General features: G+C 71.3%; 56 protein-coding genes and 1 pseudogene (2 of these 57 cut by a window edge). 28 read left to right on the forward strand and 29 right to left on the reverse strand.

The genetic code is table 11. The features are described from left to right. The 3 genes from ACIGDI_RS38650 to ACIGDI_RS38660 all read left to right on the forward strand — a co-directional run. Positions 1–192, forward strand: partial view of a PfkB family carbohydrate kinase gene (locus ACIGDI_RS38650; RefSeq protein WP_399906858.1) — the final stretch only. It extends 708 nt beyond the left edge of the window; the window shows 192 of its 900 coding nt (coding positions 709–900); its start codon lies beyond the left edge, outside the window; it ends in the stop codon at positions 190–192. A 111-nt stretch (positions 193–303) separates the two neighbouring features. Further along, the gene (locus tag ACIGDI_RS38655) at positions 304–1,140 is read left to right on the forward strand and encodes a lysozyme (RefSeq protein WP_399906860.1); all 837 of its coding nucleotides are present in this window, start codon (positions 304–306) and stop codon (positions 1,138–1,140) included. Positions 1,141–1,187: 47 nt separating this feature from the next. Continuing rightward, the gene (locus ACIGDI_RS38660; protein ID WP_399906862.1) at positions 1,188–2,252 is read left to right on the forward strand and encodes a P1 family peptidase; all 1,065 of its coding nucleotides are present in this window, start codon (positions 1,188–1,190) and stop codon (positions 2,250–2,252) included. 18 nt (positions 2,253–2,270) lie between these two features. Here ACIGDI_RS38660 and ACIGDI_RS38665 read toward each other — a convergent pair whose 3' ends face one another. Then, positions 2,271–2,480 carry a DUF4177 domain-containing protein gene (locus ACIGDI_RS38665; protein WP_200699863.1) on the reverse strand — a complete coding sequence of 70 codons (210 nt, stop codon included), beginning with the start codon at positions 2,478–2,480 and terminating at the stop codon, positions 2,271–2,273. A gap of 134 nt (positions 2,481–2,614) precedes the next feature. On the opposite strand from ACIGDI_RS38665, the gene ACIGDI_RS38670 reads away from it, so the two are divergent. Beyond that, positions 2,615–3,379: a DUF4097 family beta strand repeat-containing protein gene (locus ACIGDI_RS38670; RefSeq protein ID WP_399906864.1), complete on the forward strand. Its 765-nt coding sequence runs from the start codon at positions 2,615–2,617 to the stop codon at positions 3,377–3,379. A 22-nt stretch (positions 3,380–3,401) separates the two neighbouring features. On the opposite strand, the gene ACIGDI_RS38675 is transcribed toward ACIGDI_RS38670, so the two are convergent. Together ACIGDI_RS38675 and ACIGDI_RS38680 are read right to left on the reverse strand one after the other, a co-directional pair. Beyond that, complete coding sequence (locus ACIGDI_RS38675; protein WP_399906866.1) at positions 3,402–5,468, reverse strand: SpoIIE family protein phosphatase; 2,067 nt, start codon at positions 5,466–5,468, stop codon at positions 3,402–3,404. A gap of 274 nt (positions 5,469–5,742) precedes the next feature. After that, positions 5,743–6,258 (reverse strand): GIY-YIG nuclease family protein, encoded by a 516-nt coding sequence (locus ACIGDI_RS38680; protein ID WP_399906868.1) that lies wholly within the window; start codon positions 6,256–6,258, stop codon positions 5,743–5,745. A gap of 173 nt (positions 6,259–6,431) precedes the next feature. Here ACIGDI_RS38680 and ACIGDI_RS38685 point away from each other — a divergent pair, with 173 nt between their 5' ends. From ACIGDI_RS38685 to ACIGDI_RS38705, 5 genes are all read left to right on the forward strand, one after another. After that, complete coding sequence (locus tag ACIGDI_RS38685; protein WP_399906869.1) at positions 6,432–6,749, forward strand: hypothetical protein; 318 nt, start codon at positions 6,432–6,434, stop codon at positions 6,747–6,749. Between the two features lie 139 nt (positions 6,750–6,888). Further along, complete coding sequence (locus ACIGDI_RS38690; protein WP_399907099.1) at positions 6,889–7,245, forward strand: PRC-barrel domain-containing protein; 357 nt, start codon at positions 6,889–6,891, stop codon at positions 7,243–7,245. A 34-nt stretch (positions 7,246–7,279) separates the two neighbouring features. Then, complete coding sequence (locus ACIGDI_RS38695; RefSeq protein WP_200699868.1) at positions 7,280–7,453, forward strand: hypothetical protein; 174 nt, start codon at positions 7,280–7,282, stop codon at positions 7,451–7,453. A gap of 238 nt (positions 7,454–7,691) precedes the next feature. Then, a complete protein-coding gene (locus ACIGDI_RS38700) occupies positions 7,692–10,325 on the forward strand; it encodes an alpha-L-rhamnosidase C-terminal domain-containing protein (RefSeq protein WP_399906871.1) in 2,634 nt (877 codons plus the stop codon). A 195-nt stretch (positions 10,326–10,520) separates the two neighbouring features. After that, complete coding sequence (locus ACIGDI_RS38705) at positions 10,521–11,339, forward strand: SAM-dependent methyltransferase (RefSeq protein WP_399907101.1); 819 nt, start codon at positions 10,521–10,523, stop codon at positions 11,337–11,339. Positions 11,340–11,441: 102 nt separating this feature from the next. Here ACIGDI_RS38705 and ACIGDI_RS38710 read toward each other — a convergent pair whose 3' ends face one another. Both ACIGDI_RS38710 and ACIGDI_RS38715 read right to left on the reverse strand, forming a co-directional pair. Then, on the reverse strand, positions 11,442–12,362 hold the full coding sequence (locus tag ACIGDI_RS38710; protein ID WP_399906873.1) for a helix-turn-helix domain-containing protein: 921 nt from the start codon (positions 12,360–12,362) through the stop codon (positions 11,442–11,444). 94 nt (positions 12,363–12,456) lie between these two features. Beyond that, entirely contained in the window at positions 12,457–12,687 is a 231-nt protein-coding gene (locus tag ACIGDI_RS38715) for a DUF397 domain-containing protein (RefSeq protein ID WP_399906875.1), read from the reverse strand. A 244-nt stretch (positions 12,688–12,931) separates the two neighbouring features. Between ACIGDI_RS38715 and ACIGDI_RS38720 the strand changes: the two genes are divergently transcribed. Beyond that, a complete protein-coding gene (locus ACIGDI_RS38720; RefSeq protein WP_399906877.1) occupies positions 12,932–13,387 on the forward strand; it encodes an ATP-binding protein in 456 nt (151 codons plus the stop codon). Position 13,388: 1 nt separating this feature from the next. Then, the gene (locus tag ACIGDI_RS38725; protein WP_399906879.1) at positions 13,389–13,916 is read left to right on the forward strand and encodes a hypothetical protein; all 528 of its coding nucleotides are present in this window, start codon (positions 13,389–13,391) and stop codon (positions 13,914–13,916) included. A gap of 4 nt (positions 13,917–13,920) precedes the next feature. Here the strand turns inward: ACIGDI_RS38725 and ACIGDI_RS38730 are convergent, their stop codons facing one another. Beyond that, positions 13,921–14,709 (reverse strand): SAM-dependent methyltransferase, encoded by a 789-nt coding sequence (locus tag ACIGDI_RS38730; RefSeq protein WP_399906881.1) that lies wholly within the window; start codon positions 14,707–14,709, stop codon positions 13,921–13,923. Positions 14,710–15,095: 386 nt separating this feature from the next. On the opposite strand from ACIGDI_RS38730, the gene asnB reads away from it, so the two are divergent. The 4 genes from asnB to ACIGDI_RS38750 all read left to right on the forward strand — a co-directional run bounded on the left by asnB (position 15,096) and on the right by ACIGDI_RS38750 (position 19,791). Then, positions 15,096–16,937, forward strand: coding sequence for an asparagine synthase (glutamine-hydrolyzing) (gene asnB / locus ACIGDI_RS38735; protein WP_399906883.1), 1,842 nt, complete (start codon positions 15,096–15,098; stop codon positions 16,935–16,937). A gap of 112 nt (positions 16,938–17,049) precedes the next feature. Next, positions 17,050–17,781: a hypothetical protein gene (locus ACIGDI_RS38740; protein WP_399906885.1), complete on the forward strand. Its 732-nt coding sequence runs from the start codon at positions 17,050–17,052 to the stop codon at positions 17,779–17,781. A 68-nt stretch (positions 17,782–17,849) separates the two neighbouring features. Continuing rightward, complete coding sequence (locus tag ACIGDI_RS38745) at positions 17,850–18,914, forward strand: YihY/virulence factor BrkB family protein (RefSeq protein WP_399906887.1); 1,065 nt, start codon at positions 17,850–17,852, stop codon at positions 18,912–18,914. 154 nt (positions 18,915–19,068) lie between these two features. Next, positions 19,069–19,791: a flavodoxin family protein gene (locus ACIGDI_RS38750; protein WP_399906889.1), complete on the forward strand. Its 723-nt coding sequence runs from the start codon at positions 19,069–19,071 to the stop codon at positions 19,789–19,791. Between the two features lie 28 nt (positions 19,792–19,819). Here ACIGDI_RS38750 and ACIGDI_RS38755 read toward each other — a convergent pair whose 3' ends face one another. Beyond that, the gene (locus tag ACIGDI_RS38755; RefSeq protein ID WP_272178934.1) at positions 19,820–20,170 is read right to left on the reverse strand and encodes a hypothetical protein; all 351 of its coding nucleotides are present in this window, start codon (positions 20,168–20,170) and stop codon (positions 19,820–19,822) included. Positions 20,171–20,448: 278 nt separating this feature from the next. Here ACIGDI_RS38755 and ACIGDI_RS38760 point away from each other — a divergent pair, with 278 nt between their 5' ends. Together ACIGDI_RS38760 and ACIGDI_RS38765 are read left to right on the forward strand one after the other, a co-directional pair. Beyond that, positions 20,449–21,465: a YihY/virulence factor BrkB family protein gene (locus tag ACIGDI_RS38760; RefSeq protein ID WP_399906891.1), complete on the forward strand. Its 1,017-nt coding sequence runs from the start codon at positions 20,449–20,451 to the stop codon at positions 21,463–21,465. A gap of 109 nt (positions 21,466–21,574) precedes the next feature. Beyond that, entirely contained in the window at positions 21,575–21,799 is a 225-nt protein-coding gene (locus tag ACIGDI_RS38765) for a hypothetical protein (protein ID WP_399906893.1), read from the forward strand. On the opposite strand, the gene ACIGDI_RS38770 is transcribed toward ACIGDI_RS38765, so the two are convergent. Next, positions 21,793–22,194, reverse strand: coding sequence for a VOC family protein (locus ACIGDI_RS38770; protein WP_399906895.1), 402 nt, complete (start codon positions 22,192–22,194; stop codon positions 21,793–21,795). The two genes, ACIGDI_RS38765 and ACIGDI_RS38770, sit on opposite strands and share 7 nt — an antisense overlap. Before the next feature lie 111 nt (positions 22,195–22,305). Between ACIGDI_RS38770 and ACIGDI_RS38775 the strand changes: the two genes are divergently transcribed. After that, positions 22,306–23,283, forward strand: a complete 978-nt coding sequence (locus tag ACIGDI_RS38775) for a helix-turn-helix transcriptional regulator (RefSeq protein WP_399906897.1) — start codon at positions 22,306–22,308, stop codon at positions 23,281–23,283. A gap of 31 nt (positions 23,284–23,314) precedes the next feature. Here ACIGDI_RS38775 and ACIGDI_RS38780 read toward each other — a convergent pair whose 3' ends face one another. Further along, a complete protein-coding gene (locus ACIGDI_RS38780) occupies positions 23,315–24,184 on the reverse strand; it encodes a class II glutamine amidotransferase (protein ID WP_399906899.1) in 870 nt (289 codons plus the stop codon). A gap of 305 nt (positions 24,185–24,489) precedes the next feature. Between ACIGDI_RS38780 and ACIGDI_RS38785 the strand changes: the two genes are divergently transcribed. Then, positions 24,490–24,864: a hypothetical protein gene (locus ACIGDI_RS38785; RefSeq protein WP_399906901.1), complete on the forward strand. Its 375-nt coding sequence runs from the start codon at positions 24,490–24,492 to the stop codon at positions 24,862–24,864. Positions 24,865–24,906: 42 nt separating this feature from the next. Further along, positions 24,907–25,563: a hypothetical protein gene (locus ACIGDI_RS38790; protein WP_399906903.1), complete on the forward strand. Its 657-nt coding sequence runs from the start codon at positions 24,907–24,909 to the stop codon at positions 25,561–25,563. 34 nt (positions 25,564–25,597) lie between these two features. On the opposite strand, the gene ACIGDI_RS38795 is transcribed toward ACIGDI_RS38790, so the two are convergent. Together ACIGDI_RS38795 and ACIGDI_RS38800 are read right to left on the reverse strand one after the other, a co-directional pair. Continuing rightward, positions 25,598–26,863: a cytochrome P450 gene (locus tag ACIGDI_RS38795; RefSeq protein ID WP_399906905.1), complete on the reverse strand. Its 1,266-nt coding sequence runs from the start codon at positions 26,861–26,863 to the stop codon at positions 25,598–25,600. Positions 26,864–27,008: 145 nt separating this feature from the next. After that, entirely contained in the window at positions 27,009–27,770 is a 762-nt protein-coding gene (locus tag ACIGDI_RS38800) for a 2-phosphosulfolactate phosphatase (RefSeq protein WP_399906907.1), read from the reverse strand. A 247-nt stretch (positions 27,771–28,017) separates the two neighbouring features. Between ACIGDI_RS38800 and ACIGDI_RS38805 the strand changes: the two are divergent. After that, positions 28,018–29,132: pseudogene (locus ACIGDI_RS38805) on the forward strand (ABC transporter substrate-binding protein). 138 nt (positions 29,133–29,270) lie between these two features. Then, entirely contained in the window at positions 29,271–29,945 is a 675-nt protein-coding gene (gene phoU, locus ACIGDI_RS38810; RefSeq protein ID WP_399906908.1) for a phosphate signaling complex protein PhoU, read from the forward strand. 40 nt (positions 29,946–29,985) lie between these two features. Here the strand turns inward: phoU and ACIGDI_RS38815 are convergent, their stop codons facing one another. The 4 genes from ACIGDI_RS38815 to ACIGDI_RS38830 form a co-directional block, all read right to left on the reverse strand. Then, a complete protein-coding gene (locus ACIGDI_RS38815) occupies positions 29,986–30,918 on the reverse strand; it encodes an Ig-like domain-containing protein (protein ID WP_399907102.1) in 933 nt (310 codons plus the stop codon). A 279-nt stretch (positions 30,919–31,197) separates the two neighbouring features. After that, complete coding sequence (locus tag ACIGDI_RS38820; protein ID WP_399906910.1) at positions 31,198–31,893, reverse strand: polysaccharide deacetylase family protein; 696 nt, start codon at positions 31,891–31,893, stop codon at positions 31,198–31,200. Continuing rightward, the gene (locus ACIGDI_RS38825) at positions 31,890–32,552 is read right to left on the reverse strand and encodes a glycoside hydrolase family 11 protein (protein WP_272178943.1); all 663 of its coding nucleotides are present in this window, start codon (positions 32,550–32,552) and stop codon (positions 31,890–31,892) included. The genes ACIGDI_RS38820 and ACIGDI_RS38825 overlap by 4 nt, the downstream gene beginning before the upstream one ends. Before the next feature lie 241 nt (positions 32,553–32,793). After that, complete coding sequence (locus tag ACIGDI_RS38830; RefSeq protein ID WP_399906912.1) at positions 32,794–33,393, reverse strand: helix-turn-helix domain-containing protein; 600 nt, start codon at positions 33,391–33,393, stop codon at positions 32,794–32,796. Between the two features lie 120 nt (positions 33,394–33,513). On the opposite strand from ACIGDI_RS38830, the gene ACIGDI_RS38835 reads away from it, so the two are divergent. Together ACIGDI_RS38835 and ACIGDI_RS38840 are read left to right on the forward strand one after the other, a co-directional pair. Beyond that, entirely contained in the window at positions 33,514–35,082 is a 1,569-nt protein-coding gene (locus tag ACIGDI_RS38835) for an MFS transporter (protein ID WP_399906914.1), read from the forward strand. A gap of 217 nt (positions 35,083–35,299) precedes the next feature. After that, positions 35,300–36,841 carry a lysyl oxidase family protein gene (locus ACIGDI_RS38840; RefSeq protein ID WP_399906916.1) on the forward strand — a complete coding sequence of 514 codons (1,542 nt, stop codon included), beginning with the start codon at positions 35,300–35,302 and terminating at the stop codon, positions 36,839–36,841. 81 nt (positions 36,842–36,922) lie between these two features. On the opposite strand, the gene ACIGDI_RS38845 is transcribed toward ACIGDI_RS38840, so the two are convergent. The 10 genes from ACIGDI_RS38845 to ACIGDI_RS38890 form a co-directional block, all read right to left on the reverse strand. Continuing rightward, positions 36,923–37,813 (reverse strand): hypothetical protein, encoded by an 891-nt coding sequence (locus ACIGDI_RS38845; RefSeq protein ID WP_399906919.1) that lies wholly within the window; start codon positions 37,811–37,813, stop codon positions 36,923–36,925. A 116-nt stretch (positions 37,814–37,929) separates the two neighbouring features. After that, the gene (locus tag ACIGDI_RS38850; RefSeq protein ID WP_399906921.1) at positions 37,930–38,808 is read right to left on the reverse strand and encodes an SDR family oxidoreductase; all 879 of its coding nucleotides are present in this window, start codon (positions 38,806–38,808) and stop codon (positions 37,930–37,932) included. Positions 38,809–38,988: 180 nt separating this feature from the next. After that, positions 38,989–40,095 (reverse strand): AI-2E family transporter, encoded by a 1,107-nt coding sequence (locus ACIGDI_RS38855; protein WP_399906923.1) that lies wholly within the window; start codon positions 40,093–40,095, stop codon positions 38,989–38,991. 54 nt (positions 40,096–40,149) lie between these two features. Further along, complete coding sequence (locus ACIGDI_RS38860; protein ID WP_399906925.1) at positions 40,150–41,019, reverse strand: alpha/beta fold hydrolase; 870 nt, start codon at positions 41,017–41,019, stop codon at positions 40,150–40,152. A gap of 79 nt (positions 41,020–41,098) precedes the next feature. Continuing rightward, entirely contained in the window at positions 41,099–41,986 is an 888-nt protein-coding gene (locus tag ACIGDI_RS38865; protein WP_399906927.1) for an oxygenase MpaB family protein, read from the reverse strand. Between the two features lie 157 nt (positions 41,987–42,143). Next, positions 42,144–42,314, reverse strand: coding sequence for a DUF5670 family protein (locus ACIGDI_RS38870; RefSeq protein WP_142148582.1), 171 nt, complete (start codon positions 42,312–42,314; stop codon positions 42,144–42,146). Positions 42,315–42,439: 125 nt separating this feature from the next. Next, complete coding sequence (locus tag ACIGDI_RS38875; protein WP_399906929.1) at positions 42,440–43,435, reverse strand: DUF5914 domain-containing protein; 996 nt, start codon at positions 43,433–43,435, stop codon at positions 42,440–42,442. Next, positions 43,432–44,457 carry a phytoene/squalene synthase family protein gene (locus ACIGDI_RS38880; RefSeq protein ID WP_399906931.1) on the reverse strand — a complete coding sequence of 342 codons (1,026 nt, stop codon included), beginning with the start codon at positions 44,455–44,457 and terminating at the stop codon, positions 43,432–43,434. Before ACIGDI_RS38880 ends, ACIGDI_RS38875 begins: the two co-directional genes overlap by 4 nt. Next, complete coding sequence (gene crtI / locus ACIGDI_RS38885) at positions 44,454–45,998, reverse strand: phytoene desaturase family protein (RefSeq protein WP_399906933.1); 1,545 nt, start codon at positions 45,996–45,998, stop codon at positions 44,454–44,456. The genes ACIGDI_RS38880 and crtI overlap by 4 nt, the downstream gene beginning before the upstream one ends. Next, positions 45,995–47,236 carry a polyprenyl synthetase family protein gene (locus ACIGDI_RS38890; RefSeq protein ID WP_399906935.1) on the reverse strand — a complete coding sequence of 414 codons (1,242 nt, stop codon included), beginning with the start codon at positions 47,234–47,236 and terminating at the stop codon, positions 45,995–45,997. The genes crtI and ACIGDI_RS38890 overlap by 4 nt, the downstream gene beginning before the upstream one ends. A 338-nt stretch (positions 47,237–47,574) precedes the next feature. Between ACIGDI_RS38890 and ACIGDI_RS38895 the strand changes: the two genes are divergently transcribed. The 4 genes from ACIGDI_RS38895 to ACIGDI_RS38910 all read left to right on the forward strand — a co-directional run bounded on the left by ACIGDI_RS38895 (position 47,575) and on the right by ACIGDI_RS38910 (position 51,786). After that, positions 47,575–48,174 carry a sigma-70 family RNA polymerase sigma factor gene (locus ACIGDI_RS38895; RefSeq protein ID WP_399906937.1) on the forward strand — a complete coding sequence of 200 codons (600 nt, stop codon included), beginning with the start codon at positions 47,575–47,577 and terminating at the stop codon, positions 48,172–48,174. 79 nt (positions 48,175–48,253) lie between these two features. Beyond that, a complete protein-coding gene (locus ACIGDI_RS38900; protein WP_399906938.1) occupies positions 48,254–49,447 on the forward strand; it encodes a lycopene cyclase family protein in 1,194 nt (397 codons plus the stop codon). Between the two features lie 42 nt (positions 49,448–49,489). Then, positions 49,490–50,221, forward strand: coding sequence for a methyltransferase domain-containing protein (locus tag ACIGDI_RS38905; protein WP_399906940.1), 732 nt, complete (start codon positions 49,490–49,492; stop codon positions 50,219–50,221). Next, entirely contained in the window at positions 50,218–51,786 is a 1,569-nt protein-coding gene (locus ACIGDI_RS38910; protein WP_399906942.1) for an FAD-dependent oxidoreductase, read from the forward strand. Before ACIGDI_RS38905 ends, ACIGDI_RS38910 begins: the two co-directional genes overlap by 4 nt. A 15-nt stretch (positions 51,787–51,801) precedes the next feature. Here the strand turns inward: ACIGDI_RS38910 and ACIGDI_RS38915 are convergent, their stop codons facing one another. From ACIGDI_RS38915 to ACIGDI_RS38930, 4 genes are all read right to left on the reverse strand, one after another. Next, positions 51,802–52,281 carry an MSMEG_6728 family protein gene (locus ACIGDI_RS38915; protein ID WP_142148564.1) on the reverse strand — a complete coding sequence of 160 codons (480 nt, stop codon included), beginning with the start codon at positions 52,279–52,281 and terminating at the stop codon, positions 51,802–51,804. 49 nt (positions 52,282–52,330) lie between these two features. Beyond that, complete coding sequence (locus ACIGDI_RS38920) at positions 52,331–53,218, reverse strand: SDR family oxidoreductase (protein WP_399906944.1); 888 nt, start codon at positions 53,216–53,218, stop codon at positions 52,331–52,333. A 75-nt stretch (positions 53,219–53,293) separates the two neighbouring features. Continuing rightward, positions 53,294–53,755, reverse strand: coding sequence for a hypothetical protein (locus ACIGDI_RS38925; protein ID WP_399906946.1), 462 nt, complete (start codon positions 53,753–53,755; stop codon positions 53,294–53,296). Between the two features lie 43 nt (positions 53,756–53,798). Further along, on the reverse strand, positions 53,799–54,407 hold the 3' portion of the coding sequence (locus ACIGDI_RS38930; RefSeq protein WP_399906948.1) for a phytoene desaturase family protein. 1,011 nt of this gene lie beyond the right edge of the window; the window shows 609 of its 1,620 coding nt (coding positions 1,012–1,620); the start codon falls outside the window, past its right edge; it ends in the stop codon at positions 53,799–53,801.

Here is a 54,407-nt window from a genome sequence, read left to right on the forward strand (position 1 = left end):
GACGTGCCCGCGGTCCGCGTCGTGGACACCCTGGGCGCCGGCGACGTCCTGCACGGAGCCCTCGCCCATCACCTCGCGGTGCGCGGCCGGATCACGGCGGAGGGCTTCGCCGAGGCACTGCGCGCCTCCGCCGCCACGGCCGCGCGGGCATGCGCGTCGTTCGGGACACGGGCCTGGCTGCGGGAGGGATGAGCCGGGGGGACGGCCCGCCGACCAGGGCGGCGTACAGGGCGAGACGGGCCCGAGCCACGCCAGGGCGTACGTGACGTGCGGTGCCGCGTTGCCGAGGGTCAGATGGATGGCATGCGAAGATCCATATCCGCTCAGCACGGCCGCGCGCACCGACGTCTCGTCGCCGCCCTCACCGGCCTCCTCGCCCTCCTGTCCGCCGTGACGGCCACCCCCGCCTCCGGCGAGTCCATACCCGAGCGCGGCACCGCCTACATGGGCATCGGCATCATGGCCCACGACGGAATCACCGGCAGTCCCGACAGCTCGCCGCCCACGACACGGACCGTCCAGAGCGAAGGCGTCGACGTCTCCAGCCACCAGCGCGAGGTCGCCTGGTCCACCTTGTGGAGCAACGGCGTCAAGTGGGCCTACACCAAGGCCACGGAAGGCACGTCCTACCGAAACCCCTACTTCGACCAGCAGTACGGCGGCGCCTACGACACCGGCATGATCCGCGGCGCCTACCACTTCGCCACCCCGGACTCCGGCAGCGGCACCGCACAGGCCGACTACTTCGTCGATCACGGCGGCGGCTGGTCCGGCGACGGACGCACCCTGCCCGGCGCCCTCGACATCGAGTGGAACCCCTACGGCGACTCCTGCTACGGCAAGTCCGAGAGCGGCATGGTCACGTGGATCCGCGACTTCCTGAACCGCTACCGCTCCCGCACCGGTCGCGACGCCGTCATCTACACCTCCGCCACCTGGTGGGCCAGCTGCACCGGCGACTACACCGGCTTCGGATCCAACCCCCTGTGGGTCGCCCGGTACGCCTCGTCCGTCGGGGAGCTGCCGGCGGGCTGGTCGTCGTACACGATGTGGCAGTACACCTCGTCGGGGCAGACGGTCGGCGACCACGACAAGTTCAACGGAACCGCCGACAAACTGCGGCAGTTCGCCGACGACTGAGCGGCGTCGCGCCGCACCGGTGCCGGGCGGCGGCCAGTGTGCCGGTCATGCGCGTGCCCGCACCCGATCCGCCCCCGTCACCCCCGGTCCCGCGCAGGGCCCGTGAACTCGGCCTGGGCGTAGGGGGCTTGCCGACGGGGCCGCACAACGCGCTCACGGACGTGCCCGGCGTCCGTGTCGGTCACACGACACTGGTGCGGCCCCCGCTGATCCACAGCGGCCTGACCGCGATCGTGCCCGACGGCGTCGGCCCCGGCAGCCCGCTGCCGGCCGGCGTGTTCGCGGGCAACGGCTACGGCAAGCTGCTCGGCACCACGCAGATCGCCGAACTCGGCGCCCTGGAGACGCCGATCCTGCTCACCTCGACCCTGTCCGCGTTCCGGGTCGCCGACGGGCTGGTCGGCTGGATGCTGGAACGGCCCCAGGGGGCAGGGATCCGCAGCCTGAACCCGGTGGTGGGGGAGTGCAACGACGGCCTGCTGTCCGACATCCGCTCGCGCCCGGTGCGCGAGGAACACGTCCGCGCCGCGCTCGAGACCGCTGCCGGCGGGCCGGTTCCTGAGGGATGTGTCGGTGCGGGCACCGGGACCGTCGCGCTCGGCTTCAAGTCCGGCATCGGCACCTCCTCCCGCCATGTGCCGCTCGCGGGCCGACGCGCCACCCTCGGCGTCCTGGTGCAGGCGAACTTCGACGGCATCCTGCGCGTCCAGGGCCGCCCGGTCACCCCCGCCGACGTCGGCCTGTCCACTCCGGAACCCGGCCCGGCGCAGGGCTCCTGCATGGTCGTGGCCGCGACCGACGCAGCCCTGGACGCGCGCCAGCTGACCCGGCTCGCCCGGCGGGCGGTGTACGCCCTGGCCAGGGTCGGCGCCGCGTACGGTCATGGCAGCGGCGACTACGGCCTCGCGTTCGGCACCCGCCCGCTGGGTACGGCCGCCGGTCCCGCCGCCGTACCCGACGACGCTGTCGACCCCCTGTTCACCGCGGTGCTCGACGCGGTGGAGGAGGCCGTCCTGAACTCACTGCTGACCGCCAGGACGACGACCGGCCCGCGCGGGGACACCCGCCATCCCCTGCCCGCCGCACCGCTGCTCGATCTGTTGCGGCGGTGAGGGCCGAAGTCCTCGCGGTTACGCGCGCGGCCGTTCGAAGGTGAGGAGCAGGCCCTCGACCGCCCCGGGGCCGATGCGGCCCTTGACGTCCGCGGAGGTGATGGCCTTCAGCTGCCAGCCGTCCTCGGCCTGCTTGTTGAGCGTCTTCTCCAGCTTGTCGCTGTCCAGCGCGTCGCCGATGAGCGACTCCCGGAAGGTGACGACCTTGTACTCGTACGCCTGGCTCATGGCTGCAACGTCCTTCTGTCTGTCGAACACCGCGTATCGGCGGCGGTGATGGGGGCAAGCCAATCACGGTGCGCCGCGGGCCGCGCCGGGGGGTGGCAGCCATGAGGCCGCCATGCGGGGGAAGCCGTACGAACATGAAGGCGACGTCGACAAGGCGGGTCCTGTCCCTGGCCGTCATCCTGACCGTGCTCCCCGTCGGCGCGGCGTGCAGCGGCCACAAGAACGCCGCTTCCCCCGCCGTGGCCGCGACGGAAGCTCCCGCGACCGACGCACCGGGCGGCCGCCTCGTCGTGACCACCGACAACGGTCTACGGCTGCGCCCCACCGACGGCCACCGGGTCACCGTCGACGACCGCGTCCATGCCGAGTGGTCCCACAGGGGGCGGACCTGGACCCTGGACCTGTCGTGCCGCGACGGCGCCCGAAGCGACGGCTCGTGCCCGCGCATGCCCTATGTGAAGGTGCCGGACGGCCTCAGCGTCACCGTCAGCGCGCGCAACGCCGGCATCGACGCCGCGGGCGTCGCCGCCGCACTGGACCTGACCACCGTCAACGGCGACATGACGGTGACCCGTTCGGGACGTGAGGACGCGCCCGTACGGCTGGCCACCCGCAACGGCTCCGTCAACGCGACGGACCTCGACGCAAAGCGGGTGCGCGCGGCGACCACCAACGGCGACGTGGTCCTCGCCTGCACCTCGGCACCGTCGAGCGTGACGGCGACGACCACCAACGGCTCCGTCGACGTCACCGTCCCGCACGGCGCTCCCGCCTACCGGATCACGGCGGACACCGACAACGGCCGCGCCACCACGGACGTCCCCACGAGCACGGCGGAACGGGGCCCCGACATGACGCTGACCACGGTCAACGGTGACGTAGGGGCACGTCTGGGCTGAACCGGCGCGGCGTCAGCCGGGGTCAGACGGCCCGGGCGATCAGCAGGGCGACGTCGTCGTGGTCGTCGGGGTGGCGCAGACCGTAGAGCAGGAGGTCGCAGGTCTCCTCGAGGGGGCGCTGGGGCTCGTCGAGGAAGCTCAGGAGGACGTCGAGCCGGTCGTCGATGGGGTGGTGCCGGGTCTCGACGAGGCCGTCGGTGTAGAGCACCAGCAGATCACCGGGGTCGAGGCGGACCGTGGAGGCCTCGAAGGAGATGCCGCCGACACCGAGCGGCGCGCCCGTGGGCAGGTCGAGCAGTTCCGGGGAGCGGCCCGGGTGGGCGACCGCGGGCGGCATGTGTCCGGCGTTGGCGAGGTGGCACAGCCGCGTGTGGGGGTCGTACACGGCGTACAGGCAGGTGACGATGTAGTGCTCCAGATCGCAGGTGATCTTGTCGAGGTGCTGGAGCACGGCACCGGGTTCGAGATCGAGGTCGGCGTAGGCGCAGGTGGCGGTGCGCAGCCGGCCCATGGTGGCGGCCGCGTCGATGCCGTTGCCCATGACGTCCCCGACGACCAGGGCGGTCCTGTCGTCGCTCAGCGGAATGACGTCGTACCAGTCACCGCCGACCTCGCTGGTCGCCTGGGCGGGCTGGTAGCGGGACGCGAGCTCCAGGCCCGTGTGCTCGGGCGGATGGTCGGGCAGCAGGCTGCGCTGCAACGTCAGGGCGGTGTTGCGCACGCTCTGGAACCAGCGGGCGTTGTCGATGGCCACGGCAGCGCGGCCGGCCAGTTCGGTGGCGAGGACGACGTCGTCCTCGTCGAAGGGGATCGGATTGCTGGTGCGCTTGAGGTCGAGGGCACCGATCACCTCGCCGTGGGCGATCAGCGGCACCGCGAGGTACGAGTGGACTCCGGCGCGGGCCAGCAGGGACCCGGCCTCGGCGTCCCGGGCGATGCGCGGCAGGTCCTGGGCGTCGACATGCCGCACCAGCACCGGGCGACCGGAGTGGACGCACAGCGTGACCAGCCGGTCCCCGTCGTAGGCGGCGAGGCCGCCCGGGGGGTCGGCCGCGCGCAGCGCCTCGGACGGGTGGGCCGCCTTGAGCGCGAGGGCGCGGAAGAGTTCGGGGCCGTCGTCGGGCTTGCGCGAGCGACGGCAGGCCAGTGCGGAGTCGAGGATGTCCACGGCGACGACGTCGGCGAGCTGGGGCACCGTGATCTCCGCCAGTTCCCGGGCCGTCTCCTCCACCTCCAGCGTGGTGCCGACGCGCACGGAGGCGTCGGCGATCAGCGCGAGCCGCCGCCGGGCCCGGTCGGCCTCGGCCGCCGCACGGTGCCGTTCGGTGACGTCGACGACGGACATGGCCGCGCCCAGAACCCGCCCGCCGGGGTCCTCCAGCCGGTAGAAGGACAGCGACCAGGCGCGATCCTTGTCGGTGTCCACCGAGAGGGGGCCCACGTGGTACTGGTCGAGCAGGGGCATGCCGGTGGTCAGCACTCGGCGCAGCGCGGACTCGATGGTGTCGATGTCGGGCAGCGGCAGGGTCTCCCGCAGTCCGCGGCCCACATGGTCCTCGGCGGACATGCCGTCGATGCGGGCCAGCGCCGGATTGACCAGGACGTGCCGCAGGTCGGGGTCGAGGAGGGCCAGGCCGATCGGCGACTGGTCGATCAGCTTCTCGCACAGCGCCAGATCGGTCTCGACACGCTGGAGCAGGTTGTGGTCGGCGGCGATGCCCAGGGCGTAGAGGTCCCCGAGATCGTCCTGGAGACGCATGTTGCGGAACTCCATCAGCCGGGTGGTGCCGTCCTTGTGCCGGATGGGGAAGGCGCCCGCCCAGCTGCGGCCCGTCTCCAGTACCTCCGTGAACAGCCTGACCACGGCCTTCAGGTGCTCGGGGTGGATGAACAGCCGGGCGGCGTACTTCCCCAGTGCCTCCTGCGCGCTGTACCCGAAGAGCTCCTCGGCCTGCGGGGTCCAGAACACGATGCGTCCGTCGGCGTCGACGACGGTCGCGGCCACGCTGAGGACGTCCAGCAGCCGGGTGGGAGGGGGTGTGTCGATGCCGTACGCATCCCCTTCGGGCGGGAACGATTCGGCTGCCATCCGGACACCACCTCCACCGTCCGTGGAATCAGGCGCTGCTTTCCGGCCACACCGAACTCCCGGGTTCCGAGCAACGGCACTTCCATCCTGCATCCGGTCCGCGGACGGCGAAACCGCGGCCGGGTCCGCCGACGTCGTCGTCGCCGACGTCTTCGGCAGCTCCCGCTCCCCGGCCCACCTCAAGGACGGCTGCCGATCGCTGCACGGAACCCACCGCCGGCGACCCGTCCCGGACCGGTTTCGACCGCTCCGCGCGGCACCGCGCCCAGGCCCGTCATTCGACCCGCCTCACCTGCTCCGGAACCTCGCGTCGCCCGGCCTCGGCCTCCTCCAGCCGCACCAGCAGCTTGGCGACCCTGGCCCGCTTCGCCTCGATCGCCCGAACGATCAGCCGCAGCTGGGTCGTCGACTCGGGCACGGCCGCCTCGAACTCCGCCAGCCGCCGCCGCTCCAGGGAGAGTTCGTTCCTGAGCCGGGCGACACGGTCCGGGGCCGGGGGCCGACGCACACCATTGAAGATCACGTTGTACTTGGGATGCTCGCTCCACACGGCCTCGCGTTCGGCGGCCTCCGCGTCCTCGGGGTAGTCGATCCGTATCCCGACCACGAGTGATCGCCACGGCTGCTCCCGTAAGTGGGTGCGCACGCGGGTCAGCGGGGCCACGGAGATCCCGACGTACAGCAGACCCTCCAGGCCGTACAGCCGGTACAGCGCCGTCCGGCCGTCCGCGTGCAGGCTGCCCTCCTCGTCGAACAGGCCGCGCAGAAACTGCGCATCGACGTCGGCCATGACGCGGCCCTCCTCGGCTCTACGCGCACGGTGCCGGTCCCCTCACGCTCTCACGGGGGTCTGACACCGGCCCTCGCGCGACGGCCCGGACGCCCAGTCGGGCGGCGGCCGCAAGCGCCCGGGATCTTGACGCCCGAGCGGGGTAGACGGAAAGGGACCGAGGGAGGAGAACAGTGACGACGTACGTCATCTCGGTGCCGGGGACGTTCACCGGCGACGCCGGGCAACAGACACAGGACGAACTCGCCCGGGCCCTGCGCCCGGCGGACCCGCACCACACGCACATGGGCAACGAGGAGGACCTCGACGTCCTCACCGTCAACGACGACGGCACCTTCACCGTCCGCGTCACGGTCGACGCCGCCAGCGGCCCGGAGGCCGAACTGGAGGCCCGCCGGTACGCGGAGGCGGCCCTGGACTCCGTCGGGCTCGACGAGGGCAGCGCGCCGCTCGGACCGGCGGTGATCACGGGCATCGACTCCGGCGACTGAGGCCGCGGGGCCGTGGACCGGCCGGCGCCGCCCGCGGCCGCGGACAAGGCTCCAGGACACCGGACGGGACGTCGGGCGAGCCCCGTCCGGCAAGACATCGGAAACGTTGTCGGGGGTACACCCATGGCGGAGGTTCATGATGTTCGAGGCAAGCGACATCCGTGAATGGCGTGGCCACGATGTGGTCGACCCGCACGGGCACAAGATCGGTGTCCTGGAGGCGATTTACGTGGACACCGCCACCGACCAACCCTTCTTCGCCACGGTGACCGTGGGGCTTCCCACGCGCCGGCGCCTGGTCTTCGCGCCGCTGCCCGGCGCGACCGTGGGACCGGGCTACCTCAAGATTGCCCACTCCAAGGACGTGGTGAAGAAGGCGCCCACGATCGACACCGACGGTGAGCTGCCGGCCACGGACGAGCCGGAGATCTTCGCGCACTACGAACTCGACTACGTACCGGGAAGTGGCGGCGAACGCCGTCTCGCCCGTCGCTGACGCCAGTGATCCACCGTAGGCGCAAGGAGCGCAGATGAGCCTCTTTCTCTTCCTGGTGCTCGTGGCCCTGGTCCTGGGCATCATCGGATTCGCCGCACACGGCCTGTTCTATCTGCTGATCATCGGCGTGGTGGTACTGCTCGCCGACCTCGTCTACGCCGCCGTGCGCTTCCGCCGAGGGGGCAGGAAGCACCGCGTCGCGCGCTGAGGACGGGCGGGCGGGGGTTATGGCCCAGACGCGTCCCCGTACCGATACCGGTACCGGGACGCGTACCGGTGCCGGTACGCCAACGCCCGCTCCGGACAGAGAAGTTGCGCGGTGTCTGTACGCGGTTCGGGTCATGAGATAGCGTCGCCCTGCCCCAGCCAATTGAATCGTTTCAATACGCTGACCGTTTCCATGCGCGGCAGCAGGGGCCAGAAGCCGCCTTCGAGGACGAGGTGCCATGACATCGAGCAGCACGTCGGAGAATCCCGTACCACCCGGCCCGCGCCGCCGCACCGTCATCGCGGCGGGCGCCACAGCCGCAGCCCTGACCATCGGCCCCCCGGGTACGGCATACGCCGCCGCGGCACCCGACGCGGACACCGCGACCGGAGCCCCCCGCCCGGGTACCGGCTGGCAGCGCTACGTCCACGGACCCGCATCCCGCACGGTACGGCCCCAACGGATCCTCGATCCCACCGGCGACGTACGCGACCCGGACGCGCTGCTGAAGCCCGGCGGCGCCGTCACCGTGCTGCGCCGCCCGCAGCCCGCCCCCGCGCCCCGCTGGCCGGCGGGCACCACCGCCGAGGCCTCGTCCTCGCACGCCGGCAACAACGGCAACGACGGGCGACCGCGCACTTACGACGCCACCAACGCCGTCGACGGCGACCCCGACACCTTCTGGAACGACGACACCCCGGCCGCCTTCCCCGACGTCCTGACCATCACCATGCCCGAGGCCCGGCAGCTGTCCGGGATCACGGTGATCTCCAACAGCGACGGGGTGCCCACCGCGTTCACGGTCGACGTGTGGGCGGACGGCGCCTGGACGAACGCCGCCACGGTCTCCGACAACGATGTCATCCAGCGGGCGGTGCCCTTCCGCACCCCGGTCCCCGCGAGCCGGGTGCGCATCACCGTGACCGCCGTCCAGGACACTCCCCGCGGGGCGTTCACCAGGATCAACGAGGTGTGGCCCGAGCCGGTCGAACCACCGGCGGCGCCGCCCGGCGTCACGGTGGACTTCGGCAAGGTCGTCGTCGGATATCCGCGCATCCGCTTCACCTCCGCCTCCGACAACGCGCCGGGAGTGCGCCTCGCGTTCTCGGAGACCCGGCGCTTCCTCACCGACCGCTCCGACTTCACCCGCTCCGACCAGTCGGGCGGCGCGGGCCAGGGCACCGACCAGTTCGCCGTGCCGCCGCAGGGCGCCGACTGGACCGACCACAAGGGCTTCCAGGCGGGCGACAAGGTATACGCCGACGGCCTCCACGGCTTCCGATACCTGCGGATCACCCTCGACGCCCTGCCGTCCGACGCGCCCGCGGCCCAGCCCTGGGGGACGGTCGAGATCGACTCCGTCGGCCTGGACTTCACCGCCTACCGGGGCACGCCCGGCACCTACCGCGGCTGGTTCCTCTGCTCCGACGACGACCTCAACCGCTACTGGTACGGCGCCGCGTACACCAACGAGCTCGTCACCGACACCTTCCGTGAGGACGACGTCGACCCGCGGGGCGCCTGGAGCGCCTCGCTCGAAGGCAGGCTCGTCCTGCACGACGGGGCCAAACGCGACCGCGACCCGTACGTGGGCGATCTGGCCGTCTCGGCGCGCACGTTGTATCTCACGCATGACGACGCGGCGGCCGCCGCACGCAACGTGCTCGCCGATCTCGCCGACCACCAGCGCGCCGACGGCTGGATACCGCCCGCCTCCATCTCCGGCTACACGCTCCCGCTGTTCGACTATCCCCTGTGGTGGGTCACCTGCAGCTGGGACTACGTGCTGTACACCGGGGACCGGAACTACGCGGCCCGCTACCACCCGAACCTGGTGAAGGTGCTGGACACCTGGTACCCGAGCGTCACCGGCGAGGCCGGTCTGCTCAGCAAGGGGCTCAACGGCACCGGGGGATACGGCGACTACGCGTTCCTGGGCCGCACCGGCCGGGTCACCTACTACAACGTCCTGTACGTCCAGGCTCTCAGGGACGCCGCGCGGCTCGCCCGGCTGCTGGGCCGCGAATCCGACGCGGCCCGCTGGACGGAGCGGGCCGCGTCGGTCACGGACGCGATCAACACGCACCTGTGGGACGCCGACGCGGGTGCCTACCTCGACTCCGCCACCGGGCCCGCTCGCCATGCCCAGGACGGCAACGCCCTCGCCGTCACCGCGGGCGTCGCCGACGCCGGGCGGGCGGCGTCGGCCCTCACCCATCTCGACGCCACGACCCGACTGCCGTACGGCAACGCGTTCATGGACAACGACACCCTCTTCGCCGGCGCGTCCCAGCGCGTGTACGCCTTCACGTCGTACCCGGAGATCGTGGCCCGCTTCCTCGCCGGGCGCACGGACTCCGCGCTCGACCAGATCCGGCGCACCTACGGCTGGATGGACGGGCACGACCCCGGCATCACGCACTGGGAGGGCATCGGCCCCGGCGGATCCCTGTACGAGGACGCCTACACCAGCATGGCGCACGGCTGGTCCACCGGTGTCCTGCCGGCCCTGACCCACCATCTGCTGGGGGCGAGACCGGCCTCACCGGGATACGCCACCTGGGAGGTGTGTCCGCAGCCGGGCGACGTCGCCTGGGCGCAGGGCCGACTGCCCACCCCGCACGGCGCTTTGCTGGTCGCCTGGGAGAACTCCGGAAGTGTCTTCCACGTCGTCCTCGACATCCCGAGGGGGACGCGGGGCACGCTCGTCGTGCCGGGTGACGGTCGGCGGCTGACCGTGCGGGCCCGCGGCCGCACGCTGTGGGACGGTCGCCACGCCTCCTCCGAAGGGGTCGCCGTCGTCGACGGAAGGGTGACGATCTCCGGACTGGGCCCGGGAACACACGACTTCACGGCCCGACGCGACAGCTGACCGCTGCTCGGCGTGGCCGCTCGAGAAGCCCATCCGGGCGGGCCGTCGGTGCTGTCGCCGCCACGGCGCGCCGGTAGGTCCATATCAGCGCGGGCAGCCGGGCCAAGGAGGTGGCCGAGTGAAGTGCCTTCTCCCTAGGATGGGTTGCCAGGCGCGCCGGAGACTTCGGTGCGCGACCTGCGGCTGGGGGAGACGATGGAGTCCGGGAAGCGGCTGTCCACCAAGATCGATGCCACGGTTCCGACGGCCGCGCGCATGTACGACCACTACCTGGGCGGCAAGGACAACTACGCCGTGGACCGGGCCGCGTGCGAGGAACTGGACAAGGTGGTGCCCAGCACGCGGGCGCTGGCCCTGAACAACCGGCGCTTCCTGCAGCGGGTGGTCGGACAGCTGGCCAAGGAGTACGGCATCCGGCAGTTCCTGGACCACGGCTCAGGGCTGCCCACCCAGGACAACGTGCACCAGGTGGCGCAGCGGATCGATCCGGAGTCGCGGGTGGTGTACGTCGACAACGACCCGATGGTCCTGGTGCACGGCCGCGCCCTGCTGGACCAGAACGACCGCACCGCCGTCATCCAGGCCGACCTGCGCGACACCGAGGAGATCTTCTCCCATCCGGACACCAAGCGGCTGATCGACTTCTCGCAGCCGGTGGCGGTGCTGTTCAACTCGGTGTTCCACTGCATCCCGGACAGCGAGACCGACGGGCCCATGGCGGTGGTGCGCAGGGTGACCGAACGGCTTGTGCCCGGCAGCTGTCTGCTGATGTGTCAGCTGGTCAGCGAGGACCCGGAGGTCCGGGACTTCGTCACGAACTTCATGGACCAGGCGACGCAGGGCCACTGGGGCCGAGTGCGGCAGGAGAAGGACGTCGTCGAGTGGTTCGAGGGGCTCGAGATCCTCGAACCGGGCCTGGTGGAGGTGTCCACCTGGCGGCCCGACACCGACGTGGCCCCTCGCCAGGCCACCCAGGAGTGGATCGAGTTCGGCGGAGTGGGCCGGATCCGGTAGCCGCAGGCACCGGACCACGGCTCACACGCCGTCGAAGCGCACCACGGCTCAAGTGATGCCGTGGCGCACGACGGCTCACACGACGCCGCAGCGCACCAAGGCTCACACCACGCCGTAGCGCTGTTCGGCCGTCTCGCGCAGGCGCGCCAGGGACCGGCGGGGATCGAGGGCGTCGTCCGCCAGTTGGTCCAGCGTCACCCGGTACTGCTCGGTCTCGTCGCGGTCCTCCAGGAACGTGGCGCTCTTGATGTGTTCCAGGTAGACGACGTCCGGCAGGTCGAGCCCGCCGAAGCGCAGATAGGTGACGGGGATGGCCGGCGCGGAGGCGTTGGTCACGTCCAGCGGGACGATCTGCAGCGTCACGTGCGGCAGTTGGGCCATGACGATCAGGTGCTCCAGCTGCTCGCGCATGATCTCCCGGCTGCCCAGGACGCGCAGCAGCACGGACTCGTCGACGACCGCCCACAGCTGGGGCGGGTCCGCCCGCCGCAGCAACTCGGCGCGCTTCATGCGCAGTTCGACGCGCCGCTCCACCTCGCGGGCCGGTGCGGAGGGCAGTCCGCGCTGCACCACGGCACGGGTGTAGGCCGGAGTCTGCAGCAGCCCGGGAACGTACTGGATCTCGAACGTACGGATGGAGTCGGCCGCTTCCTGCAGTCCGACGAGCCTGTCGAACCACTCCGGCATCAGACGCTTGTCGAAGCGCTGCCACCACCCCGGTTCCCCGGCACGCCGCAGCAGTTGCAGCAGCACCGAGGTCTCGTACTCCTCCGTCTTGTACAGCTCCAGCAGAGCTCGCACATCCGCCTCGGTGGGCGGCCTGCGTCCCTTGCCCGCCTCGATGCGCGACAGTTTCGCCGGGCTGAACCCCACGGCACGGGCGGCCTGTTCCTGTGGGAGCCCCGCGTCCTCGCGAAAGCCCGCCAGCTGCACGCCGACCAGCATCTTCAGCAGGGTCGGCGCGGGCTCGGTGCGATCCAGGTACGGTTCGAGGCGGGAGACGCGGGGTGACTCGGAGGGCATCCTGACTCCCAGTGGGCAGTGGGCAACAGCATGCATTATCGCATCTGTACGCCTCCAGCCGTAGGCGCAGGCCGAAGAGATTGCGTCCGTGCCGTCACAGCAGGTGGTCGAACTCGCCGTCCCTGACGCCCGCCAGGAACGCGGCCAGTTCGGCCGGCGTGTAGATCAGCGCGGGCCCGTGCGGGTCACGGGAGTTGCGCATCGCCACACCCCCCTCGGCCAGGGCCGCGACCTCGACACAGTTGCCCTCGGCGTTGCTGTGCCGGCTCTTGAGCCAGCGGACGTCCAGTGAGCTGGCTCGAACCCCGTTCGGAATCGATGGCACCGCTCTCTCCTCGCATGTGTCGCGCCACGCGGTCGCCACCGCTTTCGAGGCGGCCCGGTTCCCAAGTGGCGCTGGCTGGCTGGAACTGCGCGCAATTTCTCGTGAAATTGCACGGAGTCGCTCTCAAGGTGGATACTAACCACGACGCCGACCTTCATGCCTGCCCCGTCCTGACGTCACTTCAGGAGATGCCGTGTCGCTCCCCGCGCACCCAGCACCCTGGTCCGGTCCCACTGCGTTCCCGGTGGGACGGGCCGCAGTCACCGGTACCGCCCGTCCCGCCGCGCCCAGGACGGTCCAGCTGTCCCTGTCCGGTGATCTCACCGGATGCGGCCAGGCCCGCGCGTTCACCGAACGCGCGCTCCTCGACTGGGGTTTGGACCAGTGCATCGACGACGCCCTGACGGTCGTCTCCGAGCTGACGGCCAACGCCATGCTGCACGCCCGACGCTGTGACGCGGGTGACGAAGGAGAGACCGACGTGCGCCTGAGGCTCACGCGCCGGCCGGCTCATCTGGTGTGCGCGGTCACCGACCGGAGCGACGCCGTCCCCGTGAGCCCCCACGCCCCGGACTCCTTCCAGGAGCACGGACGCGGCCTGTTCATGGTGGAGGCGCTCGCGCAGCACTGGGGTTGGACCCGCTACACCCCGTCGGGCAAGACGGTCTGGGCCATTCTGCCCACAGAGGCGCCCGCCTGACATGACGTCACAAGTTGGGGTCCGCGGCGGTCGGTATCCGGTGGTGGGGGAGAGGCTCCCCGTACGGCTCCGGGACGTCGGCCTCGTCTCCTGGCGCGACATCGAGGACGTCTCGGGGTCCGCCGCCGCCATTCCCTTCCTGCTCGCCGCCGTCGCCTCGGGCGACGAGCCCGCCGCCCGCAACGCGCTGGAGCGGCTGCAGCACCGCATCTGTCAGTACGGGTTCGTCGTCGGCCAGGCGACCGCTGTCACGGTCCCCTTCCTGTGGGACCTCGCGCAACGGCCGCAGACCACCTGCCGGGCGCAGATCCTCCGGCTCCTGCGGAAGATCGCCGACGCGCGCCAGTGGGAAACCACCGTCGCCGCCTATCCGAAGCTCCGCCGTCACCATGGCGACCACGTCGAATGGGAGTGCGCGGCCCGCAGCGCGGTGAGAGCCCAACGCGGCGTGATTCCGAGTCTGCTGGCCGAGCCGGACGCCGAAGTCGTCCACGCCACCAAGGAACTCGCCGCCACGCTGGACGCCTGAGATCTCAGCCGACGCGGGCCACGCCCGCGTAGATGCCGCTGCCCTCCGCCTGCGCGGACGGGGTGGAGGGGCCCCACTCGGTGGCGGTGACCAGGCCGGGCGGCACGAGCTCCAGACCGTCGAAGAAGCGCTCCACCTCCGCGCGGGTGCGGAAGCCGAGCTGGATGCCCCCCTTCGCGTACTCGGCCGTGACGCGCTCGGCGAGTTCGGGGAAGAGGTCCGACGCGGCGTGCGACAGCACCAGATAGCTGCCCGGCGGGAGCGTGGCCACCAGATTGCGGACGATGCCGTGGGCGTCCTGTTCGTCGGTGATGAAGTGCATCAGCGCGATGAGCGACAGCGCGATGGGCCGGTCGAAGTCGAGGACGTGCCGGGCGTGTTCGACGATCCCTTCCGGGTGCCGTACGTCGGCCTCGATGTAGTCGGTGACCCCCTCGGGGCGGCTGACCAGCAACGCCTCGGCATGGCGCAGCACGATCGGGTCGTTGTCGGCGTAGACGACCTTCGCCGCCGGCGCGATCTCCTGCACGATCTGATGGAGATTCGGTTCGGTGGGGATCCCCGTGCCGATGTCCAGGAACTGGTCGATGCCGTGGGCGGCGAGCCACCCGGCCGCCCGGTGCATGAACTCCCGGTTCTGCCGGGCCGCGTCCCGTGCCTCGGGGGGCAGTTGCTCCCCGACGGCCTCGTCGACCGGGTAGTTGTCCTTGCCGCCGAGCAGCCAGTCGTAGACCCGCGCGGGGTGCGGTCGGCCGGTGTCGATCCGGGAGGAGGACTGGGGGCCGGTCGTCATGGCAGCTCCATAGAGGCGGTATCGGAACGGGCCGAGTACTCGATCATCGTACTCGCGTGTCATCTCGCCCTGGAGGCAAGGGAGTCGGGCCACTTCGCGCACCGACGGAGAACACGCTTCGAGCTGGAGAAGATTTTGCCTGTGGCCGATTCCCGTGGGGAGCGCTACGGCGATACCGGCATCCACGGGTTTTGCGTATGCCAAGTGGGGCCGAAAGCAGGGGGTCGGTGGGTCGGTGACGTTACGGCCGTGTTGACCGGCCCGAGGGCGTGGCGCACGCTCGAAATGCATGGCAGCTACAACTTGTTTGTTCGCGGGTCGTCGTAGCACGTGCGAAACCCCACGTGGGAGACCGGCCCGAGCAGACCCGAAGTGGGAGGCACCACATGTGCGGCATCACCGGCTGGATCTCCTTCGACCGCGAACTGGGCACGCAGACCGCCACATTGGATGCGATGACGGAGACGATGGCCTGCCGGGGACCGGACGACCGCGGCACCTGGATCCAGGGACACGCGGCCCTCGGGCACCGCAGGCTGGCGATCATCGACCTCCCCGGCGGCAGGCAGCCCATGAGCGTCGACACCCCGCACGGCACCGTGACCCTCGTCTACTCGGGGGAGACGTACAACTTCACCGAGCTGCGCCGTGAACTGACCGGCCGTGGCCACCGTTTCACCACCCACTCCGACACCGAGGCGGTCCTGCACGGATACCTCGAATGGGGCGAGGGGATCGCGGAACGGCTCAACGGGATGTACGCGTTCGCCGTCTGGGACGGCCGCCGGGACAAGCTGGTGATAATCCGGGACCGCATGGGCATCAAGCCCTTCTACTACTACCCGACGCCCGACGGAGTCCTGTTCGGCTCCGAACCCAAGGCGATCCTCGCCAACCCGCTGGCCCCCGCCCGCGTCACCACGGACGGCCTTCGGGAGCTGTTCACCATGGTCAAGACGCCCGGGCACGCCGTCTGGGACGGCATGGCGGAGGTCGAACCCGGCACCGTCGTCACCGTCGACCGGACGGGGATCGACCGCCGCGCCTACTGGCAGTTGGAGACCCGGGCGCACACCGACGACCGCGACACCACCGTCGCCACGGTCCGTTCCCTCCTCGAGGACATCGTGCGCCGCCAGCTCGTCGCCGACGTGCCGCGCTGCACGCTGCTCTCCGGCGGCCTCGACTCCTCCGCGATGACCGCACTCGCCGCCCGCCGACTCGGCGAACGCGGCGAGAAGGTCCGCAGCTTCGCCGTCGACTTCGTCGGCCAGGCCGACCACTTCGTCGCCGACGACCTGCGCGGCACCCCCGACACGCCGTTCGTCCACGACGTGGCCCGCACCGCCCACACCGAACACCAGGACATCGTCCTGGACGCGCAGACCCTCGCCGACCCCGACGTCCGCGCCAAGGTCATCAGGGCCCGCGACCTGCCCGCCGGGCTCGGCGACATGGACGCCTCGCTGTACCTGCTCTTCCAGGCCATCCGCGACCAGTCGACGGTCGCGCTGTCCGGCGAGTCCGCCGACGAGGTCTTCGGCGGCTACCAGCAGTTCTTCGACGAAGAAGCCCGCAGCGCCGCCACCTTCCCCTGGCTGGTGCGCTTCGGCCGCCACTTCGGCGAGGACGCCGAGGTCCTGCGCCCCGGCCTCCTCGACACCCTCGACCTGGACGGATACGTCGCCGACGGCTACCGCACCGCAATCGCCGGCATCCGCCGCCTCGACGGGGAGAGCGACTTCGAGTACCGCATGCGGCAGATCTGCCACCTGCACCTCACCCGCTTCGTCCGCGTCCTGCTCGACCGCAAGGACCGCGCGAGCATGGCCGTAGGCCTGGAGGTCAGGGTCCCGTTCTGCGACCACCGGCTGGTCGAGTACGTCTACAACACCCCCTGGGCGCTGAAGTCCTTCGACGGCAGGGAGAAGAGCCTGCTGCGCGAGGCGACCGCCGACCTGCTGCCGAAGTCCGTGTACGACAGGGTCAAGAGCCCCTACCCCTCCACCCAGGACCCCAAGTACGCCGTCGCCCTCCAGGACCAGGCCAAGGACCTGCTGTCCCGGACCACGCACCCGGTCTTCGACCTCGTCGACCGCGACCGCCTGCACCGCGTCGCACACCGCGAGACCGCCGTGAGTACGCAGGCCGAGCGGCGCGGCCTCGAACGCGCCCTCGACCTCGCGCTGTGGCTGGACCTGTACCGCCCCGAGATCAGGCTCGACTGACCCCTCGCTCCTTGCCGGCAGCGGACGTTCGGTGGTCCGGACCGGTATTCGGCAACTTCCGGAGGGCTCTTTCGCGTGATGACACAAAGAGGCCGGACACCGGGGGGCGGACGTGCAGTTCATCGAAGTGACCGGGCTGGCCGGGGTGCGATCGGCCGTGATCCGGTTCACGCGGCCGGGGACGGGCCTGACGTTCGTGCTCTTCCCCATGGTCCATCTCGCAGAGGCGGCCTTCTACCAGGAGGTGACGGCACGGCTGCGCCGCACCTGCGACCTGGTGGTCGCGGAGGGCATCGGGGAGGGCTCACCCGGCGCCGACGCCCTCGTCGCCTCGTACCGCCGACTGGACGGTCACGAACGCCTCGGCCTGGTGGTGCAGGACCTCGACTTCGACGGGCTCGGGCTGCCCGTGGTGTGCCCCGACATGAGCGGCGCCCGGTTCCAGGAGGGGTACGCGCGCCTGCCGTGGAAGGAACGCGCGATGGTGGCCACTCTCGTCCCCGCCTTCACCGCCGGCATGCGCCTGCTGGGCACACGCCACTGGCTCGCCCGGCACCTCACGCTGGAGGACCTGATGAGCGAGGGCGAGGAGGCCGCGGCCGACCTGTGGCCTGGTCTGGACGACCTGGTGCTACGACGCCGGGACCAGCTGCTGACCAAGGCACTGACCGACCTCGACGGTGCCTACGCCGGACGCACCGGCCCCTTCTCCATCGCCGTCGTCTACGGCGCCGGACACATGCGCGCCGCCTCCGAGGCCCTGGTCGGCCTCGGCTACCACGCCGCGGACGCCGAGTGGATCACGGTGTTCACGCTCGATCCGCCCGACACGCCACGGTCCTGAGCCGATGAGGGAGGTCGCCCGTTCGGAAAGCCTGGCTTGAGCCCGCGTCGCCGGGTTACCCGGCAGGCATGGCGAAGCTGCATCTCCCGGGACACAAAGACCAGGACCACCGCGACGACCACCCGGACTCCCGGGTGCCTTCGCCGGAGGAGGCGGGACCGGACGGAGAGGTCGAACGGGCCGCCCCCGACACCCCGACGAAAATGCCGAAGGGCGCCTGGGGCGCCGTGTTCAAGGGCAGCCTCAAGGAGTTCAAGGACGACGAACTCACCGACCGGGCGGCGGCGCTCACCTACTACGGGGTGCTGTCCCTGTTCCCGGCCCTGTTGGTCCTGGTGTCCCTGCTGGGCATCACCGGCAAGTCCGCCACCGACAAGGTGCTCTCCAACCTCAAGCAGCTGGCCCCCGGTTCGGCGCGCGACATCATCACCCGGGCGGTGGAGCAGCTGCAGAACAACTCCGGGGTCGGCTCGGTCATGGCCATCGTCGGCATCGTGCTGGCGATCTGGTCCGCGTCCGGCTATGTGGCCGCCTTCATCCGCGCCGCGAACGCCGTCTACGACATGCCGGAGGGCCGGCCGGTGTGGAAGGTACTGCCGGTACGGGTCGGAGTGACGGTCGTGCTCCTTGTGCTGGCGGTGATCAGCGCGCTGATCGTCGTCTTCACCGGAGGACTGGCCCACCAGGCCGGGCAGGCACTCGGCGTCGGTGACACCGCGCTGACGGTCTGGGCGATCGCCAAGTGGCCCGTCCTCGTCCTGCTGGTGACGGTGATGATCGCGCTCCTGTACTGGGCCACCCCGAACGCCAAGGTCAAGGGCTTCCGGTGGATCACCCCGGGCAGCCTGCTGGCCCTGCTGATCTGGCTGGCCGCCTCCGCCGGCTTCGCGTTCTACGTCGCCAACTTCGCCTCGTACAACAAGACGTACGGCACCATGGCGGGCGTCATCGTCTTCCTCGTCTGGCTGTGGATCAGCAACCTCGCGATCCTCCTGGGCCTGGAGTTCGACGCCGAGAGCGTACGTCAGCGGGCCATCGCCGGCGGCCTCCCGCCCGAGCGGGAGCCCTACACCCAGCCTCGCGACACCCGCACCTGGGACGAGGAGGACGTCCGCCGCCTGGAGGCCGACTGACCGGGCCACCGCCGACGGTCGGCCGAGGGAGTGCGACATCGGTCGGAATGATGACGGATGACCGACAAAGCGCGACAAACGGAGAGCCACGCGAGAGGCTGCGGCTGAAGCCGTCCCACCCGTGAGGGACCGCAGCCCTGCTCGAGGAGTCACCGTGAACGCGACCGACGACAGCTACCGCTTCGACGACCTCACCGCCCTGTTCGTCAACTGCACGCTCAAGCCGTCCCCCCAGCAGAGCCACACCCAGGGCCTGATCGACAAGAGCCGGGCGATCATGGCGTCGCGCGGGGTGCGCACGGACGTGATCCGCGCCGTCGACCACGACCTCGCCCCCGGCGTCTACCCGGACATGACCGAACACGGCTTCGCGACGGACGCGTGGCCGGCGTTGTACGAGAAGGTCATGGCCGCCGACATCCTGGTGATCGCCGGACCGATCTGGCTGGGCGACAACAGCTCGGTCACCAAACAAGTGATCGAACGGCTCTACAGCTGCTCCGGTCTGCTCAACTCCGAAGGCCAGTACGCCTATTACGGCCGCGTCGGCGGTTGCCTGATCACCGGCAACGAGGACGGCGTGAAGCACTGCGCGATGAACATCCTCTACAGCCTGCAGCACCTCGGGTACACCATCCCGCCGCAGGCCGACGCCGGCTGGATCGGACCGGCGGGGCCGGGTCCCTCGTATCTGGACCCCGGGTCGGGCGGCCCGGAGAACGACTTCACCAACCGCAACACGACCTTCATGACCTGGAACCTCATGCACCTGGCCGCCATGCTCAAGCGTGCGAAGGGCGTCCCGGCGCACGGCAACCAGCGCTCGGAGTGGGACGCGGGCTGTCGCTTCGACGCCCCCAACCCCGACTACCGCTGAGCCCTTTCCGCCCGCCCCTCTTCGGATCTCAGGCCGCCGCGACGAAGGCCGCGTCGATGGCGGTGTCCGTGCGGGCGTGGACGACCAGACGGGGGCTGACGCCGTCGGCGTCAGCCTCCAGCAGGCGGCGGGCGGGCGCGCTGTGGGTGGCCACGGACATCAGGACGCCGAGACGGGCGCACATGTGATGGGCGCGCAGGACCGCGCTGACCACCGGGGCTCCCGTGGCCGCCTCTTCGAGAACCACGACGACGGGCGTCGGCCTGTAGGCATGGATCAGATCACTTATCTCCGTCGTGAGCATGGCGCGCCGGGTGATTCCGGGATCACTCTCGACGGTCACGACGAGGACACCACGTTCGAACCTATGAGACACCATGCCCTGATCCCCTCCATGTGCGGTCGTTCAGAGCCGAAGTACCCCAAGGGGATTGTGTGAATCAGGGGAACGAGTTGTGGAGAGCGGTGTCGGAGAGACGGGGAACTCGTTCCCGCCGCGACCGCTTGACCTGCACTCATACGGGTACTCCAAGGTGTTGGTCCTGAAAGCCGCGGCGACTGGATGGTGAGGTACATGGGAGCGTGCACGCAGCCTGGGGCCCTCGCCGCCCGCGCGGCCCTGACGGACAAGAGCTGACCTCGCGTCGGGCGGGACCCATGGGACTTCTGGCCCGCGTGGATGCCTACCAGCGACGCCACCGCTGGGTGGGCCTGCCGCTCGGGGTCCTCTACAAGTTCTACGACGACCAGGTCACCTACCTCGCCGCGCTCCTGGCCTACTACGCGTTCCTGTCCCTCTTCCCGCTGCTGCTGATCCTCGTAGCCGTCCTGGGAGCGCTGCTCCACGGCGACCCCGGACTGCGGCAGCGCGTCATCGACTCCGCGCTCAGCGAGTTTCCCGTCATCGGCGACCAGATCGGCGAGAACGTCCACTCCTTCCACGCCAGCGGCGCCGCGCTGGCGGTGGGCATCGCGGGCAGCCTCTACGGCGCGCTCGGCGTGGCCCAGGCCGCGCAGTACGCGCTCAACAAGATCTGGGCGGTGCCCCGGCACGCGCGGCCGGATCCCCTGCGCTCACGGCTGAAGGGCCTGCTGTTCCTGTCGATCCTCGCGGTCGGGCTGTGCGTGGCCACCGGGCTGACCACCGTGGAGTCCGCGGCCAGCGTCTTCGGTACCCGCCTGGCCACCGGCATCCGGGTCGGTGCCGCACTGGGGGCGGCCGTCCTGAACGCCGCTCTGCTCCTGCTCGCCTACCGAGTGCTGACCCACCGCCGGCTCCCGGCCCGAAAGCTCTACGGCGCCACGCTCGGCGGCGCCTGCGCCTGGCAGTTGCTGCAGTGGGGCGGCTCGTACTACGTCGACCACGTCCTGCGGGGCGCCACGGCCACCTACGGCATGTTCGGCATCGTCCTCGGCCTGCTGGCCTGGCTGTACCTCGGCGCCCTGATCTTCCTGACGACGGCCGAGGTGAGCTCGGTCCGCGTGATGCGCCTGTGGCCGCGCAGCCTGTTGACCCCGTTCACCGACCAGGTGCTGCTCAGTCCGGGGGACCGGCGCGCCTACCGGTCGTACGCCGAGACCGAGACCTTCAAGGGCTTCCAGAAGGTCCGCGTGCGCTTCGAGCCGCCGCCGAAGACGCTGGGCGACGACCTGCCCGAGGAGGAAGGACCGTAGGGTCCGGCCTCAGCTGTGACCGCCGGGTCCTTCCGTGCGGCAAACCGTTTGGCGGTCGGCGGCCCGGGCACCCGGGCGCCACGCCGGACGATCCTGCGGAGGCCAGCCGATGAGCGAGCACACACCATCCCAGGCCGAGGGCGAGCGGGACGACGACACGGCCCCCGATGCACCCGGAGTCCGTCCCGACTACGACCCGCCCTGGACGACTCCCTCCCAGGCGGAGGGAGAGCGCGACGACGAGGGCGAGGAAGAACGCTCCCTGGCCGACGCGCCGGACCAGAACACCGGCGCAGGCGAGGAGAAGCCGGAGGAGCACTCTGGGAGTCAGTGACTCCGGAACTTCTCGACGGCGGCCGGAGTGACCGGGGTGAAGAAGTTGACGAGGTTGCCGTCGGGGTCGCGGAACAGCAGCGACCGGTTGCCCCAGGGCATCGTGGTGGGCCCGGCGACGAAGTCGGTGACGTGGTCGGTCAGGTTCTGGTGCACGCCGTCCACGTCGTCGACGAGGAACTCGGTGATCACGCTCTGGTTGGCCGCCGGGCGGGCGGAGCCCGGGGCGAACAGGGGGACGGTGCGCGTACCGGCGATCGCGAGGGTGGCGTGCGGGGTCCTGATCTCGGCGAAGTCCTCGGTGGCCCGGACCGCCCGCAGTCCGGTGGCCCGCTCGTAGAACTCGACGAGACGTGCGACGTCGCCGGTGATGATGCGGATCGAGACGAACTCCATGGTGATCTCCCTGGCTGCTTGGAACTGCTTCGCGCCGCGAAAAGCGCCGCACTCCGCAGACTAGGAGCAATACAGGACAGAATCCGTCCTGTATTCACGTACGCTGTCCTCATGCCTGGACCCACCGGTCGCGTCCTGACGCTCCTCGAACTGCTGCAGTCGGGTGGCACCCGGACCGTGGCGGAGCTCGCCGACCGGCTCGGCGTCGAGGGACGTACCGTGCGGCGGTACGTGGACCAGCTGCTCGACCTCGACGTACCCGTGGAATCGGTCCGCGGCCGCTACGGCGGCTACCGTCTCGCCCCCGGGTACCGGCTCCCCCCGCTCATGCTCAGCGACGACGAGGCGCTGGCCGTGCTGCTCGGACTCATCGCCGGCCGCCGGGCCGGGCTGACCCCGGAGCACACGGCGAGCGAGACCGCGGCGGCCAAGATCCGGCGGGTTCTGCCGAAGCACACCGCCCGCCGCCTGGACGCACTCCTGCAAGCACTCGACTTCACCGACCGGCCGGGCGAGGTCGCCACCCCGGACACCGGGGTCCTGCTCACCGTCACCGATGCGGTGCGCCACCGCCGGCCCGTCTCGGTCCGCTACACCGACCGCGACGGACGGGGCAGCGAACGCACCCTGCATCCGTACGGGGTGGTCGCTCATTCCGGCCGGTGGTACGTCACCGGCAGGGACGCCGGCATCGGCGAGGACCGGACGTTTCGACTCGACCGCATCGCGGACGCCCGCACCCTGCCCGGCACGTTCGAGGCGCCCCCGGGACCCGCCCCGGCAGAACGTCTGCTGTCGGGGTTCGCCACGGCCGAGTACCGGCACGAGGTGACCGTCCGGATCCAGGGGACGGCCGAGCAGATCCGCGCCCAGCTGCCCGCCGGCATCGCCACCCTGGAGGAGTGCGAACCCCCGGCAGGCACGGACGAACGGTGGCTGCGCGCCGAGCTGCGGGCGGAACGCCTCGACTGGTTGCCCGCGACGCTCGCCTCGCTCGACCGCCCGTTCGTGATCGAACGCCCCGACGCACTGCGCGACCGCGTCGCCGCGTTCGCCGACCGGCTCGCCTCCTTCGCACGCTCGAGGTGACTGGACAGGGCGGCCCAGGGTTGCCGGCTCGTCAGGCGGCCTTCTGGGAGGCGGCCGCTGCGGGGTGCAGGTCTTCGAGGGTGAGCGGGTGGGCCGGGGGAGCCGGCAGGGCGATCTGATGGGTGACGTGGAGGTCGGCGCCGACGTGCAGCAGTTCGCCGGGCTCCAGCAGGCGCCAGTTCGGGTTGTCGTCCATGCGCTCGCTGGCGACGACGACGGCGGGGTGCTCGGCCAGGTGCGCCGAGTGCACGCGCATGCGGCCGTGGCTGCCGCTGTGGTCGAGGTGGCGGCTGCCGTGCTGGCCGCCCGCCGGGCGCTCCAGGACGTAGAGCTCGTGGGTGTCCGGGTAGCGCAGTGCCCACAGCTCCCGCGGGGTGACGAGGATCAGGTTCAGGGCGAAGAGGGGCAGGTTCTCGGCGACCCAGTTGGCGGCCTCTCGGATGCCCTTCGTGATGTCCCCGCCGTGCCGTCGCGTCTCCCGGGTGATCAGGGCGAAGAACCGCTCGGAGTCGGTGTCGCCGTGGACCAGTGAGCGGTCTTCGCCCAGATGCTCGTCGAGCTGTTCGAGGCCCTCGATGACCCCGTTGTGCGCGAACAGCCGGCCGTCCTGCTCGAACGGGTGGGTGTTGCGGACGTCCAGGCTGCCGGTGGAGGCGAAGCGCACGTGGGCGACGAAGGTCGCCGACTCCTCCTGCCGGGCCTCCAGGGCGAAGGCGCGGTCGCGGTAGGCCGCGATGGGGGCCTTGTCCACGTGCGGGGTGCCGTCGGCGGCGAAGAGGCCCAGGCCGGTGCCGTCGGGATCGCGGTGACTCTGCCGGCTGAGGCTGTCCGGGGCGTCGAGGAGCCAGAACGTGGCGTGCGTGCGGAGCGGGGCGCTGCTGAGACCGAAGAGACGGCACATGGGTTCCTCCAGGACAGCCGGTCGGTGGTTCCGGGGTTCGGTGTCGGCCGCGACAGGAGCGGAGTTTCGAAAGGGAGGGGGTGTATGAGGAGTGTCCCCTCAGGCTCGGCGTGAACCACGTTCCCGGCCTCGGTCGCCGCCGGAGAAAGGACAAACACCGTCGGCATTCGGTAATCAAACAGGCGATAAACGGCGTTTGGTCGCAAACCGAGACGTTACGGTCGGTCGCCGGATAGCTTCCTCATGTTGTCACACGGGGTGATCGTCTTCGCGCGATCCCGGCGAAGCTGTGTGGAGGGGCGTGAATGGATCCGGCGACGTTGGTGGTGCAGGCCCTGGTCACGGGCGCGGCGGCGGGCCTCAGCGGCGCCGCTTCCGCCACCGTGACCGACTCCTATCGAGCGCTCAAGGAAGCGCTGAGCAACCGTCTCTCCGGCCGCCCCGGCGCACTGGAGCAGATCGGCGCCCTGGAACGCCGGCCGACAGCGCCGGCCGAGGGGCTGGTCCGCGAACTCGTGGTGACGGGAGCGGTGGACACGGAGGTGATGGAGCACGCCCAGCGGCTGCTGGTCCTCCTCGCCCCGGCCGTGGCGCACCTGTCGACCGGCGGGATCGATCTCAGCCAGGCCAAGGGCGTACAGGTCGGTCACGGAACCACCCAGAACAACACGTTCCATTAGGCGGCCGTCCGCACCCCGGAGAGTCGAGAGAGCACGAAGCAGATGAAGAACAGCCGGATCAAGGGCGCCCAGGTCGGCGACGGGAACGTCCAGAACAACACGTACCTGCCACCGCAGAGAGGTGGACACCGCTCGCGCGTCCACGACTCCTCGGCGACCGTCACCGCGGGCGACCATGCCACGATCAACCAGAAGAACACCCACCTGAAGTTCTCGATCCCCGTGATCGGCCCCTTGTTTTCCCTGGCAGCCGCGCATCCCGTGGTCGCCGGCGTCGCGGCTCTCGCGGTCGTGGGAGGCGGCGGCCTCGCCACGAAGGCCGCCCTGTCCGACCCGGCGCCCTCCGTGTCGACCGCGCTGGTACGCGGCTTCCACATGGAGGACGGCGAGCAGGGCGCACCCGTCGGGTACGACTTCTCCCACACCCCGCCCTCGCGGGCGGGCACGACCACCGACGCCATCTATGTCTCGGGCGGCTATTTCAACGCCACGAACGGCAAGCTGGCCGAATGGGGCTCGCAGAATCTGCCCACGGCGTCCGACTGCCGCAACGCGGTCGCCAAGCATCCGGTCCGCCAGGCCGTGGTCACCTCGTTCGGCCTCACCTGCTACGTGGACCGCAACGGCAACCCCGGCTACATCCTGGTGACCGGCTCCGACAGCGAGTCCACGATCATCGACACCGCACATCTGCGCTGAGACCCGCCGACGCCGCCGGCGACGCGGGCCGGGATCAGCGCAGGGACACCGGGAGTGATCGGTGGCCGTTGGAGATGAAGGAGTCCACCGGCTCCAACTCCTCCTGCGACACCGCGAGTCGGAGCTCGGGGAAACGGCCGAACAGCGCCGGCAGCGCGATCCGCGCCTCCAGGCGGCCCAGCGGTGCGCCCAGGCAGAAGTGCGCGCCGTAGCCGAATGCCAGGTGCTCCTTGTCGACGCGGGTGACATCGAAGCGGTCCGCGTCATCGCCGTGCCGGCCGGGGTGGCGACCGGCGGCGGCGTACGCGGCCAGGATGGCCTCGCCCTTGCCGATCACCATTCCCTCGGGACCGCCGAACTCGGCCATCGGCAGGTCCTCCACGGCGTACCGCAGCGGCAGGCTGGCGACCGGTGCCTCGACGCGCAGGGTCTCCTCGACCACGTCGTCCCAGGAGGCGCCCCCGCCACGGACCAGGGCGAGCTGGTCGGGGTGCGTGAGCAGCGCGTGGACTGCCTTGTCGAGGAGGTTGACCGTCGTCTCGTGACCGGCGCTGACCATGAGCATCAGCGTGTCGAGCAGTTCCTGCTCGCTCAGGCTGCTGTCGCCCTCGTCGTCACGGGCCGCGATGAGTGCGGTGGTCAGGTCGTCGCCGGGCGATTCCCTTTTGAGAGCGACGAGTTCGGCGAGTACGGCGTAGAACCGGGCGTAGGTGTCGGTGACTTCCTCCGGTGTGGCGGAGGTGTGGAAGACGCCGTCCACGACCGCCCGCAGTTCGGCGCCCAATTCCTCGGGCAGGCCGAGCAGTTCGCTGATCACCCGGATCGGCAGGGGGTAGCAGAACTCCTCGCGCAGATCGACGGTTCGTCCGCCCTCGCCGGCCGACTCAACTCGGTCCAGCAGGTTCTCGGTGATCTCCTCGACCCGCGGTCGGAGCGCGGCGGTTCGGCGTGCGGTGAACGCCTTGGAGACCAGGGCGCGCAGGCGTTTGTGCTCGCCGCCGTACGCGGTGAACATGTTCTGCACGGCCACCCAGCTGAACAGGGGCCATTCCGGCGCGATTTCGCCGTTGATCCAGCGGGTCCAGTGGCGGCGCGCGTCCTTCGACACGCGGGGGTCGGTGAGCAGGCGTTTGAGCAGGCCGGGGTCGCTGACGGCCCATGCCTCGACGCCGTCGGGGAGCGCGACCGGTGTCACCGGTCCACGGTCGCGGATGCGGGCGGCCTCGCCGTGGATGTCGCCGCCGGTCGCGTCGATCACTAAAGGGTCGGTGTCGATCACCTGGGGATCGGGGTGTGCCATCGCAGCCTCCGAGGGTCGGGAACGTCACGTACGAACGGCAAGCTACTTCGCCGTGGCGTCACCGCACGAGACCGCCCGGCACGTACCGTCACGTTCCGTACCCGCGACCAGCGTGATCCGGCCGAACTCCTCATGCCCCGCGCGCCTATGCCCAGGTGGCGTCGTGAAACGCTCCGTCGGCGAGGACGGGCACCACGGCGCACACGTCGAGTTCGGTCGCGACGGCCACGTCGTCGGCGAAACCGCTTCGGGCCAGTTCGAGGCCCGAGGAGCAGGAAGCCACGGCGGCGGCGACGTCTGGAGCTTGGGTGAAGCAGGCCCGCGCGGCAGCGGCCTCGGGGGAGAGGGGGCCGGCCCCTCGCTCCCCCAGTGCGTCGATGATCGCCCCGGCGCCCAGCAGGTCCTCCAGCGCCGGCCGCAGGCTTCCGTCGGGCCACCGCTCACCCGCGGCGATGACCGCGAGGGGACGCTCCGCGGTGCCGTAACCCTGCTGCGCCAGCAGGCGGCCGACAGCCGTGGGGTTGCGCAGACAGCCCGCAACCACCGTCGAACCTGCGGCCGCGGCGGAGATGGCCGACCCGTTGGGCGAGGGCAGCACGAGTCGGGGAGTGAACGGCGCCCGCCGGAGCGCCGCCGGAGACAGCGACCACGGCGCGGCCGGGGTGGCGGCTCGTCGTCCCACGGCCAGCGCCGCCTCCTTGTCCCGGGCGAACGCGGATGCCGTCTCGTCACGCCACGCGTAGGGAAAGACCCGGGTTCCCGCCTCGACGGCGACGGTCACCGACGTCGTGAACGACAGCACGTCGACCACCACCAAGCAGGCGCTGTCGGACGCCAGTTGCCGGGCGCCGGTGGGACCCCACTCGAATCGGACCCCGTACTCCCGCTGCAGGAACCAGTCGCTCATGGCGGTCGAGTCTGGCACCGGCCTGATCGACGAGGAGGAAGACCCGGAATTCCCGCACCGCCGGTGCGGTGAGGAAACAGCGGCGAGGAAATAATCGGTTGTCTCCCGGCCGTGGCCGCGGATGCAATGTCCGGCATGATCACCCAGGTGCGCCCGCCGGACCGAACGGCGACGAGCGGGCGCTGCCGGGCCCTCGTCCTCGGCGGTGAGGTTGCACTTGGGACGACTGACCGGGAGCTGCCGACGCATGAACACACCACCCTCACCGTCCGAGGCCGAGCGGGCTGACACCTCGGCCGTCCGCATCGGGGTCCTGGTCCCGCTCAGCCGGCCCGGCTGGGTCGAGTCCGGCCGGCACCTGCTCGCCGGACTCGAACTGGCCGCCGAGGAGATCACGACGCCGGCGGCATCGGCGGGAGGCCGCTGGAGCTGGTGGTCCGCGACACCGCGGCCGACCCGCGCAAGGCCGCGACGGCCGTGGAGGAACTGGCTCACCTGGGCGTCGCCGCCCTGGCGGGGGAGTACCACAGCGTCGTCGCCCGCGCCGCCGCGGCCGGGGCCGACGCGGCCGGTCTGCCCTACCTCTGCTCCTCGGCGGTCCTCGACGCGCTCACCGAGCGGCCGACCGACTGGGTCGCGCGCCTTTCCCCGGCACAGTCCTACGGCTGGCGCACCTACGCGGACTTCCTGCTCGGGGCGGGCCACAGCCGTGTCGCCGTGGCCACCGAACCGAGCGTGTACTGGGCCTCGGGAGTCGGCATCCTCCGGGACCACCTCGCTGCACACGGCGCGACCTTGACCGAATTCGACGCGCGTACGCTCACCCCCGCCGCCCTGTGCGACGAACTCGCCGGCAACCTCGCGACCGCCCTCCTGCTGCTGGTCGGCTTCCCGGAACCGGCCGTGTCGATCGTCAGGGCCGTCCGCGACGACCCGCGCCTCGCCGAGCTCATGCTGGGCGCTCCGGCCGGGCAACCGGAGCTGGCCGAATGGGCGGCACTGCTGGGCGAGGACGGTACCGGCGTCCCCTTCCTGCGCTACCTGCCCGAGCGGCCGACCCCGCTGGGCGCCCGTGTCGAGACGGCGCTGCGCGAACGCCTGGCCGCGGCGCCCTCCTTCGTGGCCTTCGAGGGCTACGACACGGTCGTCGTCCTCGCCGAGATGCTGCGTGCGCACGGCACGGACCGGGCGCGTACGGCCGCGTCATGGCCGCGCGTCGCCGTCGACGGCACCCGCGGACGGATCCGCTTCTCCCGCATCCCCGGCATCAGCGTCTGGCAGTGGACCTGGGCGCCGGTCCAGGTCGTCGACCGCGATCCGGCGAACCCCGACCGCTTTCGCATCCTGCACACCGCCGGCTAGCCCGCGCCTCGGAGCGGGCCGGTCGCCCCACGCCTGCCGCTGTCCGCGCGCGACGGCGGAGGCGGGCGCCGAGGGTGTCGAGGGTGTGTGCGAGTCTGGGCAGCGTTGCAGACGCGTAGGGACTGGAGGATGAGGACGATGCGGGAGGCCTATCACAAGGAACTGGAGTCGATCAGCGAGGCGCTGGTGGAGATGGCGAACCTCGTCGGCTCGGCCATGGGCCGGGCCACCGGCGCCCTGCTCGACACCGATCTCCGGCTGGCGGAGAGCGTGATCGACACCGAGGGCCAGGTGGAGGAGCTGCAGCGGAATCTGGAGGAACAGGCGATCGCGGTGCTGGCGCGCCAGCAGCCGGTCGCCACGGATCTGCGCGTGGTGGTCACGTCACTGCGGATGAGCGCGGACCTGGAGCGCTGCGGCGTCCTCGCGCAGCATGTGGCCAAGCTGGCCAGGCGGCGGCACCCGCAGCACGCCGTGCCACGGGACCTGCGCCGTACGATCCTGGAGATGGGCCAGCTCGCCCAGCGCCTCATGGCCCAGGCGGCCGAGGTCCTGATCACCCAGGACGTGGACGCCGCCCTGCAGTTGGAGCGGGACGACGACCGCATGGACGAGCTGCACCGCATGATCTTCCAGCACCTGATGGACGAACGCTGGCACCACGGCGTGGAGACGGCCGTCGACGTCACCCTGGTGGGCCGCTACTACGAACGCTTCGCCGACCACGCCGTCTCCGTCGCCCGCCGGGTGGTGTACCTGGTCACCGGTGAACACGCGGACGACTACCTGCCGGAGTCTCCCGTCATCCACTGAGTCCGGCGAGCGGGCGCGCGGTGGCGGGCCGCGCCGCGCGTCACAGGGTCGCGGTCGTCTGCTCCCCGGAGGCGCTGCCCGTCAGCCACTGGTCCCACGACAGGTTGAAGTCGGCGTAGCCGTTGTCGGCCGACGCCTTGGCACGCGGGGAGCCGGTGATGGTGACCGGGTCGCCCTGCTTGACCTGGCCGTAGAACCACTTGGCGTCCGACATGGACAGGTGGACGCAGCCGTGCGAGCCGCGGGCGCTGCCGCTGCCCGGGTACGGGTCGCCGGTCGAGTAGTGCACGTACGTGCCGGACTGGGTGAGGTGGACGTCCCAGGGCAGCGTCAGGTCGTAGTAGTTGGCGCTGCCCTTGTCGCAGCTGATGCCGACACTGCAGGAGGTCATGTGGACCTTCTCCTGCTTGTCGATGACGGCCATGGTGCCGTTCCACGTCGGGTACTCGGCGCTGCCCGCGTTGATCGACAGGGTGCGCAGCAGCTTGCCGTTCCGGGTCACCTTCATGGTGTGGCCGGTGACCGAGACGTCCGCGCGCACGTCGTCGCCGATCTTGAAGGTGTGCGTGTAGCCGTGCACGCCGTAGCGCCCGTTGCCGTTGCTGACGCCCTTCAGATCGGCGTCGATCTTGACGGTCGTGCCGGAGGGCCAGTACGTCTTCGGCCGCCAGTCGGCGCGACGGTCGCCCATCCAGTGCCAGGCGCCGGCCACCGGCTGCGAGGCGCTCACCTTCAAGTGCTTCTCGACCGTGGCCCGCGCCTTCGCCGCCACCGGGTTGGTGAAGATGACCGAGATCGGCATGGCCACGCCGACCGTGTTCCCGGTCTGCGGGGTGATGGTGTCCAGCAGCATCGGTGGGCCCGCGGGCTTCGTCGGCTTGGGCGAGCTGCTCGCGCTCGCCTTGCCCGACGCCTTCCCGTCGTTCGCGCTCGCCTTGTCGCCGCCGCCCCCGCCGCAGGCACTCGCGCCCATCAGCGTCGCGACCGTGACGAGTGCGATCCCTATGCTGCCCTTGCGCCGTCCCACGCCTTGCTCCGCTCTCTCTTGCTCCCCGACCCTGACGGGCCCGCCTTCCTGTCAGACAGTGATGGACGGGGGTGCAGTTGCGTGCGGCATGCAGATCTTTAGTGATCCACGTCACTTAACACGGGCGAGACGATGTCCCCGGCATGCGCGGCGACCGCGCATCGGAGACGTCGGGGACGGACGCCACTGCTTCCGATGCGCGGTCGCCGCGTACTACGGGTGCGTTCAGGGTGCTACGGCGCGGCCGGTCTGCGGCGAGATCCGCCCCGCGCACAGGCCGCGGGCGGCGAGTCCCTGTGCGATGCGCGGGATCGCGGCGACCGTGTTGGCCGGCCAGTCGTGCATCAGGATCACCTGGCCGTTGGTCAGGCGTCCGGCGGCCGCCACGATGGCGTCCGTACTGGCGCCGTTCCAGTCCTGCGAGTCCACGTCCCAGATGATCTGGGTCAGGCCGTACTTGGCCTCCACGGCCCGGACCGTGGAGTTGGTCTCGCCGTACGGCGGCCGGAAGAGCTGGGGCGTACCGCCGCCCGCCGCCGAGATGGCCTGCTGGGTGCGCGAGATCTCGGAGTCGATCTGCGCCTGGCTCAGCGTGGTCAGGTGCGGGTGGGTGTAGCTGTGGTTGCCCACCCACATGCCGGCGGCTACCTGGGCCCTGACCTGGGCCGGGTTGGCGGCCGCGTACTGGCCCTCGTTGAACATCGTGGCCCGCAGGCCGTTCTGCTTGAGCGCGTTGAGCAGGTTGGGTGTGTTGCCGGACGGGCCGTCGTCGAAGGTGAGGCCGACATAGCCGTTGCAGCTCGCGGCCCGGGCCGGAACGGCGTGTGTGGTCTGGACGGCGAGGGTGGCCGCGGCGGCCAGCGTGACGGCCGTGAGGGCCGTCGTCACGGGGTGGTGCGAGTGCCGGGTCGCGCCGCTCATCCCGACACCGTGATGTTGGAGCTGCCGCTGCTCTGGTATCCCTCCGTCGCCAGGATCATGTAGTACTTGAAGCTGCCGAGCGGCATCCCGGCCCGGCCCCAGGCGTCGAAGTGATTGCCGGTGGTGATGGTGCCGCCCGTGCGCTTGGACTGGCGCACGCTCCAGTACTGGTTGAAGGTCTTGGTGCCTTCGACGGACGGGGCGTTGTACCGGGTCGTCTGGTAGATGTCGTAGGTGCCGCCGTCGCTGCTGACGGTGCCCTTGTACGTTCCCGTGGGCCGGTAGGTGCCCCAGTTCTCGACGATGTAGTACTCGACCAGCGGGTTGGACGTCCAGCCGTACAGCGACAGGTAGCCGTTGCCGGACGGGTTGAAGCTGCCCGAGTACGTGACGTTCCTGCGGGCGCCGGTGCTCCAGCCCTTGCCGGCGACAAAGTTGCCGGTGTTGCGCCAGCTGGTGCTGTAGTTGCCGCCGGAGTTCAGGGTCATGGAGACCGTGCCCTGGGCGTCCGTCCAGAACGAGTAGTAGAAGCCGTTGTCGGTGCCGGTCTGGTTGGTGGTGACGACGGTGGCGGCCCTGGCGGTACCGGGCAGTGCCAGCGCGGCCGCGCCGCCCAGCAGCAGGGCGCCGACGCCCCTGCGGGTGAACTCGTGCGTCATGTGCGGATCCTCCTCGTCCATAGAGGCCGGGTTGTGGTTCGGTCCGCCAGTTTTGGCCTGCACCCGTCAAGCGTCAATACTTTCGGTGATTATTTCGAAACATTCGGCATTGATTCGCTACGGTCAGATGACTTTTAGCCAAGAATCGGGATGCTGAAATTGATCAACTCGGAGGAATTGATCAATCGAATGTTTCGAACTACTTCCGGTCGGAAATCGGCGGTCCGCGCGGCTGGAAGTCCTAGCTGGGCCGGTCGTCCCCGTCTGTCCCTCTGACGTTTTCGCCGCGCTGGTGGCCGCGTCGCGCGTCGCGGTCGAAGATGCCCAGGATCTCGCACGGTCCGCCCTCGGCGCCGATGGCGTGCGGCAGCATGGTCGGGAATTCGGCGGCCTGGTTGGTCTCGATCCGAAGGCGACGGTTGCCCAGCAGCAGGATCGCGGTCCCGGACAGCACGACGAGCCATTCGCGGCCGGGGTGCGCGCGCATGCGTGAGGGACTGTCCGGCGGGGGGTCGGTCATGCGCTGACGCACGACGGTCATCCCGGGATCGGCCTTGATCGGCCAGCGCATCAGGGAGTGGGTGGCGTCGATCACCGGGCTCGACACGACGTCGTCCGAGGCCGTCTCGACCAGCTGGTCGAGCGAGGTGTCCAGGGCGCGGGCCAGGGTGACCAACTGGTCCAGCGCCAGGCGGCGTCGGCCGTTCTCGATACGGCTGAGAGTGGACTGACTGACGTTGGCCCGAATGGCCAGCTCCTCCAGGGACCAGCCCTGCGCCACCCGCAGGGCGCGGATCCGTTTGCGTACGAGGCTGTCCAGCTCGCCATCTTCTTGCGTCATGCGCAACATCGTATGCCTACTGCGCAAGGCGTGCCTACGGTCGTCCCCGAGCCTGTGTCCGGGTCTCCTCCCGCGCCCGGACCAGCGCCGATCTCCGTACGCCCTATTCACGAGGTATCCATGAACCCGATCCAGTCCCCGGCGACCGCACCGGATGCGAGACAGCGCCGCACGATCCTGATCGCCGTGTGCGTCGCGCTGATGGCCGTCGTCGCCTCGGTCTCGGGACTCAACGTCGCCCAGCCGGCTCTCGCCGTCGACCTCGGGGCCTCGCAGAGCACCGTCCTGTGGATCATCAACATCTACACCCTGACTCTGGCCGCGCTTCTCCTGCCGCTCGGTGCCCTCGGCGACCGTCTGGGGCGCAAGCCCGTGCTCGTGACCGGTCTGATCCTCTTCGGTCTCGCCGCAGCCGTCGCCGGGCTGGCCCCGTCCGCCGGCGTCATGCTCGCCGCGCGGCTGGTCAGCGGTGTCGGCGCGGCGATGATCATGCCGATCACCCTTGCCGTCATCACGTCCACGTTCCCCGAGGAGGAACGCGGCCGGGCGATCGGTGTGTGGACCGGCGTCGCCGGAGGGGGCGGCATCGTGGGCATGTTCCTCTCCGCCGCTCTGGTCGACGTGGCGAACTGGCGTCGGCTGTTCGTCCTGCCCGTCGTCCTCGTCGTCGTGGCTCTCGCCATGGCTCTGCGGTCCGTTCCCAACTCCCGTGAGGCGACCCCGCACTCCTTCGACACCACCGGCGCGCTGACCTCCGTCGTCGCCGTGGTCGGACTCATCTTCTGCCTGCAGGAAGGGCCCGAGCGGGGCTGGAGCGCGCCCGCGACCCTGCTCGGCCTCGGCGTCGGCGCCTTCGCCACCCTCGCCTTCGTGATCCGGGAACTGCGACGCGGTGGTGCCGCGCTCCTTGACGTACGTCTGTTCCGTGAGCGCCGACTGGCCGGTGGCTCGATCACGCTGCTGGCAGTCTTCGGGGTACAGGCAGGGATCTTCGTCGTCCTCTTCCCCTTCTTCCAGGAGGTGTTGGGCTGGTCCGGGCTGCTGTCCACCGTGGCGCTGATGCCCATGGCCGTACTCATGATGGCGACGTCCGGCCTCGCCCCTCGGCTGGCCGAGCGGATCGGCGCCAGGGCGACCATGGCCTGCGGTATCGCCCTGGCCGGCGCCGGTCTCGCCCTGATGGCGGCCGTCGTCTCCGTGGACGGCGGCTACCTCTCTGTTCTGCCCGGCATGCTGGCCATGGGCGCCGGCATGGGGCTGTCGATGACACCCTCCACGGAGGCCATCACCAGCGCGCTGCCCTCTGAGCGCCAAGGCGTGGCGTCCGCGCTCAACGACGTGACCCGCGAACTCGGCACCGCACTCGGTGTCGCCGTGCTCGGCGCACTGCTGTCCGCCGGATACCGAAGCGCCATCGACACCCGGCTGGACAACGTGCCCGACGACACCGCCGCCACCGCCCGCGAGGGGATCGCCAACGCCGTCGACGTCTCCCGCACGGCAGGCCCCCACGCCCAGGGCCTGGTCCGTGCCGCGCGGGAATCCTTCGTCGACGGATGGCAGCGGGCCATGTGGGTCGGCGTCGCGGTCATGGGCGCCCTGTTGCTGTACATCCTCGCGCGGGGCCCGCAACGGCCGGTCCCCGCAGCCGAGGACGAGGCGGAACCGGCGGGAACCACCGCCGCCTGAGCAGGAGTTGCGGTGCGGGCCCGGCGGTCGGCCCGGGCCCGCCGACCGTTGCCCGGCCGAATCGGTAACCACGTGAACTGGACTCGTTGCCATGGCAGTTGGTGGGCGCGGTGAGGCAACCAACCCGCCCTCGTAGCACTGTTCACATATGGCACACAGATTCTGCCGCGCCTCACCATCCGCCAGATGCCGTCAGGCACTTGTGAACGAGGAATCGATGACCACGTACCACAGAAGCACGTTAGGTCGTTCGGCGATCGTCACCGCCGCGACGCTCACCATGGCCGCCACCGCGGCCGGAGTCGCTCCCACCGCCGGAGCGGCGACACCCGTCGCCCCGAAACTCAAACTGATCGCCGCGTCCAAGTCCGTGACCCTCGAACGGTGGCGAGGGGACCCGGGCGTCTACCTGGACCTGGGGACCTACATCACCGTCGACAAGGCGGCCCTGGAGTTCAGGGTCACCCGCAAGTCCTACAACGACCCCGTCGTCGCCCAGCAGATCACCCGCAGCGGCGGTACGACACACGCCAAGACCCTTCCGGCCGGCATGGTCAAGGACTTCACGGGCCTGCCCGGGTTCCTCGACGTCACGCTCACCGACGCCGCGGGCAAGCAGGTGCTGAGCACGAAGCAGGCCTTCTGCCCGAACGACCGGGCCGGACGCATCCGCCCGGACGCCCCGGCGACCTCCCGCTACCCCGGCGGCTGCTCGGACAACCCCTTCACCCTCGGCGGGGTGTGGGGGACCGAGCAGGGCTGGGCGTCCGGTGTCAGCCAGGGCTGGAGCAGCGGGCCCGCGGACCTCGCCGCAGGTGAGTACACGGCGACGGTGCGCGTGGCCAAGAAGTACCGCGACTTCTTCGGCATGGCGGACCAACCGCAGACGATCAAGGTGACCGTGCAGGACGCCGGCGACGGCGGCGCAGGCGTGGCCCCGCGCACCCGCGCCGCCGACGGCGAGGTGAAGGGGAAGTCCTCCACGGGCGCGGCCTCCCATGTGCTGAAGCCCAACAAGCACGGGCCGACCGGCGCCCGCACCGACGCGGCCTCCCTGCCCAAGCCCGACCTGCGGGCCCTGCCGGCGTACGGCATCTCCATCAACGACGGCTCCGACGGCGGCGTGGGCGCGGCCGCGGGCAAGGACTACCTCGCTTTCGGCGCCACGGTGTGGAACGGCGGCCCCTCCCCGCTGGTCGTCGACGGCTTCCGCAAGCCCGGCGCCGACACGATGGACGCCTACCAGTACTTCTACGACACCAACGGCAAGCAGGTCGGGTACACGCCCACCGGCAGCATGGAATGGGACCCCAGGGAGGGCCACCAGCACTGGCACTTCCACGACTTCGCCAGCTACCGGCTGCTGGGCGCGGACAAGAAGGAGATCGTCCGCAGCGGCAAGGAGGCGTTCTGCCTGGCCAACACCGACGCCATCGACTACACGGTGAAGAACGCCAACTGGCACCCGTACAACACCGACCTCGCCACCGCGTGCGGTGAGGAGAACTCGGTGTCCGTGCGGGAGGTCCTGGACGTCGGCAACGGCGACACCTACAGCCAGATCCGTCCCGGCCAGTCGTTCGACGTCACCGGCCTGCCGAACGGCACGTACTACATCCAGGTCATCGCCAACCCGGACCACCGGCTCAAGGAGACCAGCACCACGAACAACGTCTCCCTGCGCAAGGTCGTCCTGGGCGGCACGACCGGCGCCCGCACGGTGACCGTGCCGGCCTACGGTCTGGTCGACGCGCCCTGATCCGACGGGCGCACCCGGGTCGGGCGGTCCAGCGGGGCCGCCCGACCTTCCGGACGGTATCGGGCCCGGCGAACGGGACGGTCAGTTCGCCTTTGTGCCGGTCCCCGTCTGCTGGGACACCTTGGCGGTGACGTCGACGGTCTGGCCGGCCGGGGGAGCGGTGACGTGCACGGCGGTGCCGAAGTCGCTGAAGTTCATGACGACCTTCGCGTGGGCCTGGCGGGGGAAGGCACTGGAGCCTGACGTCCGCGCGGAGTTCTTGACCGTCATCTGGATCTGCTGGCGACGGGTGCGCCCGTCCTTGTCGATCCAGAGGTCCACGGGCACGCTGTCCCCGAGTCGTTCGCGGAGCCTACGCTCCTGCGCCGAGTCGCCCTTGGCCAGCTTGGAGAGATCGAGGCCGACGCGGTAGTGCGTGGTGGACACGCCGTTCACCGTCTCCTCGCCCAGCTTGCGCACCTCCTTCTCGGAAAGGGACTTGGTGAAGGCGAAGGAGTCGGCCGGGTCGCTCATCGCGGCGCCACCGCCGCTCCGCGAGGTGTCGAGCCGGCGCAGGTCGACCTTCATCCAGCTCTTGCCCTTGGGGAGTTGCCCGCCGGTCGCCGGAGGCTTCTCGTACAGGACGCGGTCGACGACGCGCTGTTCGAGCTGCCGGCTGCCCTGGCCCATCCGCATGCGACTCGTGCCGTTGCGGAGATCGAGCACGCCCGAACCGGTGATCGTCTCGTTGTCGGAGCCGGCGGAGACGGTGGTCGCCAGCGTGATACGAGCGGTCTTCGCCTGCGTGGTCTTCGCGTTGGTCGCCTGCACGACCCGCGCCGGCGACTGCTGTGTACTGCCCTTCGAGGCAGGTTCTTCAGCGCCGCTCGCAGCTTTCCCGCCGTCGTTGCCGCATCCCGCCAGCAGTGCGACGGACACAAGGGTGGAGGTGCCCCACACGGTCAGACGGGATGCGGGTAAGGACCGCTTCATTCGGCTCAACTCCTGATCGAGGCATCGGTGTTGTTCCTTCGGCCCTCCGGTACCAGGACCGGCATGGACGAAACCCCGGCCGAGGGGCCGGGGTGACGCGGGCAGCGAAGGCGGTGCTACGGCAGCGGTGTTCCGCCGGTGGCATTGACGATCTCGGCGGTGATGAAGGACGCCTCCTGGGAGGCGAGGAACACATAGGCCGGGGCCATCTCCGCCGGCTGCGCCGGGCGGCCGATCGGGGACTGCTTGCCGAACTCCGCGGTGTCCGGCATCGTCGCCGGGATCAGGGGAGTCCAGACCGGGCCCGGGGCCACCGCGTTGACGCGGATGCCACGGTCGATCAGCATCTGGGCCAGTCCCTGGGTGAAGGTGACGATCGCGCCCTTGGTCATGGCGTAGTCCAGCAGATGCGGGCTGGGCTTGTACGCCTGCACGGACGTGGAGTTGATGACGCTGCCGCCCTCCGGAATGTGTGGCACCGCGAACTTCGTCAGCCAGAACATGCCGTAGAGATTGGTGCGCAGCACCCGGTCGAACTGCTCGGTGGAGATGGCCTCGATGCCGTCCGGCTGAGACATCTGGTAGGCCGCGTTGTTCACCAGGACGTCGATGCGGCCGAACTCGCCCACCGCCTGGTCAACGAGAGCCCGGCAGTTGTCCTCCTCGCGGATGTCGCAGGCGACCGGCAGGGCGCGCTGCCCGGCCTCCTCGACCAACCGTGCCGTCTCCCGGGCCTCGTCCTTCTCATCCTCCAGATAGGTGAAGAGGACGTCGGCGCCCTCGCGGGCGAAGGCCAGACACACCGCGCGGCCGATTCCGGAGTCCCCGCCCGTGACCACGGCCTTGCGGTCCGCCAGGCGGCCGCTGCCCCGGTAGGACTCCTCCCCGTGGTCCGGAGGCGGGTCCATCGGTCCGGTCCAGCCGGGATGCGGCTGGTCCTGGGAGGGGAAGTCGGGCTGCGGGTGCTGATGCGTGGGGTGCTGCGGCTCGGCCACGGTTCGTCCTCCTCATGTGCCGCCGCGACGCCGATAGGACGCCCGGCGTGAATCCCGTTCTGCGGTCCGCCCAAGTACCCGGACCGGCGCGGACCACACCGGAGATCGCCGAGCGTCCAGGGCCGTCCGGTTCGCCACGCGCCACGTCTCGTACGACGCCCGACGACCGGCCGGGACCGGCTAGTCGGCGTCGCTGACGGCCCGGACGGGCCTCTCGTGGTTCTCGTCGCCCCGCATGGGCAGCTTCAGCTGCCCGCCTTCGCGGTGGGCCCAGATGTCGCGAAGGATGACCTGGATCATTCCGGCGACGGGAATGGCGAGCAGGGCTCCGAGGATTCCCGCGATCTCGACGGCCAGCAGAATCGCGACAAGAACGGTGAGCGGATTGAGTTTCACCGTCCGGGACAGAATGACCGGCTGCAGGAGATGGTTTTCGACCTGCTGGTAGACGACGAAGAAGATGATGGCGGCGATGCCGGCGGGCAGGGAATGGATGAATGCCGCGAGCGAGGCGACGACGGCGCCCAGCGTGGCCCCCACGAGGGGAATGAGGTCGGCGATGGCGACGAAGAGGGCGAGCAGTCCGGCGAACGGCACTCCGGCGATGAGCAGCATCACATAGGTCAGGACACCGCAGATGACGCTGATCAGCAGGTTCCCGGTCAGGTAGCCGTTGACGGTGCGGGCGCACTCGGCGCCCACACGGCGGATGCGCGCGCCGCGGCTCTCGTCGGTCAGGGCGAGCACACCCTGGACGACCTTGGGCCCTTCGAGGACCATCAGATACGCCAGGACGAAGATGGTGACGGCGCCTGCCACGGTGGTCGCCGCGCTGCGGACGAACGCCAGGGCGGGTGTGCCCAGCCCGGTGGCGAAGGTGCGGATCTGGCCGCGGTGCTGCTGGGCGTAGCGCAGGGCACGGGTGCGCTCCAGCAGGTCCCCGACCGGGCCGCGACCGGCGCGGGCGTCCTCGACGAGCTGCGGCAGCCGGCCGGCGAGCCGGCTGCCCTCCTGGGCCAGCGGGGTGACGAAGAGCGCCACCAGGCCGACGACGAGCACGAACGTGAGCAGGAAGACCAGCAACGTGGCCACCGCACGCCGGCAGCGCGGGACCCGCCGCTCCAGCGCGTCGACCGCCGGGTACAGGGCCACGGCGAAGAACAGCGCGATCACGATCCACACCAGGACCTGGCGGGTCTGCACCACCAGTTGCAGTGCGACGTAGGCAGCGAGCACCAGACCGATGGCGGCGAGAATGGTGCGTACCGGAACGGGACGCGTTTCCATGGCCAATGGGTGCCCGGCACTCGGTGCGGGAAACGGCCGGTGCCGTAGTACGTCCTACTCGGTCCGCCCGGCGAAGAAGTCCGCCAGTGAGGACGAGAGGGCCTGAGGGGCCTGTTCGGCGACATGGTGCCCGGAGTCGATGCCGTGGCCGCGGACGTCCGCCGCCCACTGCTGCCAGATCTTCAGCGGGTCACCGTAGAGGTCTTCCAGGTCGTCCTGGAGCGACCACAGGATCAGGGCGGGGCACCGGATGCGTACCCCGGCGGCGCGGTCCTCGTCCTCGTGCCGCCTGTCGATGGTGAGCCCGGCCCGGTAGTCCTCCAGCATGGCCCGCACCACGTCGGGATTCCGCATGGCCGCCCGCCACTCGTCGTGGTTCTCGCGTCCCATCCGGTGCGGGTCGCCGCGGTACCAGCTGTCGGGATCGGCGTTGATGACGCGCTCGGGTATGTCCGGCTGCGCGAAGAAGAACCAGTGCCACCACTGCGTGGCGAACTCGGCCGTGACACGCGACAGGTGCTCCGTGATGGGCAGGCAGTCGATCAGTGCCACGCGCGTGACGACGTCGGGATGGTCGAGGACCAGCCGCAGTGCGACGGCGCCTCCGCGATCGTGCCCGGCGAGCGCGAACCGGTCGTGGCCCAGGGCGCGCATCACCGCGACCACGTCCCCGGCGACGGCGCGCTTGGAGTACCCGGCGTGGTCCGCGGTGGGCGCCGGGCCGGTCGACCGGCCGTATCCCCGCAGGTCGGGGCAGACCACGGTGAAGCCGCGCCGGACCAGGCGCGGCGCGACCCGGTGCCAGGTCGCGGACGTGCGGGGATGGCCGTGAAGCAGTACCACCGCCGGCCCCTGGCCGCCGTGACGGACGAACGCCGATGACTCGCCGATGTCCACCTGCCTGGTCTCGAAGTCCTCGAACAAGGCTGTGGCCTCCCGCCTCCTGCCGACCGAGCCTCCCCGGTACCCCGGAGACCGTGGAGCACACGACCCGGCGCGGCCGTCAGCTCGCGGACGAGGCCGTCGCCGGTCGCGAGGGTGCCATGGCCCAGCGCACCGCCGAGGTGACGGCCTGCCCCAGCGGCCGGACGCACCACTCGTCGACCAACGGCAGCCTGGGCAGGCGCAGTTCGCGGGCGGCCCAGTCGGGCAGCAGGGAGACGGCGTTGGCGGCCAGGACACCGTAGGGAAGCCGGGCGGCGAGCGGGACGGGCGGGTTGAGCAGCAGGAAGCGGGCGGCCTCCCTGGCCTGCGGGGAGGCGCGCAGCTCCGGGCGGTAGGCGTCGAGCAGGCGCGCGAGTTCCGCGCGGTCGCGGGGCGGGTCGAGTACTCCCAGCTCGGCAGCGATGCGTGCGGTGTCGGCGATGTAGCCGTCGCAGCCTTCGTCGGACAGGGGAGCGGTGCCGAAGCGCTGGTGTGCGCGCAGGAAACTGTCGACCTCGGCGGCGTGCACCCAGCCGAGCAGATGGGGATCGGCGGCATGGTAGGGGTCGCCGTCCGGTGTGCGGCCCCGGACGCGTTCGTGCACCGCCCTGACCTGGGCGCAGGCCTCCTGCGCGTGCTCGACCGTGCCGAAGGTGGTCGTGGCGAGGAACGTGCTGGTGCGCTGCAGCCGGCCCCACGGGTCACCGCGGTAGCCGGAGTGGGCGGCGACGGCCGCCATGGCGTGCGGGTGCAGGGACTGCAGCAGCAGGGCGGACAGCCCGCCGATGAACATCGAGGCGTCCCCGTGCACCCGGCGGATGGGCCGCTCCGGGCCGAACCAGCGCGGTCCCGGGGTGCCGTGGATACGGGCGCGGTTGCGCGGGCCGTCGGGGCCGGCGACACGGGTGAAAAGGCCTTGGCCCAGCTGCTGTCGCAGACCGGGGCCGCCGAGGGGGATGAGTCTCATCAGCCGAGGGCCCTTCTCTCGGTCGCTGTGCGGTGTGGTGCGGAGTCTCCAGTGTCGGAGGGCGGCGGGGGCGGATGGAACGGGAGGGACGTCGGAGAACGGCCGAGCGGGCCCGTCGGCTGTGCAGCCGCGGACCCGCTCTGTCTTGCCGCTCTCTCTACCAGCGGTACCAGCGGCCCCTGCGGCCGCCGTTTCCGGCCGGCCGGACCACGAATCCCAGCAGCCACAACACCAGGACGATGACCGCGATCCACCAGAGTGCCTTGAGTGCGAAACCGGCACCGAAAAGAATCAGAGCAAGCAGCAGAACAAGAAGCAAAGGAACCATTTGTTGAACACCTCCGGCGCTTCATGTGCCCCGGAAGATGCGCCTTACGCAGGGAATTCAAAGCTGTTTGATCCGGACTCGGCCGGGAATTCGCTCTGTTTTCGCACGAGCGCTCCTGTGGGGTCTCAGCCGGGAAAGCGGCCGGTGGAGCGCAGCAGCCAACGGCGCTCCGCATAGGCCAGGTCCTCCCGCCACAGCCGGCCGGCGGCCGACACCATGAACCGGCGCAGCAGCGGGGCCGCCGTGCGGGCCACGGCGAAGCCCGGACGCTCCGAGGAGGCCACGACCGCCTCCACCACGGCGGTGCGCGGCCGCCCCCGCTCGTCCGGCCCCAGGGGCGTGGCGTGTGTCTCGACGACCGAGCCGCTGCCCTCGCCCTCGGTGATGCGCATGACGATCGTGCGCGGCTCGGGACTGGTGAACACCGCTTGTACCGGTACGACGAGCCGTCCGGCGACCTTGAAGGAGACGTCGACGGTGAACCCGTCGTCGTCCGACGCGTCGGCGCCGGGCGCCGCGGCCACCGTCAGGTCCACGAAGGAGTGCGGGTGGAACCAGGCTCCGTGCCAGGGGTCGAGCCGGTTGGCGACGATGTCCTCGGGTTCGCAGACCCCGATGCCGCTGTACACGGCGGCGACGGCACCCGACAGCCGGGGGCGGGCGGGGACGACGGGTGCCTCCAGCGGTGCCTCGCCGCCGACCGCGTCCAAGCGCACCCAGACCAGGACCCCGTCGTCGTGCACCGGCACCGGGTCCCATCCGGCGAACGGCGTGCCCTTCAGGGCCATGCCGTGCCAGTGGCACACGAGCGTGCCGCAGCGCACCGGGCTCTCGGCGAGCGGCGCGCCCAGGTGCGGGCAGATGCCGGGGCCCGCCACGAGCCGCCCGTCGGCGGCGCGCCACACCACGACCTCCTGTCCGGCCACCGTGCCGGACAGGGGCCGGTCCTCGCGTACGTCGCGGGTCGCGCCGAGGACGTACCAGTTCCCGGAAGGTCGGGCCTGGGCCCGTTTGAGGGCCTGGGCGATGGCGCCGGGACGGGCCTGACGCCAGGTGGGCTGCTGCTTCTCCCAGCGTGGTGCGTTCCGCCGCAGGGCAAGGGGGTAGCGGCGCGGTTTCATGTGACCTTCTCGGGCGTCGGCGCGGGCGTGGGCGTGGCCGCCGGTGTGGGCGGCGCGGGGTGCGGGGGCGGGCCGGTGACGGGGGTCGGCCGACTGCGCAGCCGGGCGACGGCCACGCGGGTCAGGCCGTCGAGGGCGACGGTGGCGCGTCGGCGGCGGGAGACCACCGCCCGGCGCTGCACCGAGCGGTAGCCGTCCTCGGCGACGGCGTCCAGGATCCCGCCGTAGAGGACGAACGCCGTGCGGATGCAGGGCCGTGAGACCGGTTCGAGCATGGCCAGGCCGGGGGCCGCCTCGTCGTAGACCCGGCGGGTCAGGTCCGCGAAGTCCCGCAGGGCGGCGGTGATGCGGCGGTCGGGGCGTCCGGTGTCCCGGCTCCAGCGCAGCAGCTGCCGGTCCACGTCGTGTGCGGCCAGCAGGTCGGCGGGCAGGTACACCCGGCCGCGGTCGAGGTCCTCGCCGACGTCCCGCAGGAAGTTGGTCAGCTGGAAGGCCACGCCCAGTGCCGCAGCGTGGGGTGCCGCTTCCTCGCGCGGCACGACCGTGCCGAGCACCGGGAGCATCTGCAGCCCGATCACCTCGGCCGAGCCGTACGTGTAGCGGCGCAGGTCCGCGTAGGTGGCGTAGTCGGTGACGTCGAGGTCGGCGCGCATCGCGGCCATGAAGTCGGTGAAGTGGCGATGGTCGATGGCGTACCGGCGAGCGGTGTCGGCCAGGGCACGGACGACGGGCTCGGTACTGTCGCCGTCGCGCAGTCCGGTCCTGAGCTCCTGCTGCAGACGGGTCAGTTGCTCTCGGCGGTCCTGGTCGGTGGCGGCCGGGTCGAGGGTGTCGACGATGTCGTCGGCCCAGCGGGCGAATCCGTACAGGGCGTGCACGGCGGACCTGCGCTGCACCGGCAGCAGCCGGGTGGCGAGGAAGTACGTCTTGCCGTGCCGCGCGTTGAGCTGCCGGCACTGGGTGTACGCCTGGCGCAGGCCGGGGTCGGTGATGCCGGCTGCGTCGAGTTCGCGGTTCGTCACGCGGGCCTCCCTTCCCGGCGGGCCGCGGGCCGCGGACGGGCACCGGCGCGAGCAGAGCCCACGCCGCCGGTGATGCGCGCCGCGGCCAGCTTCCCCGACAGCAGCACGGTCGGCACGCCGACTCCCGGCGTGGTGCCGCACCCGGCGAGGACCGCGTTGACCGTGCCGCGCGGCAGGTTGCGCGGCCGGAACGGCCCGGTCTGGGCGAAGGTGTGGGCGGCGGAGAAGGGGGAGCCGGCCGCGTGCCCCTGCGCGTGCCAGTCGGCCGGGGTGACCAGGCACTGTTCCTCGATCGAGGAGGCGATGCCGTCCAGGCCGCGCCGGTCGAGTTCCGTGAGCAGGTCGTGCCGGTAGTCGGCGGCCAGGTCGCCCCAGTCGGTCGCGCTGGGTCCCAGTCGGGTGTTCGGGCAGGGGGCGAGGATGTAGTGCAGGTGCCGGCCGGGTGGCGCGAGCGTGGGGTCGGTGGTGGTGGGGCGGGTGATGAGCAGGGAGGGATCGCTCATCAGACGGCCCGTCCGGGTGAGTTCGTGGAAGGTGCGCTTCCATGCTCCGCCGAAGGAGATCGTGTGGTGGGCCAGCCACGGCCAGGTGCGGTCGGTGCCGGCGTGCAGGATCACGGCGGAGGGGGAGAACTGCAGCGACACAGGCCGCTTGGGGGCGTGTCCGAGCAGGCGGTAGGTGATCGGCAGGTCGGGCGTGAGGACCACGGCGTCGCAGGGGATCCGGTCCTCCTCGGTGACGACGGCCGTGACGCGGTCGCCGGACCGCTCCAGACGGGTGACGGTCTGGCCGAATCGCAGGTCGGCTCCCGCCGCCTCGGCGGCGTCCGCCATGGCCCGGGGGAGGGCGTGCATGCCGCCGCGCGGGAAGTACACGCCGGCCACCGTGTCCATGTAGGCGATGACGGCGTAGGCGGCGAGGGCGCGCTCGGGCGCCACGCCCGCGTACAGCGACTGGAAGGAGAAGACCCGGCGCAGTCGCTCGTCGTCGAGGAAGCGGCCGATACGTGCGTCCAGACGGCCGAATCCGCCGAGTGCGGCCAGCCGGGCGAGGTCGGGGGTGAGCAGTTGCAGCGGGGAGTCGAAGTTGACGTCGATGAAGCGTCGCAGCTGCGCCCGGTAGAGCTTCTCGAGCCAGACGCGCAGCTTGCGGTATCCGGCGGCCTCGCGCGCGCCGGCGAAGCGTTCGACCTCCGCCTCCATCGCCTCGGCGTCGGTGTGGACGTCCAGTGTGCTTCCGTCGGCGAACCGCGCCCGGTAGGCCGGGTGCAACGGCACCAGGTCGACGCGGTCGCGCAGGCTCTCGCCGACGGCGGCGAAGGCCTCGTCGGCGAGGTGGGGCATGGTCAGCACGGTGGGACCGGTGTCGATGTGGTAGCCGTGGCGCACCAGGCGACCGGCGCGGCCACCGGGAACGTCGTCGCGCTCCACCACGGTGACCCGGCGGCCGGCGCCGAGCAGGTGCAGGGCGGCCGCCAGCCCCGACAGGCCGGCGCCCACGACGACGACGTGGTCGGTGCGCCCGGGAACGGTTCGGGTCATCGGCGGGCCCCTTCGTCCGTGGTGGTCAGCGACAGGGATACGGGGACGACGTCGTCCGGGGCGGCGTCGGGCGTCTCCGGCGGTGGTGTCCCGGCCGCGGAGCGCAGCAGCGCGCGGAGCCTGTTCCCGGCATCCGGCGCGAGCAGGGCGCCGTCCAGATGGCGCAGACCCTGGGCCACGAGCCGGTCGATCTTGGCCTCGACGGTGGCGCGTGCCCCGGTGACCTCGAACACCTCGCGTACGGCGGCCAGTTCGGCGTCGGAGAGGTCAGCTCGGCCGAGCGTGTCGCGCAGGACGGCGAGGGCGTGCCGGTCGCCCGCGGTCTCGGCCCGCGCCTGGGCAACGGCGGCGAGGTAGGTGGGTTTGCCGCTGCGGATGTCGCCGCCCGGGGGTTTGCCGGTGTCGCGGGGGTCGCCGTAGACGTCGAGGAGGTCGTCGCGCAGCTGGAAGGCGATGCCGACGCAGCGGCCGGCAGAGCACAGGGCACGGGTCGTGGTGGGGGTGGCTCCCGCCAGCGCGGCCCCCAGGGCGAGCGGGCGCTCCACGGAGTACAGGGCGCTCTTCAGGCAGGCGGCGCGGATCGCCCGGGAGAGCGACCGCGCCGAGGTCGCCTCGCCGTGGACGTCCAGGTACTGCCCGGCGACCATCTCCATGCGCATGGCGCGCCACAGGTCCCGTACCTCGCGCGCGGTGGCCCGGGACAGTTCGGTGTCCGCCACTACGTCGTCGGCCCAGGCCAGGGCGAGATCGCCGGCGAGGATCGCGGAGGCGTGGCCCAGACGGGCGGCGCGCGGGGCGGAGGTCTCGTTCGCGTACCGGTCCGCTATCTCGGCGTGCAGTGAGGGGCGTCCGCGGCGCACCGGCGCGTCGTCCATCACGTCGTCGTGGACGAGCGCGCAGGTCTGGATCAGCTCCAGGGCGGCGCCGATGCGCAGGGTCGCGCGCAGCACCGACTGGTCCCCGCCGCAGGCTCGCATCCCCCACCACACCAGACGGGAGCGGCTGAACTTGCCGCCGTCCTCCGTGAAGCGCGCGACCCGGGCGGCCAGGTCCCGGGCGAAGAGCGGGTCGACGGCTTCGGCCGCCGTGAGCCGCCGGGCGAGCAGTTCGGCGAGCACACCGCGTACGGCACCGGGCACGTCCGCGTCCACGGCGCGCAGAGCGTCCGATCCGGTCGGATGTGCGCTGTGCCGCCGAGTGCCGTGCGGGCGGTGTTCCTGTGCCGTGCTGGGGCTCATGCCGGTTCCCGTCATCGAGATCCTCGTGATCAGAGCTGGCTTCGTCGTCAACGGTTCGGGCCGGGTCGGCAGGACGGATGCGGCGCGGCCCGGGAAACGACGCGGAGAGATGGCAGGTCCTTGAACTGTGTGCTTACGCGAACACATCTACTCGCCGATGAGCTGGTGTGACGGCGCATACAGGGGTCTTGTTCGCGGATGTGACACGGATGGCCGTGCGCGGCATGACGTATGTTTCGACGCACAGACGATGCAAGTTGTCCTCGCTGCATCGATTTCGGAGGGTGGAGTGGTCACAGTCGCTCCAGGCGGCCACCTGGCGAAGCAGAGGAGTAGTCATGACGACCGCCCCCCAGACCCGCGCAGACCTCTTCGACGACGCCGAACTCGTCGACGGGTTCCTCGCCGGAGACGAGGCATGCCTGGAGGTCGTCCACGACCGCTGGCGCTCGCTCGTGTACGGCCTCGCCAAGCGCTCCCTGGGAGACGCCAGGGACGCGGAGGACGTCACCCAGATGGTGTTCCTCGCGGCGTGGCGGGGCCGCGCCGGCTTCGCCCCCGAGCGCGGCACCCTGCCGGGCTGGCTCGTGGGCATCACGCGCCGCAAGATCGCCGACGCGCTCGCGGCCCGCACCCGGCGCTCCGAACTCGTCGCCGCCGCGGGCGCCAGACTGCTGGTGACGGCCCACCAGGAGACGGTGCGGCCGGAGGCGTCGCTCGACCGGGTGCTCCTGGACGACGAACTGTCACGGCTGCCCGCCCCGCAGCGTCGCGTGCTCAACCTCGCCTTCCACGACGACCTGACCCAGACCCAGATCGCCCAGCTCACCGGATGGCCGCTGGGGACCGTCAAGAGCCACGTCCGCCGCGGGCTGCACCGCCTCGCCCGCCGCCTCGACACGGACGACGCCGAAAATTCACCCCTCGCAAGCGGGTGACCATCGCATCCGCAGGGGTACCGCTCCGGGAATGTTGTCGTCAGTCCGACCAAGTGACACGAGAGGGGTTGAGGCGGTCGTGCTCGAGGCGGAGGTCGCCATCATCGGAGCCGGAGCGGCGGGGCTCTCCCTGGCCCACCGTCTGTCCCGACCCCTGGCCGGCGGCCGCCCCCTGTCCGCGATCCTGCTGGACGCCCCGCCCGGCCCACTGCGGCCGCCCCAGCGGACCTGGTGCTTCTGGGAAGCGGGCCGCGGCCGCTACGACGCCGCCCTGACCGCCTCGTGGCGGCACCTGCGCGTGCACCCGCCCACCGGAGACCCCATCGAGGACGACATCGCGCCGCTGAGCTACAAGATGATCCGCTCGGAGGACTTCGAGGCCCTGGTCGGCCGCGACCTCGAACGCAGCGGCCGCGTCGAGCGCCTCGAAGCGACGGTCGACCACGTGGAGGCACTTCCGCAGGGCGCCGAGATCCACGCACACGCGGCGGACGGGCGGGAGCGGTCCGTGCGGGCTCGCTGGGTGTTCGACTCGCGTCCCCCCGGCAGCCTGCCCGCGGCCCGCACCACCCTGCTGCAGCACTTCCGCGGCTGGTTCCTGCGCACCGACCGCCCGGCCTTCGACCCGTCCAGGGCCGAACTCATGGACTTCCGCACGGCCCAGCCCGCCAAGGGCCTGTCCTTCGCCTACGTCCTGCCCACCGGCACCCGGCAGGCACTCGTGGAGTACACGGAGTTCTCCCCGGCCGTCCTGTCGAAGGACGCCTACGACGCCGCGCTGAGCCACTACACCGACTCGGTGCTCGGTCTGAAGGACTACGAGGTCGTCGGGACCGAGACCGGTGTCATCCCCATGACCGACGCCCCGTTCGCGCGTCAGACGGCGCCGTCCGTCTTCCGGATCGGCGCGGCGGGAGGAGCCACCCGGCCCTCGACCGGCTACACCTTCGCCGGCCTGCAACGACAGACCGCGGGCGTGGCCGCCGCCCTGCGCCGCGGGCGCCGTCCGGTGCCGCCGCAAGCCCACTCGGCGCGCTCGCGCGCCATGGACGCCGTACTGCTGCACGCGCTCGACAGCGGTCTGGTGGACGGCGCCGCCTTCTTCTCGGGCCTGTTCGCCCGCGTACCCATGGCCCGCCTGCTGCGCTTCCTGGACGGCACGACCCGGCTGCCCGAGGATCTGGGCATCGGCCTGCACACCCCCGTCCTGCCCATGCTCCGCGCGGCCGCGGAAGTCCCGCTGCTGCCCCGGCGCCCCTTCACCGGTTCCTGAACCGCGGTGCGCCCCGCCCGCCCCACCGACCCTGGAGAACGCATGACCCTGCTGCGCGACGCGGACCTGGCCACCGCGTTCGACCATGCGGCGCAGTCGTACGACACGCTGGTGGCCGCCAACCCCGGCTACCACGCGCATCTGCGCCGCTCGGCCCGCAGACTGGGCCTGCCCCGCCCCGGCACCGGACTGCGCGTCCTCGACCTCGGCTGCGGCACGGGCGCGTCCACCGCCGCCCTCCGCGCCGCCCTGCCCGGCGCCGACATCACGGCCGTGGACGCCTCCGCCGGAATGCTGGAGCGCGCCGCGGCCAAGCCCTGGCCGACGAACGTCAGGTTCGTGTGCGCCCCGGCGGAACGCCTCGCCGAGGCGGGCGTCGAGGGCCCCTTCGACGCGGTGTTCGCCGCCTACCTCTTCCGCAACGTCTCGGACCCCGACGCCGTTCTGGCGACCGTCCACGACCTGCTCGCCCCGCACGGGCGGCTCGCCGTGCACGAGTACACGCTCAGCGGCCGCCCGGTCCACCGCGCGGTGTGGACGGCCGTGTGCCGGGGGCTGGTACTGCCCGTCGCCTCCGCGCTGGGGGACGGTGAGCTGTACCGCCACCTGTGGCGCAGCGTCGTCGACTTCGACACCGTCGACGCCTTCGCCGACCGCCTGCGCGCCAACGGGTTCGACCAGGTACGAGCGCTGCCGCTGCCCGGCTGGCAGACCGGCATCACCCACACCGTCGTCGGCCGGCGCGCCGACGCCACGGCGAGGGTCGCGCGATGACCGGCCCCAGGGCGCACACCGCCCGCCCCGGCCGCGACCGGCGCGCCGTGTACCTGCCCCCGCCGGCCGGCTCGGCCAGGGTCGGCGGACCACCCCGCAGTACCGCCGTGGTGGGCGGCGGCATCGCGGGGCTGGCCGCCGCGACGGCACTGGCCGAACGCGGTGTCGACGTGACGCTGTACGAACGCGAGCCCTACCTGGGCGGCCGCGTGGGCGGCTGGCCGGTCGAGCTGTACGACGGCTCCACCGCCACCATGAGCCGCGGCTTCCACGCGTTCTTCCGCCAGTACTACAACCTGCGCGGCCTGCTGAGCCGTACCGACCCGACCCTGGCCGGCTTCACCGGCCTGCCGGACTACCCCCTGCGACACGGCGCCGGACTGCACGACAGCTTCCGCAGGGTCCCGCGCACCCCGCCGCTGAGCGCACTGGGCTTCGTCGCGCTCAGCCCGTCCTTCCGCTCGCGGGACCTGGTCCGCATGAACCCCGTCGCGGCACTGCCGCTGCTCGACGTCCGCGTCCCCGAGGTCTACGACCGCCTCGACGCCGTCAGCGCCCACGACTTCCTCGCGTCCCTGCGCTTCCCGCAGGCCGCACGCCACCTCGCCTTCGAGGTCTTCTCGCGCAGCTTCTTCGCCGACCCCCGGCAGCTGTCGGCCGCCGAGATGGTCCTGATGTTCCACATCTACTTCCTCGGCAGCGCCGAGGGACTGCTCTTCGACGTGCCCCGGGAGCCCTTCCCGACCGCCCTGTGGGAACCCCTGGGGGACTACCTGCGCGGGCACGGGGCCACGCTGCGCACCTCGACGCCCGTCGAACAGGTCACGCCCACCGAGGACGGCGCCTTCACGGTCCTCGCCGACCGGCGGGCGACACGGCACGACACGGTCGTCCTGGCCCTCGACACTCCCGGGCTGCGCTCGCTGGTCGGCCGCTCGCCCGGGCTCGGCGACACCGCCTGGCGCGACCGCGTCCACCGACTGCGCACCGCGCCCCCGTTCCTCGTCTCCCGCCTCTGGCTGGACCGGCCCGTGGACCGCCGCCGGCCCGGGTTCCTGGGCACGGCCGGATACGGGCCGCTGGACAACGTCAGTGTGCTGGAGCGCTGGGAGGGCGAGGCCGCCCGCTGGGCCTGCCGTACCGGAGGCTCCGTGGTGGAACTGCACGGCTACGCGCTGCCCGAGGACGGCGACCCCGAGGTGGAGGCGAAGCGGCTGATCGAGGAGCTGTGGCGCGTCTATCCCGAGACCCGGAACGCGCGGATCCTCGACGAGCGCCACGAATGGCGCCAGGACTGCCCGCTGTTCCCCGTCGGCGGCTACGACGACCGCCCGGGCGTGCGCACCCCGCACAGCGGCCTGGTCCTCGCGGGCGATCTGGTGCGCACGGACCTGCCGGTCGCCCTCATGGAACGGGCCGCCACCAGTGGATTCATGGCGGCCAACGCCCTGCTGGAATCCTGGGGCGTACGTGGCCACCCGCTGTGGACCGTGCCCGACCGCGGCCGCAGCCGACTGCTGCGCACTCTCGCGGCTCGCGGGCAGGGTGCCGCGCCGCGCCCGTGAGCGCGGCCCGGCCGCTCAGCTCGCGGGCACGTCCTGGCGGTCCGAGGCGGGCCACACGTAGGGCAGATCGTCGGGCACACCGGGGAACAGGCCGGCGTAGACCTCCGGGTCCTTACGGACGAGGGCCGAGCGGTGACTGCGGTGGAAGGCCTCGTCGCCGAGCCAGGGCGGCAGCTCGTGGCCGGCCGCCAGGTCCGCCTGGTCACGCACCGGCGCTCCGGGGCGGTGTGCCGCGAGGCCGGCGACGAGGGAGGCGGCACAGCTGTCCTGGTGCCCCTGCTCGCGCCACACGCGGCAGATCTCCAGGCCGTAGCGGACCAGCGCCTCCTCGTAGCCGGTCCACATCCGCACGGCCGGGTGGCGGCGCCACCCGTAGCCCGGCACGGTCAGCCCCCGCAGCACCTGCAGGGCCTCGACGCGCTGCTTGCCCAGGCGGCGGCGGTCCAGCAGGAGCGCGGAGGCCCTGAAGTCCGGGTCGGGCAGGAACGTCTGCATGGTCGTCGTTCCTCGCTGTCCTCGCGGCGGGCTGGGGGGAGCGCCGTGTTCAGGCGGTGTGGCGGGCCGCGGCCTGGTCGGCCTGGCCCCCGGCACCGAGCGGACCGGTGTGCTGCCAGGGCTGCCGTTCCTGCAGCCGCGGCAGTTCCCGCCGGGACAGCCGCATCACCACCGGCGGCATGGCCGCGCGGACCGGCTGTGTCAGACGCAGCCAGGCGGGGGCGTAGACGGCCGTGCGGCGCCGCTCCACGGACCGCACCAGCCGCGCCGCCACCACGTCCGCCGCCATTACGCGGCGGGCCGGGGACGGCATGTGGGCCCGCAGTTCCCGCAGGACGGCGTGCCGGTCGGCGTCGCGCACCATGTCGGTGTCGATCCAGTTGAGGTAGGCGATGCCGACACTGACCCCCTCGTGGGCCACCTCGGCCCGCAGCGAGTGCGCGAACGCCTCCACGCCCGACTTGGAGGCGCAGTAGGCGCTCATCAGGGGTGCCGCGCCGATCGACGCCAGGGAGGCCACCTGCAGGAAGTGGCCGGCCGTGGCCACCAGGTCGGGCAGGAAGACCCGCGCGGTGTGGGCGCTGCCGACGAGGTTGACCTCGATGACCCGGCTCCAGGTGGCCGGGTCCGAGGAGGCGAACGGGCCGCCCTCGGCGATACCCGCGTTCGCGACCACGACGGAGGGGCGTCCGAACCGGCTGCGGATGCGATGAGCGGCCGTCAGGAGCGCGTCGACGTCGGTGACGTCGGCCTCCACGGACAGCGCCGGGCCGGGAAGGGAGGCCGCGACCGCGTCGAGCGCCGCCTTCTCGTGGCCCAGCAGGGCGACCCGGGCGCCCCGTGCGGAGAACTCGCGGGCCAGGGCCGCGCCGAGACCGCGTGCGGCTCCGGTCACCACTGTCGTCCGGCCCGACAGGGGACTGCTGTGCGTCGCCATGGGCACTTCCTTCCGGCTCGGGGCGAGCACGTCCTTTCGACGTGCTTCGCCTCCGGCGCCCGGATCGGATGCGGGTCAGTCCCGGGGCAGGGGCGGTCGTGCGGTGTGGTCCGGGTGACCGTGGGTGCGGCGCTCCTCCTTGAGCTCCGCCTCGTAGACGTGGTCCCGGTGCTCGGCCAGCTCGCCCTTCGCGCCTGCCTCCAGCTCGGTGAAGGGGCGGTAGTAGGTGGCGTTGTAGGCCTCGATGATCTGGAACGTCCAGTGCCCGGGGATGACGTTGCGTCCCAGGATCTCGTTGTTGATCTTCTCGGCCCACTCGTGATGGCCGGCCTCCCGCAGCAGCCGTACCGCGTCGCCCAACTGGAAGTCGGCCGTGCCGGTGAGCTGGTGGAAGTCGTACAGGCGGCCTCTGGCCCGCTCGGTCGTCTCCAGCGCCTTCGACAGGGCGGCCAGTGCCTCCACGGTCTTGTCGTCGGCGCCGTCGGCGCCGTCGGGGCGCCGGTGGTGCGGGTCGGCGGGTGTCTGGTGGTGGTTCATGCGTACTCCTGGTCTGCCGCCGCGGTGTGCGCCGCGGTGCCGGTCAGCGTTTGTCTCCGGTGCGGTCGCGCTGTGTCAGCAGGCGTTGGGCGCGGGCCAGGCCGGGTGACCGACGGCGGCGCAGGGCCGCGCGTGCGGCGTTGGCGCCCGGCGCACCGTGGACGCCGCCGCCGGGGTGGGCCCCCGCGGAGGCGAGGTACAGGCCCGCGACGGGCGTCTCGGGCCGCCCGGTGCCGGGCACGGGCCGGAAGACGAGCTGCTGGTGGACAGCGGTCGTACCGCCGTTGATGGCGCCGTTGACCAGGTTGCCGTCGAGCGCCTGGAGGGTGGGCGGGGCCAGGATGCGGCGGGCCCGGACGAGCGAGCGGAAACCCGGTGCGAAGCGTTCGACCTGCTGCTCGACCCGGTCGGCCATGAGTTCCTGGTCGGTGGCGTTCCACTGCCCGGTGATGCCGTCGTCGCCGGCGTCCGCGGTGATCTCGTGCGGTACGTGGGTGTAGGCCCAGGCCGATTCGGTGCCGCTGGGGGAGCGGGACGCGTCGGCCTTGGTCATCTGGCCGAACAGCAGGAAGGGCCGGTCCGGGATCTGGTGCATGGCGATCTGGGCGGCGAAACGGGTCAGTTCGTCCATGCCGTCGGCCAGGTGCACGGT

This window comes from Streptomyces sp. NPDC085900 (assembly GCF_044540925.1).
In the GTDB taxonomy this organism is placed as follows: domain Bacteria; phylum Actinomycetota; class Actinomycetes; order Streptomycetales; family Streptomycetaceae; genus Streptomyces; species Streptomyces gilvifuscus.

What these genes read in the sequence shown, in the direction of transcription:
- ACIGDI_RS38655 (WP_399906860.1), top strand. Translation starts at nt 304, where the DNA reads ATGCGAAGATCCATATCCGCTCAGCACGGCCGCGCGCACCGACGTCTC.
- ACIGDI_RS38660 (WP_399906862.1), top strand. Translation starts at nt 1,188, where the DNA reads ATGCGCGTGCCCGCACCCGATCCGCCCCCGTCACCCCCGGTCCCGCGC.
- ACIGDI_RS38665 (WP_200699863.1), bottom strand. Translation starts at nt 2,480, where the DNA reads ATGAGCCAGGCGTACGAGTACAAGGTCGTCACCTTCCGGGAGTCGCTC.
- ACIGDI_RS38670 (WP_399906864.1), top strand. Translation starts at nt 2,615, where the DNA reads ATGAAGGCGACGTCGACAAGGCGGGTCCTGTCCCTGGCCGTCATCCTG.
- ACIGDI_RS38675 (WP_399906866.1), bottom strand. Translation starts at nt 5,468, where the DNA reads ATGGCAGCCGAATCGTTCCCGCCCGAAGGGGATGCGTACGGCATCGAC.
- ACIGDI_RS38680 (WP_399906868.1), bottom strand. Translation starts at nt 6,258, where the DNA reads ATGGCCGACGTCGATGCGCAGTTTCTGCGCGGCCTGTTCGACGAGGAG.
- ACIGDI_RS38690 (WP_399907099.1), top strand. Translation starts at nt 6,889, where the DNA reads ATGTTCGAGGCAAGCGACATCCGTGAATGGCGTGGCCACGATGTGGTC.
- ACIGDI_RS38695 (WP_200699868.1), top strand. Translation starts at nt 7,280, where the DNA reads ATGAGCCTCTTTCTCTTCCTGGTGCTCGTGGCCCTGGTCCTGGGCATC.
- ACIGDI_RS38700 (WP_399906871.1), top strand. Translation starts at nt 7,692, where the DNA reads ATGACATCGAGCAGCACGTCGGAGAATCCCGTACCACCCGGCCCGCGC.
- ACIGDI_RS38705 (WP_399907101.1), top strand. Translation starts at nt 10,521, where the DNA reads ATGGAGTCCGGGAAGCGGCTGTCCACCAAGATCGATGCCACGGTTCCG.
- ACIGDI_RS38710 (WP_399906873.1), bottom strand. Translation starts at nt 12,362, where the DNA reads ATGCCCTCCGAGTCACCCCGCGTCTCCCGCCTCGAACCGTACCTGGAT.
- ACIGDI_RS38725 (WP_399906879.1), top strand. Translation starts at nt 13,389, where the DNA reads ATGACGTCACAAGTTGGGGTCCGCGGCGGTCGGTATCCGGTGGTGGGG.
- ACIGDI_RS38730 (WP_399906881.1), bottom strand. Translation starts at nt 14,709, where the DNA reads ATGACGACCGGCCCCCAGTCCTCCTCCCGGATCGACACCGGCCGACCG.
- asnB (WP_399906883.1), top strand. Translation starts at nt 15,096, where the DNA reads ATGTGCGGCATCACCGGCTGGATCTCCTTCGACCGCGAACTGGGCACG.
- ACIGDI_RS38745 (WP_399906887.1), top strand. Translation starts at nt 17,850, where the DNA reads ATGGCGAAGCTGCATCTCCCGGGACACAAAGACCAGGACCACCGCGAC.
- ACIGDI_RS38755 (WP_272178934.1), bottom strand. Translation starts at nt 20,170, where the DNA reads ATGGTGTCTCATAGGTTCGAACGTGGTGTCCTCGTCGTGACCGTCGAG.
- ACIGDI_RS38760 (WP_399906891.1), top strand. Translation starts at nt 20,449, where the DNA reads ATGGGACTTCTGGCCCGCGTGGATGCCTACCAGCGACGCCACCGCTGG.
- ACIGDI_RS38765 (WP_399906893.1), top strand. Translation starts at nt 21,575, where the DNA reads ATGAGCGAGCACACACCATCCCAGGCCGAGGGCGAGCGGGACGACGAC.
- ACIGDI_RS38770 (WP_399906895.1), bottom strand. Translation starts at nt 22,194, where the DNA reads ATGGAGTTCGTCTCGATCCGCATCATCACCGGCGACGTCGCACGTCTC.
- ACIGDI_RS38775 (WP_399906897.1), top strand. Translation starts at nt 22,306, where the DNA reads ATGCCTGGACCCACCGGTCGCGTCCTGACGCTCCTCGAACTGCTGCAG.
- ACIGDI_RS38780 (WP_399906899.1), bottom strand. Translation starts at nt 24,184, where the DNA reads ATGTGCCGTCTCTTCGGTCTCAGCAGCGCCCCGCTCCGCACGCACGCC.
- ACIGDI_RS38785 (WP_399906901.1), top strand. Translation starts at nt 24,490, where the DNA reads ATGGATCCGGCGACGTTGGTGGTGCAGGCCCTGGTCACGGGCGCGGCG.
- ACIGDI_RS38790 (WP_399906903.1), top strand. Translation starts at nt 24,907, where the DNA reads ATGAAGAACAGCCGGATCAAGGGCGCCCAGGTCGGCGACGGGAACGTC.
- ACIGDI_RS38795 (WP_399906905.1), bottom strand. Translation starts at nt 26,863, where the DNA reads ATGGCACACCCCGATCCCCAGGTGATCGACACCGACCCTTTAGTGATC.
- ACIGDI_RS38800 (WP_399906907.1), bottom strand. Translation starts at nt 27,770, where the DNA reads ATGAGCGACTGGTTCCTGCAGCGGGAGTACGGGGTCCGATTCGAGTGG.
- phoU (WP_399906908.1), top strand. Translation starts at nt 29,271, where the DNA reads ATGCGGGAGGCCTATCACAAGGAACTGGAGTCGATCAGCGAGGCGCTG.
- ACIGDI_RS38815 (WP_399907102.1), bottom strand. Translation starts at nt 30,918, where the DNA reads ATGGGCGCGAGTGCCTGCGGCGGGGGCGGCGGCGACAAGGCGAGCGCG.
- ACIGDI_RS38820 (WP_399906910.1), bottom strand. Translation starts at nt 31,893, where the DNA reads ATGAGCGGCGCGACCCGGCACTCGCACCACCCCGTGACGACGGCCCTC.
- ACIGDI_RS38825 (WP_272178943.1), bottom strand. Translation starts at nt 32,552, where the DNA reads ATGACGCACGAGTTCACCCGCAGGGGCGTCGGCGCCCTGCTGCTGGGC.
- ACIGDI_RS38830 (WP_399906912.1), bottom strand. Translation starts at nt 33,393, where the DNA reads ATGACGCAAGAAGATGGCGAGCTGGACAGCCTCGTACGCAAACGGATC.
- ACIGDI_RS38835 (WP_399906914.1), top strand. Translation starts at nt 33,514, where the DNA reads ATGAACCCGATCCAGTCCCCGGCGACCGCACCGGATGCGAGACAGCGC.
- ACIGDI_RS38840 (WP_399906916.1), top strand. Translation starts at nt 35,300, where the DNA reads ATGACCACGTACCACAGAAGCACGTTAGGTCGTTCGGCGATCGTCACC.
- ACIGDI_RS38845 (WP_399906919.1), bottom strand. Translation starts at nt 37,813, where the DNA reads ATGAAGCGGTCCTTACCCGCATCCCGTCTGACCGTGTGGGGCACCTCC.
- ACIGDI_RS38855 (WP_399906923.1), bottom strand. Translation starts at nt 40,095, where the DNA reads ATGGAAACGCGTCCCGTTCCGGTACGCACCATTCTCGCCGCCATCGGT.
- ACIGDI_RS38865 (WP_399906927.1), bottom strand. Translation starts at nt 41,986, where the DNA reads ATGAGACTCATCCCCCTCGGCGGCCCCGGTCTGCGACAGCAGCTGGGC.
- ACIGDI_RS38870 (WP_142148582.1), bottom strand. Translation starts at nt 42,314, where the DNA reads ATGGTTCCTTTGCTTCTTGTTCTGCTGCTTGCTCTGATTCTTTTCGGT.
- ACIGDI_RS38875 (WP_399906929.1), bottom strand. Translation starts at nt 43,435, where the DNA reads ATGAAACCGCGCCGCTACCCCCTTGCCCTGCGGCGGAACGCACCACGC.
- crtI (WP_399906933.1), bottom strand. Translation starts at nt 45,998, where the DNA reads ATGACCCGAACCGTTCCCGGGCGCACCGACCACGTCGTCGTCGTGGGC.
- ACIGDI_RS38890 (WP_399906935.1), bottom strand. Translation starts at nt 47,236, where the DNA reads ATGAGCCCCAGCACGGCACAGGAACACCGCCCGCACGGCACTCGGCGG.
- ACIGDI_RS38895 (WP_399906937.1), top strand. Translation starts at nt 47,575, where the DNA reads ATGACGACCGCCCCCCAGACCCGCGCAGACCTCTTCGACGACGCCGAA.
- ACIGDI_RS38905 (WP_399906940.1), top strand. Translation starts at nt 49,490, where the DNA reads ATGACCCTGCTGCGCGACGCGGACCTGGCCACCGCGTTCGACCATGCG.
- ACIGDI_RS38910 (WP_399906942.1), top strand. Translation starts at nt 50,218, where the DNA reads ATGACCGGCCCCAGGGCGCACACCGCCCGCCCCGGCCGCGACCGGCGC.
- ACIGDI_RS38915 (WP_142148564.1), bottom strand. Translation starts at nt 52,281, where the DNA reads ATGCAGACGTTCCTGCCCGACCCGGACTTCAGGGCCTCCGCGCTCCTG.
- ACIGDI_RS38920 (WP_399906944.1), bottom strand. Translation starts at nt 53,218, where the DNA reads ATGGCGACGCACAGCAGTCCCCTGTCGGGCCGGACGACAGTGGTGACC.
- ACIGDI_RS38925 (WP_399906946.1), bottom strand. Translation starts at nt 53,755, where the DNA reads ATGAACCACCACCAGACACCCGCCGACCCGCACCACCGGCGCCCCGAC.